Source organism: Halobacteriovorax sp. HLS (assembly GCF_004006665.1).
Lineage (GTDB): Bacteria > Bdellovibrionota > Bacteriovoracia > Bacteriovoracales > Bacteriovoracaceae > Halobacteriovorax.
The window spans coordinates 173,015-222,964 of sequence record NZ_QOCL01000004.1; the positions used below are offsets into that span (position 1 = coordinate 173,015).

General features: G+C 35.2%; 43 protein-coding genes and 1 pseudogene (1 of these 44 running past the window's edge). 23 read left to right on the forward strand and 21 right to left on the reverse strand.

Annotated elements, in window-relative coordinates; genetic code table 11:
* A protein-coding gene (locus DPQ89_RS09065; RefSeq protein WP_127716619.1) for a histone protein crosses the window boundary here: on the reverse strand, nt 1–245 show its beginning. Its footprint begins 724 nt before the window's first position; 245 of the gene's 969 nt are visible here — the first part of the coding sequence; the start codon lies at nt 243–245; the stop codon falls past the left edge of the window.
* A 74-nt stretch (nt 246–319) separates the two neighbouring features.
* The gene (locus DPQ89_RS09070) at nt 320–2,977 is read right to left on the reverse strand and encodes a TadE/TadG family type IV pilus assembly protein (RefSeq protein ID WP_127716620.1); all 2,658 of its coding nucleotides are present in this window, start codon (nt 2,975–2,977) and stop codon (nt 320–322) included.
* Nucleotides 2,978–3,177: 200 nt separating this feature from the next.
* On the opposite strand from DPQ89_RS09070, the gene DPQ89_RS18500 reads away from it, so the two are divergent.
* The 4 genes from DPQ89_RS18500 to DPQ89_RS09085 all read left to right on the forward strand — a co-directional run bounded on the left by DPQ89_RS18500 (nt 3,178) and on the right by DPQ89_RS09085 (nt 5,831).
* Complete coding sequence (locus tag DPQ89_RS18500; RefSeq protein ID WP_164848330.1) at nt 3,178–3,378, forward strand: hypothetical protein; 201 nt, start codon at nt 3,178–3,180, stop codon at nt 3,376–3,378.
* Nucleotides 3,375–3,842, forward strand: coding sequence for a hypothetical protein (locus tag DPQ89_RS09075; protein WP_127716621.1), 468 nt, complete (start codon nt 3,375–3,377; stop codon nt 3,840–3,842). The genes DPQ89_RS18500 and DPQ89_RS09075 overlap by 4 nt, the downstream gene beginning before the upstream one ends.
* 186 nt (nt 3,843–4,028) lie before the next feature.
* Nucleotides 4,029–4,493 carry a single-stranded DNA-binding protein gene (locus DPQ89_RS09080; RefSeq protein ID WP_127716622.1) on the forward strand — a complete coding sequence of 155 codons (465 nt, stop codon included), beginning with the start codon at nt 4,029–4,031 and terminating at the stop codon, nt 4,491–4,493.
* Nucleotides 4,494–4,661: 168 nt separating this feature from the next.
* Nucleotides 4,662–5,831, forward strand: a complete 1,170-nt coding sequence (locus DPQ89_RS09085; protein WP_127716623.1) for an HD-GYP domain-containing protein — start codon at nt 4,662–4,664, stop codon at nt 5,829–5,831.
* 51 nt (nt 5,832–5,882) lie between these two features.
* On the opposite strand, the gene secG is transcribed toward DPQ89_RS09085, so the two are convergent.
* The 4 genes from secG to gap all read right to left on the reverse strand — a co-directional run bounded on the left by secG (nt 5,883) and on the right by gap (nt 9,278).
* Nucleotides 5,883–6,227 carry a preprotein translocase subunit SecG gene (gene secG / locus DPQ89_RS09090; protein WP_127716624.1) on the reverse strand — a complete coding sequence of 115 codons (345 nt, stop codon included), beginning with the start codon at nt 6,225–6,227 and terminating at the stop codon, nt 5,883–5,885.
* Nucleotides 6,228–6,320: 93 nt separating this feature from the next.
* Nucleotides 6,321–7,058, reverse strand: a complete 738-nt coding sequence (gene tpiA / locus DPQ89_RS09095) for a triose-phosphate isomerase (RefSeq protein WP_127716625.1) — start codon at nt 7,056–7,058, stop codon at nt 6,321–6,323.
* A 7-nt stretch (nt 7,059–7,065) separates the two neighbouring features.
* Entirely contained in the window at nt 7,066–8,265 is a 1,200-nt protein-coding gene (gene pgk, locus DPQ89_RS09100) for a phosphoglycerate kinase (RefSeq protein ID WP_127716626.1), read from the reverse strand.
* Complete coding sequence (gap, locus tag DPQ89_RS09105) at nt 8,265–9,278, reverse strand: type I glyceraldehyde-3-phosphate dehydrogenase (RefSeq protein ID WP_127716627.1); 1,014 nt, start codon at nt 9,276–9,278, stop codon at nt 8,265–8,267. Before gap ends, pgk begins: the two co-directional genes overlap by 1 nt.
* Before the next feature lie 161 nt (nt 9,279–9,439).
* On the opposite strand from gap, the gene DPQ89_RS09110 reads away from it, so the two are divergent.
* Nucleotides 9,440–10,429, forward strand: coding sequence for a hypothetical protein (locus DPQ89_RS09110; protein WP_127716628.1), 990 nt, complete (start codon nt 9,440–9,442; stop codon nt 10,427–10,429).
* Here DPQ89_RS09110 and DPQ89_RS09115 read toward each other — a convergent pair.
* From DPQ89_RS09115 to DPQ89_RS09155, 9 genes are all read right to left on the reverse strand, one after another.
* Complete coding sequence (locus tag DPQ89_RS09115) at nt 10,407–11,153, reverse strand: ABC transporter substrate-binding protein (RefSeq protein ID WP_127716629.1); 747 nt, start codon at nt 11,151–11,153, stop codon at nt 10,407–10,409. The genes DPQ89_RS09110 and DPQ89_RS09115 overlap by 23 nt on opposite strands.
* A 25-nt stretch (nt 11,154–11,178) precedes the next feature.
* Nucleotides 11,179–11,541: a hypothetical protein gene (locus DPQ89_RS09120; protein ID WP_127716630.1), complete on the reverse strand. Its 363-nt coding sequence runs from the start codon at nt 11,539–11,541 to the stop codon at nt 11,179–11,181.
* A 23-nt stretch (nt 11,542–11,564) separates the two neighbouring features.
* On the reverse strand, nt 11,565–12,983 hold the full coding sequence (locus DPQ89_RS09125) for a family 14 glycosylhydrolase (RefSeq protein ID WP_127716631.1): 1,419 nt from the start codon (nt 12,981–12,983) through the stop codon (nt 11,565–11,567).
* A gap of 72 nt (nt 12,984–13,055) precedes the next feature.
* Nucleotides 13,056–13,859, reverse strand: coding sequence for a TatD family hydrolase (locus tag DPQ89_RS09130; RefSeq protein WP_127716632.1), 804 nt, complete (start codon nt 13,857–13,859; stop codon nt 13,056–13,058).
* Nucleotides 13,860–13,862: 3 nt separating this feature from the next.
* Complete coding sequence (locus tag DPQ89_RS09135) at nt 13,863–15,011, reverse strand: thioredoxin domain-containing protein (protein WP_127716633.1); 1,149 nt, start codon at nt 15,009–15,011, stop codon at nt 13,863–13,865.
* Nucleotides 15,012–15,020: 9 nt separating this feature from the next.
* Nucleotides 15,021–15,608, reverse strand: coding sequence for a polyphenol oxidase family protein (locus DPQ89_RS09140; protein WP_127716634.1), 588 nt, complete (start codon nt 15,606–15,608; stop codon nt 15,021–15,023).
* Entirely contained in the window at nt 15,608–16,591 is a 984-nt protein-coding gene (locus DPQ89_RS09145) for an RluA family pseudouridine synthase (protein WP_127716635.1), read from the reverse strand. The genes DPQ89_RS09140 and DPQ89_RS09145 overlap by 1 nt, the downstream gene beginning before the upstream one ends.
* A gap of 2 nt (nt 16,592–16,593) precedes the next feature.
* On the reverse strand, nt 16,594–17,274 hold the full coding sequence (locus DPQ89_RS09150) for a RodZ family helix-turn-helix domain-containing protein (RefSeq protein ID WP_127716636.1): 681 nt from the start codon (nt 17,272–17,274) through the stop codon (nt 16,594–16,596).
* An 11-nt stretch (nt 17,275–17,285) separates the two neighbouring features.
* Nucleotides 17,286–18,224: an AAA family ATPase gene (locus tag DPQ89_RS09155; protein WP_127716637.1), complete on the reverse strand. Its 939-nt coding sequence runs from the start codon at nt 18,222–18,224 to the stop codon at nt 17,286–17,288.
* Nucleotides 18,225–18,395: 171 nt separating this feature from the next.
* On the opposite strand from DPQ89_RS09155, the gene DPQ89_RS09160 reads away from it, so the two are divergent.
* The gene (locus DPQ89_RS09160) at nt 18,396–19,046 is read left to right on the forward strand and encodes a diacylglycerol/polyprenol kinase family protein (RefSeq protein WP_127716638.1); all 651 of its coding nucleotides are present in this window, start codon (nt 18,396–18,398) and stop codon (nt 19,044–19,046) included.
* Here the strand turns inward: DPQ89_RS09160 and DPQ89_RS09165 are convergent.
* On the reverse strand, nt 19,043–19,723 hold the full coding sequence (locus DPQ89_RS09165) for an LON peptidase substrate-binding domain-containing protein (protein ID WP_127716639.1): 681 nt from the start codon (nt 19,721–19,723) through the stop codon (nt 19,043–19,045). The genes DPQ89_RS09160 and DPQ89_RS09165 overlap by 4 nt on opposite strands.
* Nucleotides 19,724–19,884: 161 nt before the next feature.
* Here DPQ89_RS09165 and DPQ89_RS09170 point away from each other — a divergent pair, with 161 nt between their 5' ends.
* Together DPQ89_RS09170 and DPQ89_RS09175 are read left to right on the forward strand one after the other, a co-directional pair.
* The gene (locus DPQ89_RS09170) at nt 19,885–20,802 is read left to right on the forward strand and encodes a class I mannose-6-phosphate isomerase (RefSeq protein WP_127716640.1); all 918 of its coding nucleotides are present in this window, start codon (nt 19,885–19,887) and stop codon (nt 20,800–20,802) included.
* Between the two features lie 4 nt (nt 20,803–20,806).
* Nucleotides 20,807–21,598 (forward strand): hypothetical protein, encoded by a 792-nt coding sequence (locus DPQ89_RS09175; protein ID WP_127716641.1) that lies wholly within the window; start codon nt 20,807–20,809, stop codon nt 21,596–21,598.
* 27 nt (nt 21,599–21,625) lie between these two features.
* Here DPQ89_RS09175 and DPQ89_RS09180 read toward each other — a convergent pair whose 3' ends face one another.
* Nucleotides 21,626–21,994, reverse strand: coding sequence for a hypothetical protein (locus tag DPQ89_RS09180; protein ID WP_127716642.1), 369 nt, complete (start codon nt 21,992–21,994; stop codon nt 21,626–21,628).
* A 199-nt stretch (nt 21,995–22,193) separates the two neighbouring features.
* Between DPQ89_RS09180 and DPQ89_RS09185 the strand changes: the two genes are divergently transcribed.
* The 3 genes from DPQ89_RS09185 to DPQ89_RS09195 all read left to right on the forward strand — a co-directional run bounded on the left by DPQ89_RS09185 (nt 22,194) and on the right by DPQ89_RS09195 (nt 24,388).
* Entirely contained in the window at nt 22,194–22,715 is a 522-nt protein-coding gene (locus DPQ89_RS09185) for a hypothetical protein (protein ID WP_127716643.1), read from the forward strand.
* A gap of 342 nt (nt 22,716–23,057) precedes the next feature.
* On the forward strand, nt 23,058–24,134 hold the full coding sequence (locus tag DPQ89_RS09190) for a DNA alkylation repair protein (protein ID WP_127716644.1): 1,077 nt from the start codon (nt 23,058–23,060) through the stop codon (nt 24,132–24,134).
* Nucleotides 24,131–24,388, forward strand: coding sequence for a GIY-YIG nuclease family protein (locus DPQ89_RS09195; RefSeq protein ID WP_127716645.1), 258 nt, complete (start codon nt 24,131–24,133; stop codon nt 24,386–24,388). Before DPQ89_RS09190 ends, DPQ89_RS09195 begins: the two co-directional genes overlap by 4 nt.
* On the opposite strand, the gene DPQ89_RS09200 is transcribed toward DPQ89_RS09195, so the two are convergent.
* Nucleotides 24,375–24,599 (reverse strand): DUF5522 domain-containing protein, encoded by a 225-nt coding sequence (locus DPQ89_RS09200; RefSeq protein WP_127716646.1) that lies wholly within the window; start codon nt 24,597–24,599, stop codon nt 24,375–24,377. The two genes, DPQ89_RS09195 and DPQ89_RS09200, sit on opposite strands and share 14 nt — an antisense overlap.
* 300 nt (nt 24,600–24,899) lie before the next feature.
* On the opposite strand from DPQ89_RS09200, the gene DPQ89_RS09205 reads away from it, so the two are divergent.
* From DPQ89_RS09205 to DPQ89_RS09220, 4 genes are all read left to right on the forward strand, one after another.
* A complete protein-coding gene (locus DPQ89_RS09205) occupies nt 24,900–26,561 on the forward strand; it encodes a long-chain-fatty-acid--CoA ligase (RefSeq protein ID WP_127716647.1) in 1,662 nt (553 codons plus the stop codon).
* 217 nt (nt 26,562–26,778) lie between these two features.
* Complete coding sequence (locus tag DPQ89_RS09210) at nt 26,779–27,795, forward strand: hypothetical protein (protein ID WP_127716648.1); 1,017 nt, start codon at nt 26,779–26,781, stop codon at nt 27,793–27,795.
* A 55-nt stretch (nt 27,796–27,850) separates the two neighbouring features.
* A complete protein-coding gene (locus DPQ89_RS09215; protein WP_127716649.1) occupies nt 27,851–28,423 on the forward strand; it encodes a FecR domain-containing protein in 573 nt (190 codons plus the stop codon).
* A 135-nt stretch (nt 28,424–28,558) separates the two neighbouring features.
* Nucleotides 28,559–33,274 (forward strand): hypothetical protein, encoded by a 4,716-nt coding sequence (locus DPQ89_RS09220; RefSeq protein ID WP_127716650.1) that lies wholly within the window; start codon nt 28,559–28,561, stop codon nt 33,272–33,274.
* 27 nt (nt 33,275–33,301) lie between these two features.
* On the opposite strand, the gene DPQ89_RS09225 is transcribed toward DPQ89_RS09220, so the two are convergent.
* Nucleotides 33,302–34,249, reverse strand: a complete 948-nt coding sequence (locus tag DPQ89_RS09225) for a hypothetical protein (RefSeq protein ID WP_127716651.1) — start codon at nt 34,247–34,249, stop codon at nt 33,302–33,304.
* A gap of 161 nt (nt 34,250–34,410) precedes the next feature.
* On the opposite strand from DPQ89_RS09225, the gene DPQ89_RS09230 reads away from it, so the two are divergent.
* The 3 genes from DPQ89_RS09230 to DPQ89_RS09240 all read left to right on the forward strand — a co-directional run bounded on the left by DPQ89_RS09230 (nt 34,411) and on the right by DPQ89_RS09240 (nt 40,637).
* Nucleotides 34,411–38,358 (forward strand): hypothetical protein, encoded by a 3,948-nt coding sequence (locus tag DPQ89_RS09230; protein ID WP_127716652.1) that lies wholly within the window; start codon nt 34,411–34,413, stop codon nt 38,356–38,358.
* A gap of 135 nt (nt 38,359–38,493) precedes the next feature.
* Entirely contained in the window at nt 38,494–40,197 is a 1,704-nt protein-coding gene (locus DPQ89_RS09235; RefSeq protein WP_127716653.1) for a hypothetical protein, read from the forward strand.
* A 104-nt stretch (nt 40,198–40,301) separates the two neighbouring features.
* On the forward strand, nt 40,302–40,637 hold the full coding sequence (locus DPQ89_RS09240) for a hypothetical protein (protein WP_127716654.1): 336 nt from the start codon (nt 40,302–40,304) through the stop codon (nt 40,635–40,637).
* On the opposite strand, the gene DPQ89_RS09245 is transcribed toward DPQ89_RS09240, so the two are convergent.
* Nucleotides 40,618–41,304, reverse strand: a complete 687-nt coding sequence (locus DPQ89_RS09245; RefSeq protein WP_127716655.1) for an RluA family pseudouridine synthase — start codon at nt 41,302–41,304, stop codon at nt 40,618–40,620. The genes DPQ89_RS09240 and DPQ89_RS09245 overlap by 20 nt on opposite strands.
* Before the next feature lie 127 nt (nt 41,305–41,431).
* Here DPQ89_RS09245 and DPQ89_RS09250 point away from each other — a divergent pair, with 127 nt between their 5' ends.
* The 3 genes from DPQ89_RS09250 to xdhC are packed head-to-tail and all read left to right on the forward strand — an operon-like array spanning nt 41,432 to nt 45,967.
* Complete coding sequence (locus DPQ89_RS09250) at nt 41,432–42,886, forward strand: xanthine dehydrogenase small subunit (protein ID WP_164848331.1); 1,455 nt, start codon at nt 41,432–41,434, stop codon at nt 42,884–42,886.
* Nucleotides 42,886–45,195 carry a xanthine dehydrogenase molybdopterin binding subunit gene (locus tag DPQ89_RS09255; RefSeq protein ID WP_127716657.1) on the forward strand — a complete coding sequence of 770 codons (2,310 nt, stop codon included), beginning with the start codon at nt 42,886–42,888 and terminating at the stop codon, nt 45,193–45,195. Before DPQ89_RS09250 ends, DPQ89_RS09255 begins: the two co-directional genes overlap by 1 nt.
* Entirely contained in the window at nt 45,188–45,967 is a 780-nt protein-coding gene (gene xdhC / locus DPQ89_RS09260; RefSeq protein ID WP_127716658.1) for a xanthine dehydrogenase accessory protein XdhC, read from the forward strand. The genes DPQ89_RS09255 and xdhC overlap by 8 nt, the downstream gene beginning before the upstream one ends.
* Before the next feature lies 1 nt (nt 45,968).
* Here xdhC and DPQ89_RS09265 read toward each other — a convergent pair whose 3' ends face one another.
* Complete coding sequence (locus tag DPQ89_RS09265; RefSeq protein WP_127716659.1) at nt 45,969–46,829, reverse strand: PleD family two-component system response regulator; 861 nt, start codon at nt 46,827–46,829, stop codon at nt 45,969–45,971.
* A 75-nt stretch (nt 46,830–46,904) separates the two neighbouring features.
* Here DPQ89_RS09265 and DPQ89_RS09270 point away from each other — a divergent pair, with 75 nt between their 5' ends.
* Together DPQ89_RS09270 and DPQ89_RS18790 are read left to right on the forward strand one after the other, a co-directional pair.
* Nucleotides 46,905–49,052, forward strand: coding sequence for a patatin-like phospholipase family protein (locus tag DPQ89_RS09270; protein WP_127716660.1), 2,148 nt, complete (start codon nt 46,905–46,907; stop codon nt 49,050–49,052).
* Between the two features lie 180 nt (nt 49,053–49,232).
* Nucleotides 49,233–49,950 (forward strand): annotated as a pseudogene (locus DPQ89_RS18790) (hypothetical protein); the annotation flags it as partial.

Below are 49,950 nucleotides of genomic sequence, written 5' to 3' on the forward strand. Positions count from 1 at the left end.
GCTGCTTTTTTAGCTACTTTCTTTGTCGCTTTCTTTGCTGCTTTTTTAGCTACTTTCTTTGTCGCTTTTTTTGCTGCTTTTTTAGCTACTTTCTTCGCTGCTTTTTTAGCTACTTTCTTTGTCGCTTTCTTTGCTACTTTCTTAGTTGTTTTCTTCGCTGCTTTTTTTGCAACAGTCTTCTTAGTAGCTTTAGTTGCCTTTTTAGCAACTTTCTTTTTAGTTGCTTTAGCTTTCTTTTTTACCACGGGAAGGTCCTTGTTATATCTTTAATTATTTTCTAGTGAGTATATAAAATAAAGCACACTTTTTTCAAGTAATTTTAATGAGTAAGTGTGCCAAAATCACTTAATTGACCACTTTCTAGCTCATTTACCACGTTCCAGCTAGCAATATCATCAGAATGATTTAAAACTTGGCCTTTTGACTTCTCTGAATAAATGGCCTTTTCTAAATATGTTCCAGGTCCAGAGCCTGAAATTGAGCTCGCAGGTATGAATTTAGTTGAGTAATAATTTCTCTTAGCACTATAAACACTGGAGTAAACGTCAAAAGGGTGAGTTAGATCTCCATCGTCGTTAGAGCCTTGTCTAGGTCCAGGTGAGTAAGCTGAAAGCATATCTTTGTTAGAGAGTGGAGCTATATAGCTTGAGCTATTTGATGGTTTAACATAGCTGGAAGTATAGAAATAACGGTATGTGTTACCACCTAAGGCGGTCTCAGAACTTATGTAATCTCTAATCATCTCAGGAAGAGGTTTAATTCCACATTCAGTAGCACCACCTTTAAAGAATTGGTTAAATCTAGTGGCCATACTTAGGTTGTCACAGTCCGTGAAGTTTGAAAGTCCAGCGTCAAGGGCGTAGATTGAGTTTGCCGCATTTCTGTAGCTATCCGTTCCAGTACTTGGAGTTGCTGCTATATCTTCAGCAACACTTTTGAGCGCATCTAGATACTTTTCAACAGCCTGATCACTTGAGGTTAAGTAGTTTTGAATAACACTAATGATACTATCTGGAGTAGGGTAGAGTGTATCTGTTCCCCAAAGTGGAGCAAAGAGTTGGTAGAAATTATTTCCAGTAATTGGACTTGAAGGTGTTTTGATTACAACTGCCGGAAATGCAGAAAGATTTTCAGGGTTATCGGTTGGGCTATTTTCCATTGTCGGAATCATATAATTTAGAGCTTCATATCTTGTTGGTCTTCTAGCACTTTCTATGGCGATCTCAATTTGATCCGCGGTAATTAGACTTGGATCAGTAATTTGTAGGTGAGAGGCTAGCTTTGTAAATTGTTTAGCATCAAAAAGACCTAGTTCTTCAGGATTCGTTACCAATGAGGTTGCTGATTCAGTTATGGCCTGCATTGCACCTTCAGGGCTACTAGTGTGTTGAGATAAATCAGAGTAGTTATCAAAGTCATATAACAAATTTGGAACAGCAAATTTAACATCAATACCTGAAGACGGTGAGCCTCCGATAACTGAAGTTGCCGTGTCTACCCAAAAGTCCTGAGTATTTGGAATTGGTCTACCGGCCTTAAATGGTCCGCCAGGCATAAGAAGACCAGAAACATAAGGAAGACTTCTATTTTGACTTGCTTCATTTCTTGGAGTTAAATAAGTTGCTTCAGAATCAAGACCAAAGAGCATTGGTCCAATTCTTCCTCCAAATGGTTTGGCAGAAGCATAGGCCTGTAATGTTACACCTTTATTTTCTGAAAATGGGTAGAAGAGTCCAATGAAGTCTGCTTCACCTTTTACTGCGTAGTAAGTAAGGACCTTTGGATTTTTCACATAGCCAAACATATAGCCAGGCACTGGAAGGCCTGTTTTAGTTGCTCCACAAGCACCTTCAACAGGAGTATTACCAACAATACTCTTAATTGCTTCACCACTATTGTTAGTAACAAGTGTAGTATAAAAAGTTACAAGATTGAGAGGGTAGGCTATCAAGTCGATATATCTTTTTTGTGATGGAACATATGAACTTGAACCTAAGTTTACCACAGGGTTAGGAGGCATAAGAGTAGTACTTAGAGAGTTTGCACTAGCATTAAAAACTTTCGGTTTTAGCTCAGTTAGTTTAAATGAGCTCGCAAATTCATCTCTAATTTGTCCGGACTTATTTGCACCACCAGATAAATTTCTAAATGCTGAACGAAATGCCTTAATCGGTCTTTCATTATACGGATTTCCAAAAGGTCCTCCAGCATTATCTCCAGCTAGTTGGCCATAACTTGTACAACCACTTGCTCCGTAACAAATAGGTTCATCTACAGGAGGTCTATTTACTATGGCCTCAAGATTTCTCATTCGAAGTCCAAGCTCAATTGCTTGAATCCATGCTCCTGTTCTATGTCCAGCAGCACTTGGAGTATCAGTAAAAAAATCTTTCTTAATCCCATAGGCCCAAATCATGGCACTACCAAAGTTACGTATAGATTTTTTAGAACAGTTGGATGCTTTTATCTCTGTTATAACGTTCTCAAAACTTTGGTGTTGTTCATCAATACCAAGAAGACCAGGGGCTTCAAATCTAGGTAGACCTGGGGTAGAGAATAGTTTGCAAATATCTTTAGAACCACCAAATGACATACAAGTTGATGGAAGGTTATAAGGGTCAAACTCATTAGAGCCTGGGAAGGGAACCAGTCTGAAGTTTGTATTGCTTTGAGAAGCTGTTACTGCTGGATCTAGCTGAGAACCAAGTCCAAGTTGACCGATAACGTAGTATTTGAACATCCACTCTTTATAGGTATTTCTCATTTCCCAATTAAGGTAGGCGATATTAGTCATCTGGCGTGCTTGAACAGCAGCACCAGACCATGCGGCAGCATCAACTGCATTTTGCAGGTTAATTTTGGCCTTAACGAATAAGCCTACATTGATGATAAAGCCCATCATAGTGATAACAATCACCATGATAATGCCTAGGAAAATACTGAGCTGACCTCTTTGGTCTTTATAAACTTTTTTCATCTTTAGATATTCTAAAACAATAAAGATCGATAAAAAAGCTAAGCTTTTAAATATATGAAGAAATATTTGCCGGACTCAACTCGATCCCAGGGCCAAGCAAGTTGACACCTTTGAACGTAAATCTAGAGGTTTGGGCAATGCGAAACTTGGAATGATTCTTGATAATAACTATCTAACTGTGAAGACTTGTCGGTGTCACAGTGCTGAACGTTCGCCGCACGACAAATCCTATCAAGATTTACTTTCTCATCTCGCACGCAAGTGCTTCTAAAACACGTCAATTCTCTGGTGGTCGCGGGGCCACCGGAGCTCTATCGATGGTGAGTTTGGAAGATTTTGCACAGTTAGATTTGTCGAGTAAATCTGGTAGAATATTGCTACTAGGAGATAGGTTTTTATGAGTAACTTTAAATGGAATCCACTTGAAAAAAGAAGCTATAAGCATAAGAATCCATCTATGGAATTCTTCTGTCCTCTTTGTGGCTCTGAGAGGGCCTTTCATTCTTCTCCTAGACTATCTTTAAAAAATTATCTTCAACTCATTCTGTGTTCTGCCATGGCCATCGCCATTGCTTTTCCACTTATGGGAGCTCGCTCTTTCTTTATTTTCTTTGTTTTGCTTGCGGCATTTGAGGCAGGTTTCAGAATGAATTTTAGAAAAGAGATCCCTTGTCCACATTGTGGCTTTGATGCTTCTTGGTATAAGAAGGATGTTAAAGTTGCACGAAGACTTGTGGCGGAGTTCTGGAAAACTAAGAATGGTTCTCAATCAGACACTGTAGATGAGAGTGAAGTAGACGAACTTTTGGACGCTGTGTCGAGTCAAAGACAGCAAGAAGAAGCGGCCAAATATAGAAACTTTTGATCTCTAAAAAATAAGCCTAAATACTTTCAAATACTTAGCTTTTAAGGCACTTTTCACTTATTGCTTAAGTGTTAATGAGTGTGAAAAATACTTTTAAATTAAACTTTTTCATACTATGTTAAATCGTTAACACACACAGCGATGACGAGAAATATCTATGTACCCGTCATTAAGCAGGAGGAAATCATGAGTGTAAATAAAGTAATTATTTTAGGTCGTTTAGGTTCTGAGCCAGAGTTAAAGTACACGCCATCTGGAGCAGCAGTTTGTAACTTTTCTTTAGCAACTTCTGAATCTTGGGCAGACAAGAGTGGTCAAAAGCAAGAAAAGACTGAATGGCACAGAATTGTTGTTTGGGGAAAGCTAGCTGAGCTTTGTAATCAATATCTAGCAAAAGGTCGTCAGGCTTTTATCGAAGGTTCACTTCAAACTAGATCTTGGGACGGACAAGATGGTCAAAAGAGATATACAACTGAAATCAACGCAAAGAATGTTCAATTCTTAGGTGGTGCTTCTACTGGTGCTAGCAACTCTCAATCAAGAGATAATAGCATGAATCAAGATATGAATAATAATCAAGGTGGAGCAATGAACCAAGATTATGATATTTCAACTGATTCTAACTTTACTTCGGATGATATTCCGTTTTAGAGAAAATAAAAAAGGATTTCATTTAAGGCCAGTTTCGACTGGCCTTTTTATTTTACAAGTAACGTAATTCCAGTCATTTATGTAATATTAAGAAAGTCTTAAAATAGTTAAGAGTGTTCCTCAAAGTGCCGATAAGTAGAGGTAGAAATAGTATAGGAAACACAATTAATGAATGATCAATCAAATTCAAATTTCTTTTCAGTAGGTTTTGGTTTAATTCTTTTAGATAAAGAGTTGCCTTATGATCTATATGTAAATTCATCTTCTAATAAGTTGAAAGAGAAATTTGTGAGAATATTTCCTATGACTGGTCTTCTAACAAAAGAAGATGTTGAAAACTATAAGCATAAGTATCATCAGCTCTATATTCCTGAAGATCAGAGAGATCTTTATTTGAGAAGTCTTATCGATTGTGCAGGATTAGAAGATTTGCAGAAGGCCGAAGTCATTAAGGATTCAGCAATTCATTATCTTACGACAATCTTTGATCCAACTAAAGAGTTCTCTACGGAAGTACTGAATGAGACAATTAATGGATGTAGAGACTCAGTAGAGAGTATGGTTGATGTGCTAAAGGAATATGATGTAAAGCAAGTTCAGAACCTAATTGGTGATCTGAGTTTTCATGACTTTTATACATATGACCATTCTATAAATGTATCGATGTATTGTATTTCAATTTATAAGATTTTAAAGCCAAATGCAGCTCGTGAAGAGATTGTTCTAGCTGGCCTTGGTGGTCTTCTACATGATCTAGGAAAAATTAAAATACCTACACACATAATTAATAATGCTGGAAAACTTGATGATGAGCAATTTTCAATGATCAAGAAACATCCTAGGTTTGGATTCGATTTAATTACTAAGTCTGATATCGATTGCCCTGGTGTTGATTTTGAGATTGTTCAAAGAATAGTTTATGAACATCATGAAAATTATAATGGAACAGGATATCCTGAAGGATTAAAGGGAGAAGAGATTCATCTCCTTGCTAGAATTACTTCAATCGCAGATTTCTTTGATGCGATAACAACTAAGAGGTCATATCACGAGGCCCTTACGCCTGAAGATGCTCTGGCCGTAATGTCTAAGAGTGTTGGAAAGAAGATCGATCCTGCTCTTTTTGAAATTTTCAAAAAGAGTGTGTCTCAAGTCGTAGATAAGACTATTAATAAAGAGTTACCTGATGACTTTGATCCTTGTCAGCCTCACGATGTTCTTCCATTTAGAGCATTAAGTGCTAAGCCTCAGCAGACGGACTTCTTTAAGAAAGAAGAGCAGAGTTATGGCAAAGTTGCTGGATCTGAAGATTTTGGTGTTAAAAAGAAAGCTTCATAAAAAAAGCCTGCTAATCTAGCAGGCCAATAAATCAAAGAATTTATTTTCGAATTATTTTGTTTCTGTTTTCGCGTCAGCAGCTTCTTCTTTATTTTCCATTGCTTCAATTGGAGCATCATTATTTAATGGAGCAGCGATTGGCGCGTCACCATCAAGGATTGAAGAAGAAGATTTAGTTGATTGAATCTTCGCAAGTAAGATTGAATTTCCAAGAAAAAGAACAGCTAGTACTGTAGTTAGCTTTGTTAGGATATTTCCTTGTTGAGCACCTGTAAAAGAAGCATCTCCACCACCTGAAAGTAATCCAGCTTCTGCACCTTTACCAAATTGTAAAAGAACAAGAACGATTAAAAGAATCGAGATAACAATATGAAAAACCATTAGAGAAGTGAACATAATTTAAATACCTTATATAATTAATTTTTTAATTTCTATAAATAACAAAATCTTTAAGTCTTTGGCAAGAAACATGCTAAAACTCATTAAAATTTACTGGGCCTGCGTACATAAGTCCTTGAAACTTTGACCTTTTAGAGAGGCTCCACCAACCAATGCTCCATCAATATCTTCATTAGAAAGAAGACCTTTGATATTGTCAGGCTTAACGCTTCCCCCGTAAAGGATTATTGTCTCTTGAGCAGAAAATCCATCGATAGATTCAAGAACAGATCTTGTGTACTTGTGAGCTTGCTGTGCTTGCTCAGGTGTTGCCACTTTTCCTGTACCGATTGCCCAAACTGGCTCGTAAGCAATAATAACTTTCCCTATGTGAGTCGAGTTGAGTCCTCTTAGACCATTCTCAAGTTGAGACTTCAGTACTGTCTCTACTTGGTTGGCCTCTCTTTGTTCTAAAGTTTCACCAACACAAAAAATAACCACAAGATCATTCTCTAGTGCTTTTAATGTTTTGGCATTTAAAAGCTCGTCACTTTCTTTGTAAATTGACCTTCTTTCAGAGTGACCAACTAGTGTGAAATGAGCTCCAATATCTTTTAGAGACTTTGGGCTAAGTTCTCCAGTGAATGCTCCTGAGTCGTTTTGCGCACAATTTTGAGCACCACATTTAATTTGAGGGAATTTGAGTAGTCTATCTAAGTGAATTGCCTGAGGCGCAATCCACGCCTGAGCTGAAACCTCACTTAGATCTCCAAGTTCTTTGAAGAATGTATCAACCTCAGATGTTGTTTGATTCATTTTCCAATTTCCGACTATATGTACTTGTCTCATAATTATCCTAGTTTAAGTCTATTCCAAATCTTAGTGCTTGAACTCCTGGAAGAGTACCTTCTTCTATAAATTCTAAAGATGCACCACCACCAGTTGATACATGGCCCATTTTATCAGCAAGACCCGACTGCATTACTGCACTAACAGAGTCTCCGCCACCAACAAGAGTGAATGCATTTTCCATCTCACTAAGTGTTTTGGCAATTGCAAGAGTCCCTTTTGCATAATCATTATTTTCAAATAGTCCCATTGGTCCATTCCAAAGAACAGTTTGAGCACCAGCCAGCTTTTCGTTGTAAAGGTTTATAGTTGCAGGTCCTATATCAAGGGCCATTTTATCTCCACCAATCTCAACTGTGTTACAGATCTCTGGTTTTCCTCCAAATTCTTTAGATACAATATGATCAATTGGGAGAACTACTTTCGACTTACTTGAAGACATAAGAATCTTTTTGGCAAGTTTAACATCATCTTGAGTACACATTGAGTTACCAACATCAAAGCCTTTCGCGACTAAGAATGGGTAGGCCATAGCTCCACCGATGAGTAGATGATCAACATTTACAATAAGCCTTTCGATAATCTTAATTTTATCTGAAACTTTTGCGCCACCAACAATCGCTACAAATGGAGCTTTTGGTTTCTCTACTATTTTACTAAGGGCCAAGATTTCTTTTTTCATTAAGAAACCACCATAGGCCTTATCTTTAAAATAACCATTTATTGTATAAGTCGAAGCGTGTTTTCTATGTGCAGTACCAAAAGCATCATTCACATATATGTCAGCATAGCTTGCAAGTGCTTTAGCAAACTCCTGATTACCTTGTTCCTCTTCTGGGTGGAACCTTAGGTTCTGTAGGAGAATAATTTTAGACTCATTAAGAGTTAAAAGAGTTTTTATTCCTCTATCTAAGCATGATTCTGTAAGAACAACATCTTGTTCCAGTTTATTGGCAAGGTAAGTTGCAACAGGCTCAAGTGTGTAATCAAGATTTACTTTTCCTTTAGGACGCCCAAGGTGACTCATTAGAATCAATTTCTTTGCACCGTTATCAAGCAAGTACTTAATAGTCTCTAGGGCCATATCAATTCGCGTCGTATCTGTAATCTTCGAAAGGTCCTTCTTATCAAGAGGAACATTGAAGTCGAAACGAGCAATAACAACCTTATCCTGAACTTCTACTTCATCAATAAACTTTAAGGCCATTACAGTTGCTTCCCTATGAATGTTGCAAGATCAATTACTCTATTTGAGAATCCAGCTTCATTATCATACCAAGTAACAACTTTTACGTTCTTACCTTCAATTACGTTTGTAAGACTTGCATCTACGCAAGAAGATTCTCTCATTCCCATGTAATCACAAGAAACAAGCTCTTCTTCTTCATAAGCAAGGATACCTTTTAAATTAGAACTTGAAGCTTCCTTTAAAGCAGCATTAACTTCTTCAATAGTTACATCTTTCTTAAGTGTAACATTTAAGTCTACTAGCGAAACATTTGGAGTAGGGACTCTAATTGAGAATCCATCTAGCTTTCCTTTAAGTTCTGGAATAACTAGTCCCACAGCTTTTGCTGCACCAGTTGTTGTAGGAATCATTGAAATAGCTGCTGCTCTAGCTCTTCTTTTATCTGCGTGTGAAGTATCTAAAATAGATTGGTCACCTGTATAAGAATGAACTGTAGTCATAAATCCATTTACAACACCAAAAGTGTCATTAAGAACTTTTACAACAGGAGTTAAACAATTTGTTGTACAACTTGCATTAGAAATAATGTGATGAGAGTTAGCATCATATGTATCGTTATTTATTCCCATAACAAAAGTTCCATCAAGATCTTTTCCAGGAGCACACATGATTACTTTCTTTACTGTTCCACCTAAGTGCTTTCCAAGTCCTGCTTTATCCTTGAAAACACCTGTCGCATCAATAACGATGTCTACTTTATCATCTGACCAAGGAATCTCTGCTGGGTCATAACAAGCATGAAAAGTAATTTTGTGATTATTAATATTAAGAATACCGTCGTCAAACTTTACATCGGCATTAAATCTTCCATGAATTGAGTCATACTTTAGTAGGTGAACATAGTCAGTCGGCTTACCAGGACTATTAACTGATACAACTTCAATTTCTTCAACATTACGGTTGAAGATTTCTCTTAGAACTGTTCTACCAATTCTACCCATTCCATTGATTCCAACTCTTATCTTAGTCATATTAACTCCGCGTAAAAATTAAATAATTAATGTCAGGACTATGCCATAAATACGAGTGGTTGGGTAGCATTTATGGCGCTTAGGGGAGTATTTTAGTCTGTTTTTAGGGGATATATATTGCTTAGGTGCGTTAATATGATTTTATTTGTAAAATAGAGTTAATGAAGACTGAACCTCAAATTAAACATTATGCCTCTAGAAACGATTATATCCAAAATCGTACTAATAAGAAGGCCTTGAGTCTTATCGATGAAAAAGACAGTAAGTCTTTGAAAAATATTCAAGATAAGGTTGAGTTGTCTCCACAGTCTAAAGAAAAGGCCATGAAACCGCAGAAGAGCATGAAAGATGATCTCAAAGAAAATCTCAAACAAAATAAGAATGAGATAAAAAAAGCTTCTTCACATCTTTTGTCTGATGCACTCGGTGTGGCCAAGAATGCACTTCAAATGCCTGGTGTAAGCAGTCTTGCTGATATTGCTACAGGAGTAATTCCAGACAATTCACCTATAAAAGAAGTAAGTGAAGTTCTGGTTGAAAAGGATGAGCAAGGTCTTAAAGATGGGGCGAGAGTAATATTCGTTAGTGGTCTACATTTAGCAGGGATAAGTGAAGATGGTGAGGGTCTGGAGTCCATGGCAAACCATATTGAGAACTCTCAACACTTTTCATGGAAAGATGAAGACAAGATACTTCAAGAGATTAGTAGAACTCCTAAAGATGAGCCAGTCGTTTTAGTTGGGCACTCATTAGGTGGGGACGGTGTTGTTAGTATTTCAAATAAGCTAAATACTTTAGAATATGGGTTTAGAAAAGTAGACCTGTTAGTGACTTTGGACTCTGTAGGTTTTGATAATGATCTAATCCCAAATAATGTGAAAAAGAATTTAAACTTTATTAGCAATAAAGATATGTTCTTTAATGATGGTCCAAATATCGCGAGAAACCTAAATAAAACTGAAGTTATAAATGAATTAAGGCAAGAAAAGCACACAGAGTTGGATGATTCAAATGATATTCAGCAAAGTATTTTCGCTGGAATTGATGAAGTTTTAAGCGACTATAAAAATAGAAGTGAAGAAAAGAATCAAATGAAAAATCTTTTTATGAATATGATGAAAGAGTATTCTAGCGCAAGTAATTCCAAATAATTTTCTTAATCTTACCATCTTTGCGCAATTTTCTTATTGCCGAATCATACTTATCTATTTGTCCTTTCATTCCTTTTGAAAAGGCTAGATGAAAGTTATAACTACCAATATATTTATTAAAATTGTGAAATTCGTAATCTTTGATATTTAACTTTTCTTTCGTTATGTGATGTTTCACACGCAGTAAAATCTCAGGAAATGCATCGGCCCTCTTTATTTTAACGGCCTTAAGGGCACTGGCATGAGTTGAAACAATTAGTACATCAATTTTCTTATTCTTAATATACTTTTCGATTCCGGGATAATTAAAACCACTTATAAGAGCGATTCTCTTTCCAAATAGGTCTTCAATTTTTTTAAAACGAAAGTTCTTTCTTGTTACAAGTTTGTGTTCTACCTTGAATAATGGCTCTTTTGATAGGAGCTTACTTTGAATCGTTGACCATTCTTTTGCTCCATAGGAGATCCATCTAAGATCATTATTTTCTTCCATAACTTTTAAGGCCCTTAGAAACGGAAGCGTAATTGTATTAATTTTATTTGTATAATTAATTTCTTTATTTATCTCATTAATGATGTCTGTTATGAGTCCATCTTTATGGCCATTAATTATTTGGAAAGGCTCAGCTGTTTTTTCAAGAACAACATAGTTGAGTTGATACTTGTTAAATTGTACCGCATGACTATTTAAAGAAATGAATAGAAAGAAAATTAGTAATCTCATATTTACAGTATAAACCTTATGAGGCTTACTTACAATTAATGGAGTCTTTGTTAGAAAGTGTAACGGTAGAGTACTCTTTGTCTAAGGTAAGACAAACTGGAGTTTTTTCATTTTGTGAGTTAAATAAAAACTCGTGAGCATTAAAACAATCTTCAAAGCTTAGTGGGTAGATTATTTTTTCTTTAACAGCGACAGTCGTATTTTCATAGACAACAAGTTGATTAAAAAAACTCTGACAATCTAGAATTACTTTTGGATACTCGAAAACTTTAATTTCGAACATAGAGTCAAACTCTGTTCTAAGATAACTTCTAACACTGATACTTTCAGTCTTGGCAAAAGAATTACTTGATAAAATAAGTACGAAAAGAAGTGTTAATTTATTCATTCTTCTTTATCGGATATTATTTTTTAATCTATAGTCTCGTTCTTTGTATTGTCGATAATCCAGTTTAAGAAGTCTAGAGCGAGAGGATTTGACGAAATCTTCTCAAGTCTATTAATTGTTAAACCTGAATACTGAGCATTTTGAATAGCGCTCCACATATTATCCCAAGATGAGTTTGAGCCAAGAGTACTAGCAGATGTATTTTCACCTTTGATAGGTATATTATTAGATTTTGATAATTCAGAGATAGCTATAACTAAGGTCTTGGCCCTTGAAGTTAAGTTTCCATCTTGATTCTGATCACTTTTTTCTAGTCCAGTATATGTAAAATTAAAGCTTTGATATTTCGTGAGCTCTTTTATAGTCGTAAAAGATTTTATTAAGTCCGTGTAAGATAGTGCAGGGTTAGCATCTAAGTAATTAGTGTCAATTCTTATGAGTCCTGCATTTAGCTCGGCCAATCTGTGTTGCTTACTTATTTCAGGAACATTAGGAACTTTAGTTCCAATAGGTTTATTCTTGAAAGGAGAGTCATCTTTGTTAAGTTCCCTAACTGCAGTAGTTACGACTAACTGTACGTGATCTATTAATGATTGATTATACCATTCGTAAAAATCTTTAGAGTACTGAGAAAGAAGAGTGTTATTTTCCAATAGGACCTTTGATAAAGGTGTTTGAATATTTTCAAATGTTGTAAGTTCATTGCCCCAGACACTACTTATATTCTCTATAGTCTTATATTTATTCTTTACGAAGTTGATAAATGACTGCTTTGCAAGTTTTGAATGCGCTTGGTTGAGCACAATTTTTTGATCATCATTACTAAAAGACTTTGGATAGCGTACCTCTCCATTTGGTCCAATTCCTAAGTTAATTTCTTCTATGCTATTAGCAATACTTGAAAAACGATCAGCAAATGAGATTATAAAATCCTTGTAATCATTTAATACAATTTGTGTTGCCCAAACAGAAACTGATGAAACAGAAGCATTACCCAATTCATCTAGGTACTTTAATGAATTGCTATCCAGAGCTAGCTCTTCGTTATTATATTTAGTCCAGATCCAGCTCGGTACCGAAATATTACAATTTAATTCTAAGCTAGGTTCACAACTATGAAATGAAATTGTAGGTATCCATTTAAGACCATTTTTTATAATTAAATTAGAAACCTTTTCATAGTAAGACCAATCAAAATTATTATCGCTCTTTTCAACAACTCCCCACCAAATCTCAGTAGCTACAGAGTTTACTCCAATCTCTTTCATCTGCTTTAAGCGTTCATCAAATTCAACCCATGATTGATCTTCAGATGTATCAAAATTATTAATTGCCGAAGTTGCTTTTACAACAGGTGTGAACTTCGCGGCGTTTATGGCCAAGCTTAGAAGCGTAAGGTGAATATAAGCGATAATTTTTATTACCCTTAATGGTTGTTGCATGGCAATATAATATCAGAATTAGAAATACAATCTAGTGGATTGTAGAAAATACAATAGTCTAACTATTTGATTTCATATGGAAAATAAGGACTTAGAGCTTTGATAACAACTCTTTAATACTGTTTCTAGCTCAATATCTTTAGTTTGAGCAACAAACTCTGCAATAAATGGAAGGTAGTAAGGAGCATTCTCTTTACCCCTGTAGGGAACGGGAGTAAGAAAGGGTGCATCGGTTTCAAGTAGAACTCTTTCAATAGGACAGATCTCCAGAACGTCCCTTACGTTCTGGGCAGTCTTAAAAGTTATAATTCCGTTAAAGCCCAAGTGAAAACCTAAATCAAGGGCAACTCTAGCAAGCTCAATTGAAGAGGTGAAGCTATGAATAACTCCTTTTTTCTTAAGGCGAGGGGCCATGTCACTGAGAATTTCAATGGTGTCTTCATCGGCATCTCTAGTATGAATTACTACAGGTAAATCCTTTTCTATAGCGATTTCTAATTGTTCTTTAAATGCTTCGATCTGAATTTCTCTTGGAGATTTGTTATAGTAGTAATCAAGCCCAATTTCTCCAACAGCTACAACTTTCTCAAATGAAAGATTCTCAAGAATCTGCTGTCTTACTTGCTGATTCCACAATCTTGCTTCATGAGGATGTATGCCTTGAGTACAATAGATATTTTCATGTTTTGTACTAAGATCAATCACAGTGTCTAAGTTATTAGGAGAGACGGATATAGTGATAATTTTTTCTATGCCATGTTTGAAAGAAACGTCGAGAGTTTCTTGAAGTTCCTTATCTTTGAGATAGTCTAAATGACAGTGAGTCTCAATGATAGGAAAGTCAAATATTGGAATCTCTCTACGTTTCTTACTCATTTATTATTTTCCAGATTTCTTTAAGATATCATCTAGAATTATGTAAAGTTGGCTTAGTGGAAGTACACCTTCAATCTTAACTCCATTTACTAACATTGTTGGCGTCGACCTAATATTAAAAGGAGAAGAAGCCGCTATAATATCTTGTACAGATTTCTTCGTTTCTGCGCTTTGCATACACTCTAAAACGCCTTCTTTCTTTGCGTAACTTTGAAGCCAATCTAGTGTAAGGGATTCTTGGTTATTAAAGATATCATCGTGTACCTTAGCAAATTTAGTTGGTAAACAGCTCGCTAGGTAAGCTCCTTGGCAAGCAAGAGTATGTAGTGGCCTTTGCATTGACGGGTTACAATTATGGTCTAGAGGATAGAACATATATTGAATATTAATCTTACCCTTATACTTGTTAATTATTTGATGAGTGTTATTCGATAATGCTTTACATGCAGGACACTGAAAATCAGAGAAGAATGTAATTTGTAGTGGAGCATCTGAGAAATTTTCAGAGGCTGAAACAATACGAAACTTTGAGTCTTCTGCTGGGTTTCCTAAATTAGGTAATCCCCAATACTGCTTTAAAAGGCTGTCTGCGATTTTTGAGTTGTAGCTCTCTTTGTCACTTACATTCTTATAAAGAAGTCCCGAGCTTATTAAAGCAACTACAGCATAAATTCCTATGGTCTTAGGGTCAATTCCTTTGTGAGAACTAAACTTGAAAAATAGGAAAGCTGCTAACCAAGAAAGAATGTAATAAATCGTACACATTGGGCATAGGCCGCCAAGTGCGATCAATGAGTATAGAAATAGAACAAAGCATCCAATAGCATTCACAAGGAGTATTAAGTGGTTTGTTTTTTCGGTTTCTTCATTTTTAAATAGAAAACCTGCGAAAATAAAAACACCCATCAGTATACCAAACAAAGAGATTGGAACACCTGCAATATTCGATAGAGGAGAGTTTGTCGTAGTATCACAATTAAAGAAGGAGTTAATATTACAAATACCTGATGCTTCAGTGATACTCGTTGGAAACTTTACTTGAAAGTAGTGATTCGTTAAGTAAATTGAGACTGCAATCATAGCTGTTGCAATTACTCCCATAAGTATCTGCATATTAAATGAGCTGTCTTTGTAAAAGGACTTCTTATCCACGTTTATCTCCTAATTATATTTTAAAATATTCCAATTTCTTTGCAATAAATCGCCTCTTCGATAACTATGAAAATCTTCATTAGTGAAAGTGTCGAGAGCGCTGTCTTCTATTATAATGCCATGATAGTTTGAACTCAATTGTTCTTGGGCCATGGCGAGCATATTAAAATGAATTTTGCCTTGTCTATCTAAGAAATGAGTAGATTTAGGAAAATTTTGTTTAAAGTCTTCTCCAACCTCGTACTGTTCTACTCGGATATGAGGGCCTATAAATGCATATTGAGGCTTAAGTTCTTTGAGACGATCTTGCAGAAGTATTTCACTTTGAAGTCCTCTCCAACCAGCGTGAACAAGTGCGAATTCGTGATCTCCAATGAGAACTATTGGTAAGCAATCAGCGGTTCTAATTGCTAAAATATCATTCTTATTGTTTGAGATAATGGCGTCAGCATTATTTTTAGAAGACTCATCACTATAATGATAAATTCCATTTGAGTGAACTTGATCTACGCAAATTAAATCTAGGTCAGTAGGTCTATCGTTCCATACTTCATATGTGAATCCAGCAATATTTTTTGAAAAAGTTTTCTTTGGCATTATTCTAACCTCAAACCTTCTAAAACCTTTTGAAAGATTTCAGGAGGAGGTGTTTCAAATAACATTTTCTCTTTAGTTATTGGGTGAACAAAACCAAGAAGTTTTGCATGTAGAAATGGAAATTCATAGTTACCAATAATAGCAGCGATATTTTTTCCAACTCTTTGCAGATTTTCTTTAGGATTACTATACAGAGGATCGCACATTATAGGGCGATTAAGTAGCTGACTTAGGTGAACCCTTATCTGATGAGTTCTACCTGTCTCTAGAGTCATTTCAAGGTGAGCAACTTTAGAAAATTGTGTTATAACTTTGTAGTAGGTAATGGCATTCTTTCCATCTTTAGATTCAATGGACATTTTTAATCTATTTTGAGGATGTCTACCAATCGTTGATTTTAATACTCCAGACTCATCAAATTTTTTTCCCATGGCCACACATTCATATTTTCTTTCAATATCGTGTGTAGAAAAAAGTTTAACTAGGCCTTCATGAGTTTTCTGATTCTTTGCTACAACCATTACACCGGAAGTTCCTTTATCAAGACGATGGACTATACCAGGCCTTTTTTGATCACCGACGCCTTGTAGGTCTTTGCAATGATGTAGAATTGCATTAACTAAAGTTCCTGTATAATTACCTGGTGCTGGATGAACTACCATACCTGCGGCTTTATTTATAATGATTAAGTGCTCATCTTCAAAGAGTATTTCGATAGGTATATCTTCTGGTTGAGCGTCTGCTGAGCGTGGAGTAGGGATAATAACAGTTAGTTCACAACCTACTTCAGGAAACTTCTTAAGCTCAATTTTTTTCTTATTATTTTTAGCTGTTATGAGACCTTGCTCAAAAATCATTTTGATATATGATCTACTTTGATCTTTCAGCTTTGAAGCAAGGTATTGATCTAAACGTTTAAACTCGTTCTTGTCCTGCTCTGTGATAACAAAAGTAAATTTCTCCCCATCATCACCAGCAGTCACTACTAACCTTTGAGTTCTTTAATTCTATTAAGATATGATGTTGCTATAATATCAGGATTTAGCTTTAAACATTTAGCATATTGAAAAACGAATCCTCTTACATAAACAAGGGCCGGAAGCTTATTTATAGCTTCATCTTCAATATACTTTAAATAAGTCTTAGATACTTTTGTCATCTCTGCCATTCTAATAATATCTACTTTCTTATACTCTCTAATCTCTCTTAAGAATTCTCCCGTGAACTCAGTCGCTTGAGAAATTTTCTCTTCCATCTCTGGATTTTCTTCATAGGCAAGAGAATATTTCTTTGTCGCAACTATCTTAGTCATACTTTCACCAGAAGGCTTCTCGCTAGTTCCAAGCGCCTTGTCTAGTTTAGAATCAGCAGAGTCCGATCTTTGATTGAGAACAGTAGATGTGTTTGGAGTATAGTAATTAAAATCTTTATTGAGACCTCTTGCTTCATCATATTGCTGTCTCTTCATTGGATCACTAATAATACTATAAGCTTCTTCTATAAGATTAAGAATTTGGTCACACTCATCCTTTGTCATAATAGAGTAGAGTGCTAATGAATCTTGTGAGTAAGCATTCTTTGCTCTGATATATCCTTGTTGGATATCTTCCTGATTTGCTTGATTTGAGATTTCAAGTACATCGTAGTAATTCTTTGACTTTTCCAAATTATAACCTTTTAAGAAATATTTAATAATCTATGAACAATTTTATCGAAGTTATTTACAAGTGTAGAGTTTGGAAATTCCATTAGTAATGGACGCCTTCTTTTTACACTTTGCCAGACTGTTGCATCGTAATCTAAAAAACCAACGTAATCGAGATTGATACCAAAGTATTTACGGCAAATGATTTTCATAGAAAATCCAATGTCTATATCTGCTTGTGTTCTGACTTGATTGATAATGAGTTTTGGGGATAGCTTCTCTATCTCCATCTTCAATTTATGTCCCATCTCAGGATTTATCTCAATTACTCTCGCAATGAGATCTGCAGGAGTTGAGTTTTGAGAGATCTTTGCATTCATGGCCTGGTCAATTAGAGGGCCAATTTCAAGTAAGTCTTCCACCATATTTAGCTTTCTATGATAAACACTTTTAATAAATCGGTACGTGTTTTCTATACTAGTCGGCTCAGGAAGTGCAGTAAGAATACCTTGATCTGCTGATATAAAGAAATCAAGAGTGTTGAATGTCGTTCCCGCCCCTAAATCAAATAGTACATAATCAGCATCTAGCTCAGTCATTTTACTTATGATCTTTGCTTTTTGCATCTGCTTAAGGTTAGCTATTCCAATATCATCCTGAGCACCACTTATGATGGAAAGGTTTTCAATTGGAGTAGATGTTAGAAGTTCATTTAAAGTTCTAACTTTCTTTGTAAGATAATCTGATAATGTTTTATCAGGAATAGGTACGCCTAGGCATGTATGTAGATTTGCTCCACCTAGATCAAGATCGATGGTTACAACTTTGTAACCCATTAAGGCGAGGCAGATAGATAAGTTGGCCGTAACCAAACTTTTTCCAACGCCACCTTTTCCGCCTCCAATCGCCCAGATTTTTGTCTTTCGCGTAGAGTCTATTTTACTATGTAAGTCTTCAGTTGTGTTTTGCATAATATTTTCTGTCCCTAAAAATATAATTTATTATATGTAAGAAATATCAATATGTAAGGGGTTAAGTTAGTAAAATGTGGATAAAAACAACTTTAGTTGAATAATTTGCTCAACTATGGACTACTTAGAGTGGCTAAGCTAGACTCTGCTTCGAAATTCAGGGGGTCATAAATGAGTACTGAAATAGAAAACCAAACATTTGCACTTAGAAGTGATTTACATATTGTTAGAAAGATATGGCACATGGGTACAGGCTGTATTGGACTCTTTGCTTACTCTCACTTTGACTTAAGTGCTAAGACTATGTCTTGGGGGCTTTTGACTTTGGCCATCGTAGCAATTCTTGTCGAAATCACCAGACTTAAAGTTTCTGCTGTTAATCGTGTTGTATTAAAATTAATGAAGCCTTTTTTAAGAGACTCTGAAAAGAATTCTATGAGTGGCTTTCCATTCTACGCACTAGGCGTTGCACTTTCATTTTTATTATTTGATGAAAAGATTGCAGTTCTCTCTTCGCTCTTTCTTATTTTTGCTGATCCAATATGCTCATTCTTTGGGGTTCTTTATGGTAAAGATAAGATTTTTGGAAACAAATCCATGCAAGGGGCGATGGCCGGATTTATCATTTGCTATGCTATTACTTTTCTCTATGGAGGCTACTATTACCAACCAGGATTGGAGTTATTAGTTTTTAGTATAATAGTTGGTCTTGTTGGCGCAGTCTCTGAGCTTTGCAGTGTCTTTATCGATGATAATCTTTCTATTCCAGTTGTTTCGGGATTGGGAATAACTCTTGTAAATAATCTCATTCCGATTCTTTAGTGGGCCACTCTGGAGGTCTTTTCGATCTCCTCATAGCACTTTATAGCGTCTACAACTATTGGTCGCTCTGAAAATTGATGAGGATTGTTAAATAAAGAACTTAATAGTTGTATTCTTTCAAACATCGAATTATTTTCAAGAAGAAGTTGTCTTAGGTCTGGATCATGAACAAGAAACATGCAGATATAATCTACAACATGATAAATAGAACTTAACGACTTACTAAATGACTCTCTTTCGAAGGAGTCAGGCACACTTTCAAGTAACCAGTTGTCTAGTAGAGTTTTTAGGTTCTCTATTTGAGGACCATGGAATTTTTCAGATTCTACTTTATCCGCAAAGAGTTCTGCTTGATAAATTAGGTAAGGAAGATTTTGTTCAACGTTTACAAGTCTAACTTTTCTAGTTCCCTTGATTAGTATTTTTAAAGTTCCATCTTCAGTTTCATTTAAAATTATTGGAGTTCCTGCACCACATATTTTTGATGGGCTATAGCGACCTTTCATATTCAAATGTTCTAGATTAAGGGCCTTGCTAATAGCGACCTCTTTACCATTTTCTACACAGTCTTTAATCATCTGTGCATACACGGGCTCCACGATGTAGACTGGTAATGATGTGTAAGGAAAGAACACAACATTAGGAATGGGAAGTACGGCTATTTGAAATGTTTCCATACGTTATTTTAGCAGTAGAAGATGAATAGAAAGTTAGAAATTTTACCATTATGTGATTACAGTGCTTTAATGGCTTATTCTCTATATTTCTTAGGTAGAAGAATCGACTAGGTGACAAGAATCTATGTTTTTTATAGAATGTAATTTTAAGAGGTTATAAAATGAAGTCGATTATCCCATTGAAACCATTTGCTTCCCGAAAAATTTGGGGAGGAAATTTACTGCAAGAGCTCAAGGGGCTCGAATCTCTTGATGGACAGTTGCCCATAGGTGAAACTTGGGAAGTCTCTGCTCATCCAGATGGTCCATCATCAAGCAAAATAGGAAGCCTAGATAAGATCTCTAGTCTTACCGAAATACCGTATCTTTTAAAGTTAATTGAAACAAGTGACAATCTTTCAGTCCAGGTTCATCCAAATGATGCTTACGCTAAGAAGCACGAGCAACAAAAAGGAAAGTCTGAGTGTTGGTTGATTCTTGATTCTCAAAAGAATTGTGGAATTTTCTTAGGGATTAAGTCCTCTGTCACGAAAGAAGCTTTTGAGAAGGCCTTAAAAGAGGGAGACGATTTATCTGAATTGATGAATTTTTATCCAACGAAGAAAGGTGACTTTTTCTATGTTCCAGCAGGAACTGCTCACGCAATAGGAAAGGGTGTTTTTCTTGCAGAGGTTCAACAATGCTCTGATGTTACCTATCGTGTTTGGGATTGGAATCGTGTTGATAAAGATGGGAAATCAAGAGAGCTTCATATAGATAAGGCCCTAGAAGTTATTCGATTTGATGAAGAATTTAATTACCCTGTTAATTTTAAAATCCAAAATAATATTTTTCAGCATGAGAAAATTAAGCTTTTAGATATTGAGGATTTCTCTTTATTTTCTTACAAACTATCTGGTGAAGTAGAGCTAAAATTAGATGATAAGTTTGGATCTATCTTCGTTCTGTCTGGTGAAATTGAAGTTGAAAAAGATAGTGAGGCTCACTCTTGCAATGAGTATGAGGCGATATTACTTCCTTTAACAGGAAGTAAAAAAATTAAAGTAAGAGGAAGTGGAAACTTTCTCTTTGTAAGGTAATTCTATGAAACTTCTTTCTATATTATTTGTTCTACTTATAACAATTTCCTGTGACAAGAAATCGGAAGTTATTTATTCAGGACAAAGGGTTATTATAAAGCCTGTAAGTGCAGGAGTAGAGGATATAGATGTCGTTCGTTGGAAAGTAGGTCTAATGAGAAATTTGACAGTCTCTAGAGGAATTCAAATTGTCGTAAACTTTCCTAAGATTGATAAAAAGCATCTACACTTTCTTGTCGATAAGTACGGTGTTGATAGTTGGGTTATCAAAGTAAAGCGCCGAGGTATGATGAGAAATGAAACAATGGGATATCTCTATATACCTTTGATACTTCCTGGGCAAAAGAATGTGATGAGAATTAATCAACTTAGTACTGGAAGTTTTAAGGTATATTACGCGGCTTCAGCAGTTTCGAGTAGATTTTCAAATTTACCATGTCCGGCCTTTAATCACGACTTGCTGATTGAGAAAGTAGAGCTTGTCACTTCTAATCCACTCGTTACAAACTTAGTGGTTTCTCCAGTAGAAGAGGAGCGAATACTTGCTAAGGTTGAAGAATTTAACTATGCCAATACTGTTATAAATGGTGGAAAGGAGTTGAGAGGTGAGTATTACCTTGAAATTGCTTTTTATAATACAAAGAGAAAGGTTAAGCTATCTAACTTTATTGAACTTGCTGGAGTTGGAAAGGTTGTTAGAGAGAGATCTGTTCCTATTTCAGGTTGTGAGAATTATACAATACCTCCAAGAGGTAAAGATGAAAACTTGTATAAGAAATTTAATTTTGGAAACTAAAAAGGCCTCCCTTTCGGGAGGCTTTTTTTATCTCTGATAACACGTTAGGGGGTACGTGATCTCATGACCTTTATTTGTTCTAATTGTTAAATAATCATTTAATTCAGAAAACTTATTAGTGTCTCCAACATGAATCTCATGTCTTTCACCCCAGTAGTTTAATACTTTAGTGAACCCACTTCCTTTTCTCTTTGTTCTTAGTGACTTTGCTGAGGCAACCATTCTTCCTGTTTCAGTTTCTTCAAGAAATGCCACCTTGTTATTAAAGATAACAAACGATTTCTTCATTCTAGGAGTATGGCATTCAATCTTAGAATGTACCGCAGCTCTTGCTTGAATAATCTGTACAAATGACAGTGTCAAAAGTGTGATAAATATTGCTCTAATTGTTTTCATAATAATCTCTCTAGTTTTGTAGCCAGTTTCTAGTTATATATAAGCAATGCCCATGCCAATTAACGCAAGCCTGTATTTGATAACTTAGCTCTATGACTGTCTATATCCCTTACAATACTGACTAAAAAATAGACAGACCTTGTAGGCTTTACCTATTGTATTTTTGCTTTAAAATGGAGGTAATTATTTGGAGGTTTAAATGAAGCGCATACTATTAGGTCTATTATTTCTTGTAATGAGTACTGTTTCTATACACTCGAATGAAGGTGAAGTACTCACTCTTACTGGAAAGTTTATTAATAAGAGTGGGCAAGCAGTTTCTAAGAAGTATGGAACAGATTATTTTTTTCAAATCAAAGATGAGTCAGGTAAGGTCTATGCTTATCCCGTTGTTATTAAAGACGCAAAGACAGCGCAAAAGATCTCTAAAAATAAAAGTAAAATCTTTACTGTAGTAGCAGTTCCTACTCAGAAAAAGCATCAGGTTGGAGAAGTGGCGAGCTATGTTCACGTATTAAGTGTGCTTGAAGCAAATACATTTAGTATGAAGAGCTTAAGCGTTAGGCAAGGTGATATTCAAGATCAAGGTCCAGATATACCTTATTATGATAGATCTAAGACTAAGCAACAGTCCCCAACTTTTAATATTTCGGATACGGCGGCAAACTCAATAATATTCGCTGCTGGAGCTGCATTATTAGGCGGAATGTTAATAAAATAATCTATCCTTATTCAAGGTGAGATATTCCTTCTCACCTTAAATAAATATCCTTTCTATGTAACTTTTTTATACTTACTTTAAATAGCTAGACTCAATGAGTTGATTCAATTACAAAGCGTTTCATTGTTTTGAAGTCGAAAGTTTTACCACGCTCCTGGTTTTGAGCAAGTTCTAAAGTTGTGTGGTTTCCTATTTGTGTTGTGTAATTAGAGGGTAACTCATTCGACTTTTACATATATAGGCCTCCCTATATGGGAGGCCACTTTTTCTTTCTATCTTCTCTATGTTTATAACTTTTAAAATTAATTAGAACTAATGTAGAAAAATTGCTTATAATTAACTATGAGCGATTTACTTAAAAATAATTATAATAAAAAATATATATCACTTGTTGCTTCTGAAGTTCAGAAGCAACATTGTTCTTTTAAAGCTCGTGAATTTACTAATAAAGTATTAGATAAAGACTGGGAAGATCTTGAGTTAAAAAGTCGCATGAGAAAGATCACAGTGACCCTTAAAGAGTTTCTTCCTAATGACTATTTCAAATCAATAGAGATCATTTTAAAGGCAGCACCTCCTTTTGGAGGATTTGAAGGGATGTTCTTTGCTGACTTTGTCGAGCAGTATGGGCAGGAGAAAGAAAATTGGAATCTCTCCTTAAATGCTCTTAAAGAGCTAACTAAGTATTCAAGTTCTGAGTTTGCGATTCGTCCCTTTATTATTAAGGATTCTAAGCGTGTAATGAAAACACTTCTGAGTTGGAGTAGAGATAAAAATTTTCATGTAAGAAGGCTCGCCAGTGAAGGTTGTCGCCCCAGGCTTCCGTGGGCCATGGCGATTAAAGATTTTAAAGTTGATCCAAGTCAAATAATACCTATTTTAGAAAATCTAAAAAATGATCCCGAATTATATGTACGAAGAAGTGTTGCTAATAATTTAAATGATATAAGTAAAGATCATCCCGAGCTTGTCGTGAAAATTGCAAAGTCTTGGATTGGGGAAAACCAACAAGTCGACTGGGTTGTTAAACATGGTCTGCGTACACTCTTAAAAAGAGGTAATCAAAAAGCGTTAAAAATATTTGGTTTTGCAGCTACTAATGAAGTTAAAGTCTCTAAAGTAAGGACAAGTAGCACAGTTAAAATTGGTAAAGAACTAGAATTTGAGTTTACTATATCCAACTCGAATAAATCGAAACTAAGAATTGAGTATGGTATTGATTACTTAAAAATGAATGGTTCTCATTCTCGAAAAGTTTTTAAAATTTCTGAGAATGAATTTCAACCCGGCCGTCACCGATTTGTAAAAAAACAATCATTCAAAGAGATGACGACACGAAAGCATCATCCTGGAAAACATTTTCTGTGCATAATTATTAATGGAGTTTCGTATAAAAGTTATGGATTTAATGTTTTATGAGTTGGTTTGTTTATATCATAGAGACCACTTCTAATAAGTTCTATACAGGAATCACTACTGATGTTGAGAGAAGATTTAATGAGCACCTTAATGATAAGAAAAAGGGAGCAAAGTTTTTTAGATCAAATAGGCCGAAAAAAGTTGTGTATATAGAAGAATTCGAAAATAGATCTCTTGCGAGTAAAAGAGAATATGAAATTAAACAACTAACTAGACAGCAGAAAGAAAAATTACTTAAGTCTATTCATCAATAGGTCCATCATAAATCTCCAGTTCCTCTTCTTGCCAAGGTTTTTGAAGTTCCGATGGTACAGAAGGGTCAACCCTCGAGTGATATTCATATGGGCAATGAGTACATCCACTTTGACAACAGTAGCCTCTTTCTTGATGGTACTTTTTGGTGAAGACCATGAGTCCTTCAGAATTTAAATAATAGTGGATATTTTCGATCAACTTCTTAGTCATGTAGATAATTTATCGCATAAATATTCGTTTTAAAAGAAGAAAGCCTCCGATTCCGGAGGCTAAACGCGTGTGTATAAGAATATAAATTCTTCAAGAGGTAGGTCTTAACATCCATTATAAGTACCTAGCTCTTTTATAGACCGGAGAGTTCTACCACCCCAATTTTTTCTAGGCAAGAAAAAAAGTTTAGAATATCCTATAAGGGTACTTAGTTATTAATATTATTAGACTCATAGAGATATTGAGTTAAAATATCTGTTTAAAAGAACTAATAAGAATCACAAATATTAGGGGATTAGAATGAATTATGTTTGGCAAAATGAATACCAAGAAGGTGTACCGCATGAGATCGATGCGTCAAAGTATAACTCTATACCGGAGTTGCTTGAGGAGTCCTTCTCAAAATTTTCACAAAAACCTGCGTTTCATTGTATGGGGAAGTCTCTGACTTATGGCGAGATAGACCTTCAAAGTAGAAAGTTTGCTTCATACCTTCAAAACGAATTGAATTTAAAAAAGGGTGATAGAGTTGCGTTGATGATGCCAAATATTCTTCAGTATCCGGTTGCTCTTTTTGGCGTATTAAGAGCTGGCATGGTTGCTGTAAACGTGAATCCTCTTTATACGGCTAGAGAATTAGAGCATCAGCTAACTGACTCTGGATCAAAGGCAATAGTTATTTTTGAAAACTCGGCCAGTGTGCTAGAGGATATTGTTTCTAATACTCCTGTGGAGCATGTTTTAACGACACAGATCGGTGATATGTTAGGTTTTCCAAAATCTATGATAGTAAACTTTGTCATTAAAAATGTTAAAAAAATGGTTCCGAGTTGGAGTATTCAGGGGGCGAGAGATTTTACAGCTTGTGTAAATAGTGGAGACGAAACCAAATTTATTAGACCGGAAATTAAGGCCGATGAAACAGCTTTTCTACAATATACTGGTGGAACTACTGGAGTTTCAAAAGGTGCTGAGTTGATTCATTCAAATATCATTGCGAACTTGATGCAAGCAAAGGCATGGATCTCTCCTGTGACAGAAGAGGGGAATGAAATTATTATTACACCACTTCCTCTCTATCATATTTTTAGTCTTACAGCGAATTGTTTTACTTTTTCAACTGTAGGAGCTTTAAATGTTTTGATAACAAATCCAAGAGATATGCCTGGCTTTGTAAAAGAATTGAAGAAGTGGAAGTTTACTGCTTTTACTGGTGTGAATACTCTTTTTAATGGTCTATTGAATACTCCTGGTTTTGAGACAGTTGATTTTTCTAAATTAAAATTAACCTTAGGTGGAGGAATGGCAGTCCAAAAGCCTGTCGCTGAAAAATGGAAGACAGTAACTGGAACTCCTTTGATTGAGGCGTATGGTTTGACTGAAACATCTCCAGCAGCTTGTATCAATCCAATGGATTTAAAAGCGTATAATGGATCAATTGGGCTTCCGGTATCTTCAACAGAAGTTGTAATTAAAAATGATGATGGTGAAACTTTGGGAGTTGGTGAGATTGGTGAGATTTGTATTAAAGGCCCTCAAGTAATGAAGGGTTACTGGAATAGACCTGAGGAGACGGCTAAAGTTATGACTCCTGATGGTTTTTTTAAATCTGGTGATATTGGAGTTATGGATGAAAGAGGATTCTTTAAAATCGTAGACCGTAAAAAAGATATGATTCTTGTTTCTGGATTCAATGTTTATCCAAATGAAATTGAAGATGTGATTTCATCGCACCCTAAAGTCTTCGAGTGTGCCGCAGTTGGTGCTCCTGATGAGAAGTCTGGTGAGGTAGTGAAGTTGTTTGTAGTTAAAAAGGATGAATCTCTTACAAAAGAAGAGCTTAAAGCATTTTGTAAAGAGAACTTAACAGGCTATAAAGTTCCTAGAATCTATGAATTTAGAGAAGAGCTTCCTAAGTCAAATGTTGGAAAAATTTTAAGAAAAGATCTTAGAGATAATTAATTTGAATGGCCCTTTATAGGGCCATCTTGCCACTTTTTTCATTTCAAATGTAAGTTCGTCCTTTAAATAATTAATATTACACATATGGTCATATCTATATGTGTAAGATTCTAAAAAATATTATTTTTTCTAAAAAAATATTTCTCATTTATTACGAGCCGCGATATTCAAGATTTATTATTTGATAATCACACTATATTTACAAATTGGAGATGAGATGAAGAAAGTGACATTATTGTGTTCATTGCTATTTACAGCTCTTGTATTCGGTTCAATAGAAACTGAAGCGGCAAGAAATTGTAGAAGCGATAACTCATGTGTAAGAAATGGTTCTAATAACTCTGGAGCGAGAGTAGACAGAGATAGAAACAGAAATGGTTCTAATAACTCTGGAGCGAGAGCAGACAGAGATAGAAACAGAAATGGTTCTAATAACTCTGGTGCGAGAGCAGATAGAGATAGAAACAGAAATGGTTCTAATAACTCTGGAGCGAGAGCAGATAGAGATAGAAACAGAAATGGTTCTAATAACTCTGGAGCGAGAGCAGACAGAGATAGAAACAGAAATGGTTCTAATAACTCTGGAGCGAGAGTAAATAGAGATAGAAACAGAAATGGATCTAATAACTCTGGAGCGAGAGTAAATAGAGATAGAAGAGACTCTAGGGACGATGCAAGAGCAAGAGCTCATCGTAATTATCGTCATAGACCTAACTGGAACTCAAGAAATACGAGATATACTAGATATCATCACGCGCCGTATAGATACGACAGAACTCATCACAGAAGATGGTCTACTAATAGAAGCTATCATAGAACAATTCCTTATAGAGATATTTACTGGAATAATTGGTTGAGAGTAAGAGTTACTTGGACTAATGGTTATTACTGGTGGGATGATTATCCGTGGTATTCGTACAATGGTTATAGACATAGATACTCTAGGATAGATTACTGTAACTATGAATTAGTTGATGGTTACAATAATACTGTTGAGAGAAGATTCTATAACTATACTTGTAATACAGGGTACGATCTTTGTGCTGACTTAAGAGATAATTTAAATAGCTACGAATATGGATATCGTTACTTTTGTTCTGAAAAGCTAGATGGTGACTATACTGAGTATGGATATGATTACAACGACGATTTCTATTCTGACGTAAGCTATGATGATGGTTATGGTAGAGACGATTATGATGATTGGGATAATGATTTTAACGATAATTGGTAATTAATTTCTTTAACAAAGAAGCTTCATAGAATAAACTTATTGAAAGGATATTTTTGTGAAGCTTTTTTTATTTCTATTTTTCATTTCATTTTCTACATTTGCCAATCTTGCAACAGTTTCTAGAGTTAAGGGTGATGCTGTTGTTAATATTAAAACGAGAGTAACTCAGGGGATGAAGTTAAATGAGTTTGATATTTTGGAAACAGTTGGGGAAAAGAGTTTTGTAGAGATTAAATTTAAAAGTGGTCACTTAGTTAGACTTAGAAGTGGTAAAGTTGTAATTAAGAAAATGACGTCGAATGAAACTGTCTTTAAGTTAATTAAAGGTAAGATCTTTAATTATGTTCAAAAATTAAATAAGAACCAAAAATTTAAAGTAGAAACAATCCATTCTTCTCTTGGTGTAAGAGGGACTATGTTTATGGTTTCTGTCGAAGAAGATAAGAGTTATCTATGCGTCTGTGAAGGCTCCGTTGAAACGAATAATGGAAAAACAAAAAACCTTGTAAATAGAGGTGAAGATCAGTTTATAGATTCTATGCAGGCATTTGAAGTGAAAAAGGCCTCTTCTGACATGATGACAATGGCAACAGATGAGTTTAAGTCGATGGGCCTAGAAGTTAACTAACTGTAATAATTCTAACATGTCTAAAATTTAGACACCTAAGTTTAACCTAAGTACCTAGTATTCTGTACTATTTCAAAGCAAATCTTGGCCCTTCAATTGCAGTTATATAAGTATAACTGTTATTAGGGGACAATTATGAAGAGATTTATCTCTGCTTTTATTATTTACATCATTTCATTTCAAATGGCCTTTGCTGAGACTATTTCAAGAATACCAGCATCACAGGACTATGGTCATGAAATCTCAATTGAGGCCATGTCTTCTCAAATTGAATCTTTTAGAGACTCAATTAAGGGAAAAGACCTTAAGGCCGATTGTAATACTGATGCTGCCGATGCTTTGGAGAAAGCGGCGAAGCAAGAAGAGACACAATCAATCGAAGCAGATGATGAAGATATGTTCGCTGATGATTCATATGAATCAGTGAAATATGACGAAAATACTAAAACTAATTGGGAAAAAATCTTAGCAGGTATCACTGAAGCATCTTGTGGTCAGTATTTATATACTTTTGATGAAGATCTTTCTAAAGAAGAAGCACAAAAATGTGTACCTAAAAGACAAAAAGGTCATATTGAAAAATTTGCTGAAAATATGATCAAGCTTGAAGATGAAGAAAAAGAGCTACCTGCACTTGGTGCTGATGATAAATTATTAAGATCTCTGCACAAGAAAGCTGAATTTCTAAAAAGAGAACTAAGAAAGTACTTATATGATGATGAAGTAGAGGAAGAAGTAAGAAGAAAAATGCTTGTTGAGTATCTTGGAGGTGTTCTATTACCTATGAGAGACTTAGTGATTTCTAAAAGATCATATGTTGATAGAGAGTATGATGGAGAGTTCTTCTATGAATCTCTTCTTCCTGAGTTTCCAACTGATTTATTTCCTGAAGATGAAATTGACCAAAGAAAATTGATTACAATGGGACCAGATGAGACAACTGATCCATTTCACTTAAAGGTAAGTGATGAGAGCTGGGGAAAATCGACTTTAAAGTTTAATGAAAATGAGATTCTTTCTAGAGATGTTCTAACACTTGTTAAGACTCCTACAAAGAGAAATTATGCAAGGGCCCTAAAGTGGTTAACTCTTCATATGATGCTTTCTCAAGTTTATGTATATGATGCAATTAGGGACAATAAGAATCCAGTTGAGATTCCAAGATCTTGTCAGTCGCACTTTAATGGTAACTTACCTGAGAAGTTCGAGTTTAACTTTGCACAGGGACAAGGAGATACTTATTTAGAAAATATCATGTCTGGACATGGCCTAACTTTTAGCTACAGTAATTACCAATTTCTTGAATACTATATGGATAATGCTGATAAGAACCCTCTAAAGACAGGTTATAGTGGTTTAATGCCATTCCAAGAATATAAGAGTGCTCTTAGAAATGATAGAGATGGATCACATTTTACTAATCCAGATATTGATGACATTTCTCACTATGAAACAGTTATGCAAATGAAGCTTCCATATGCTCTTCAAATATTTAAAGGAAAAGTAAGAGGTTCTTACAATAGAAGAACGAAGAAGCATACTCCTGCTAAAAGATATACTTATAATTTAGCGGAAGAATTTCAGAAGTTTTTTCAAAGACCTGACGAGAATAAGATTTATGAAACGAAACTTGAAGATGGTTCAACTGTTGGAATAAATACTCAACGTCAGAATCTATCTCTATTCTTAACAGAACTAATGCAGAAATATGGAAAATCTCATTACACTGAAATTATGAGTGATAGACTTGTAAGTAAATTAAAGTCTAATAAAGTTAGAATTAAAATACCTTCGCTATATGGTTCTGCTGTATGGAGACATTGGGCATTAAAGAATTTGGCGATGTATTTTGAAACACACAGAAATATTTCTAAGAACTCTGATATCTATAAAAGAGCAGCAACATCTTGCTACTATTCTAAATCAGGATCAAAGCTTTGTAAGACTGGTCGTGATGGGCATATTATTGCAAATATAGCCGACTACTTAAAAGATTTTACAAACTCTAATGACTTCATTCCTACAAGAAGACTAGAGGAAATGAAAATTGAAGAAAATTATGCTCTATTCGGATACTTCTGGAATATCAGTGCTAACTCTCTTAAGTCTGACTTTTCTTTTGCACATACTAATGAATATAAATTCCTAACTGATCAGATGACGGCCCTTAATCCATGGGCAAGTGTGAGAATGAGTTACCTAGTTGCTTTGGATGAACTAGAGCAGGTACAGGCCGGAATGACTCCAGTATATAAGACTGGTTCTAGAGGTCGCAGACAAACAAATGAGTCTAGAGCGAGCTCAGCTAGAATGAAAAACCATATCGAAATGCTTAATAAAGCAGCAAAAGAAGCTGGTATTAATAAGGTACTTACTCCAAGTTATGCCAATGGAATTCTTAGTGAAGATGAGAAAAATGCGTTTTGGAGTGATATTAAAGAAAGAGTAAATGAAGAAAATTCTAACCTTTTTCAAACAAAGTTTAATGGTAAATCATACTACTCGAGATTAGAAGATCTTTCGTATCAAACTCTTCTTACTAGAGAAGGAGTAAGTAATTATTCATCTCAAAATGGAGTGAGCCTAAGCTCTCAAGCCTGGGATGAAATTGAAGATACTTTAGATAGCGATGAAGGAAAACTTGGTAGCTTCTTTCTTGATCTATATAAGAATAAGGGAAATATTAATAAGCAAATCGAAATGTTTGATGATTTCTCTAAAGAGAATGGTATCGATAATGCTTATTCAGCTAAGATGAACTTTCTAAGCTTAGACAACAGTATTAAGGCCCCTATCTTTAAAGATTTAATTAAAGAATCTGCTCTAGTAAGAAAAAGAGAAGTTATGAATAACTTAAGTGAGTTCTGTAATATGGAGCCAAATGATCACGAAAGTTTTAAAACACTTTTTTATGCTACTTCTAAAGCACAGAATGAATTGAATATGAAAGCAGGACTTCCAGGTGTTCCTGAGAACGTACTAGATAAGATTAATTCAATGTCTGATGCTGAATGGACAGATATGTGGCTAGGTTTAGGAGCAGGTTTCTTGGGTGTTGCCGCGATTCTTATCGGAGCAGCTTGTACAGGAGTGACAGGTGGACTATGTGCTCCTCTAGGAATTGCGATGATGGCCGCAGGTACTTCTGCACTTGGAATGCAAGTCGCTCTAGTTAGTAGAGAAGTTGATAGAAAGTTAGATGCGGATGTAAACGAAGCTAAAGTTGATAAGATGGAAAAACTAGGGTTTGCTACATCTGGAAGTAGTGATGAAGTTGCTAGATCTTGGGGATGGGCAATATTTGAAACCGTATCTATTATTCCTCTGATTGGAGTAGTGAGTCGATCAGCTAAGGTTGGAGCAAAATTAACATATGTTTCAGCTAGAACTATGATGAGAAATACTGGTAAGGTTGGATTCAAGTCGGCATGGAAAATGGCCGGTGTAGCAGGACAAAAAGTTGTAACTGAAGCAGATGTAAACTTTGCTAGATACGTACTAGGTTTTAAATCATTGAAAGATGATGTTGCCAGACTTGTTGGTAGAAGTAGTGATGACGCTGCCAAATTAACATCAGAGCTATCTCAAGAGCTTATGAGAAGTGGATTAAGTGAAGATGTTGTAAAGAACGCAATGGGGAAAGTTGATGATATTAAAGGTTTATACAAATCTGGTAAAATATCAGTAACTGAGATGGTTAAGAGAATTGGAAAAGTTATTACTCCTTTAAAGAAACTTGCAAAAGAAGGTGGAGACGATGTCTTTAAATACACGAGTAATGTAATTGTTAAGGAAACTCCTGAGTTAATAGATAGAAAAACTGCTGAGGTTGTAGCTGAGTACTTTGGTCATAATCCAAATGGTTTAAAGAACCTTCTACAGTCATACTCGACTAAATGGTTTAGTTCACATGATAAATTAGTTCACGCTAGAGCAGTTATGATGAAGGCCAATAAAGGTGAGTATCTATGGGGAACAAACTGGGCAAGAAAGCTACGATTCGAAGAACTTGCTAAAAATGGTTCTAAAATGAAAAGAATGACAGAGGAGTTAGCTGAGGTTGCTGCAAGAGGTGATGATCTGACTGAGTACCTTGTGAAGAATATGGAAAACCTTACTGATATTTTTGTAAAGATACCAGTAAGAAAAAGAGAACTACCATATATGTTCTTTCTTCAAGGTGGACCACATGTAGGTGGAGTTATGAAGAATACGACTTCTGGATTTGTAAATAGAGTTTCTGGTGCGGTATATGACCTTGCAGATGGTCTGATTATGAGAAAATTCCTAAATGCAAGAGCTAGACTTGTTTATGAATCAACTAAGGCTACAGCAAGAGAGAGTTTTGGTCTAAGTAAGTATGTAGCAGCTGAAACAACGTTTGAAGCACTAAAGGCCTTCGATAAAACTGTTGATGATGCAATTCTATCTTCTTCAAAAGCGAAGTCTAAAAAGTTAGCAGCTGATATGGAAGTTTTTAAAGACGCAGTTGCAAATAGAGTTCATGCATTTGCTAAAAATAAAGTTGATCAACAAGGACTAATGAAGTTTATCTCACAACTAAAAAAAGGTGAGCAAGCGGCATTTAAGGAATTTGTTGAGCTAACTCCAGATGCAGTTAAGAAGCTATTATTTAACTCAAAAGGACCTAAGCAAGAAGCTCTTGCACAAGTAATATGGTCAGCAGTTCCTGTAGATGATGTTTTTGAAACTAAGCAATTAGGAGATATGGCCTATAAAGTAGTTAGAGAATTATCTGAGTACAATACAGCAAGTGAATTTGATAAGTTCGTAAGTGCATTGAAGATTTTAATTATTAGTAGAGACCCAGGTGTTGTAGAAATAATGTAAAAAAAAGGCTCCTTTTGGAGCCTTTTACTATTTAAAGAAACAATTCTTCTTTTTCAAAAACTCTAATTGTTCATTCATATACTGATCGTCACCAGCTCTTCTTTTAAGAGCACTATAAAATGCATCTTGCTTGTCAGTCTTAGCGCCAGCAGTTTCATTGGCCTCTTTAATGATTTTTGTCCACCCTTCTAGAACATCTTCATCCATATCTTCACTGAAAAGCTTCCAGAAAGTATGTGGGTTTCTAGAGTCTACTAGTTGAGTAGAACCATTAGCATCTGTACTAAATTTCTTAATAGCTTCAATTAGTTCTTTTTGTTTCTTTGTTCCGGCCTCTGCTAGTCCAAGAAAAAGTCCTAGAGCTCTTTCTTCTTCCGGTCTCAGCATTCTAGGGTCGACATTTGCTAGTGTTCCAAAGTCATGTTTAGCAAACTTTGTGTTGATAAAATTTGTTAAATCTCTTGGATTTCTTGGTAGAGTTTTATCAAGAACTTTCTTAGCTGTAGTATTATTAATTTCTTCTAGCGTGAATTTGAAACCGTTCTTACTAAGAACATCACTTACGCACTGAGCACATGCAAGTACAGTAGATCCTCTATTTCCATAGCGATTTGCTAAATAGATTAGTCCATTTACTGCATCAACAACGTCTTTTTTGCTAGGGTCTGTTTTATTTAATAGTGTCTGTAGCTTCTTTCTAATTTTAATATCTTGTGGAGAGCCACCTAAACTATTTAAAATTCCTTGAAGTTCCTTCTTGGAAGGTTTCGAATTTTTGAAATTTAGGGCAGTAAGAGAATTAGATACATATCTCTTAACTCTTGGAATAGCGATAGCATCTATGCCATTCTTAGTAAGTATTTCAGCAACTCCCGTATCATTGATGAGGAAGTCTATCAATTTACCACCACCAGAAGCTTGAATGCTCAATGATGTTAGTAAAATTAGTGTTATTGTAAGCTTTCGTAAAAACATGGAAACAATCTCTCTTGTTTTTGGATTATATATTTCTTAATTCCTTATCGTCTCTTTATGGTCAAACTTAAATAAAAAGTACGCTCCTAAGTGTCTGATTATTTATTGTTTATCCTAAAGAAAAAATAGCTATCTCCGTAAAGTAATATAGAAGGTAGTTCATGAAATATTTGCTCATTATTCTATATCTAGTCATTTTCAATGTCTTTGCGGGAGATTGGACTCAGCTATATAAAACAAGTGGTCTTGGTAATAAGGTGGTCGTATCCTATGATCCACTAGATAAAGTGATAAAACTTGATTATAGAAAAGGTATGTTCGCAAGAGTTTATTCTAAAGAGTTTTCAGTTAAGAATACAGTAGTCATTGATGAAGTCACTAGTGAAGTAAAAGAGCTTCTAGCGGAAAATAATATTCCAGAAGCAACTATAGAGGAAGCTCTAGAAGAAGTTCAAAACTTAAAATATCTCGATGGGTCTAGCTGTCATATTGTTAGTTTTGGCATAACCCCTGAAGCTTCAAATGAATTAGCTCCGCTGTTGTCCAAGATTTCAGCTGAAATTGTGTCTAAAGAAGCCGGAGTTGATAGTCACTTTCTAATTAACTTAAAGCTAAAGGATGATAAGCCAGTTGAACTGAGGGCCATTACTAACAAAGAGGGGGAGATTATACAATTCTCACTCTTTTCAGAAACAGAAGATCTTAGCTCATTTAGGATTGAAAATGAGAGTCCTCTTTATCATGTGATGAGTAACAATAAGCACTTTTTTACTTTGAAAGTAGATAAAGGAAGTAGGGATCGTATTTCTGTTCTAGTTCCAAGTAGTAAAAGAGTTCAAAACGTTGATCGAATTCACCTTAAATTACAAAGAACTAAAAAAGGGATAAGCTCAACTATTTACTCAAGTAATAAAGATAAGGAAATTAAGCAGTCTCAAGTTTTAGATTTGAGAAATATACAGGTCGAGTATGTTGAAGTCGTTAATATCAATAACTCAGATAGATACTATAAGGCACTAGAAGAAAGTGAGATAGAATCTATTTTCAAATTTAATGAATATAGTACAGATCTCTTAGAGAAAGTTAAAATGAATTTTGCTCGATGCATGGATGAACAATATCTTCTATCTATTGAGAGTCAAGAGGAGATGCAGTTTAGAGAAAACTGTATCAATGAAGCGAGTATTGAGGGACTGTTACTATTTGGTGAATCCCTAAAAAGTGAGAACCTAATTGATAACTATTCATTAGGAAATATTAAGCAGGCCTTGTTTGGATGTTTGATAAATCATGGGGTAATGAAGAAAAGTAGAACAATGAGAACTTTTATTCATCCATTCAAAGATAAGGAACTTGTGCTGAACAAATGTAGTAAGACGTTCAACGATATAACCTATAGGGAAGTTCTTAGTAAAGAAATAGAAAGAAGTCATGATGTAAGAGCATTAGTGGGGAGTTCTGATTTATTACAAGAGTTAAAGAAAATTGTCCTTTCTGAATATGTTAAATGCCTAGATCATAAAGACGCTAGTGAGTGTAAAAAAGATGAATCAAAAAAACTTGGGCGAAGTACTATTACTCTTTTAATGAGTAAAAATTTGTCAGATATTGAAGTAGATGATCTAGTTAATCGTTTGCAGCTTTGTGAGATGAATGATGCTAATTGTTTAAAGAAAGTTTATCTTGGTCTTAGCTCAACTAAGAATAGTGACTCATCTAGAGAATTATTAAAAAGAATATTTCCCAATAAGTCCATTAAGTTAAATGCAAAGGAAAAAGAATTATATAATACTCGCTTTTCTCTTTGTATGAGTGATCTTTCGCTTCCTGAATTAAGTGAGATGGAAGCTTTTCAGAAAATAAAGGATAGAGAGCAAGAGTGCTATATTAAATCGTTTAAAAAGTCACTTGCTCAAGTTGCAAGTATAGACTTAATTTCAAAAAGTCCTTTTTCTATTCTTAATGAAAAGAACTCTGATAGTTTTAGAAAAAAATCTCAGAGGGCGATTAATGAGAAGCTTAAAGGAGTTATTCTCATTTCAGATATTAAAGAAATTATAGATGATTCAGCAGATAGTCTGATGCCACAATTTGTAGATACTTATTTAGAGTCTAGATTTAATGAATTAATTATAAATGGAACTTCAAAGCAGGAGGTTCTCTCAAACTTAACACTCATGCTTAATGGAGACTCTTCTAAAACAGTTCAGGAAAATATTCGCTCTATAGTTAACCTCCAGAAGAAAAAGAGAGAGGACTTTGATACGACGTTATTTATTTTGGACACGCTAAAGAATGTCGAAATTTCTATGTTTGAAGCAAAGCATGAGCAGAGCGAAAGCTTTATTTATCGAAAATGTATTAATACAGAGTCTAAAGATAGAATGAAATCTTTAAATGATTTAATACTTAAGTGTCGTAAAGAAGTATTCTCACAACAATTCTTTTTAGAGAAGAAGAAGCTCTTAGAGCAAGAGGTTTCAACTCATATGTCACTTTTAAGTAAGGATGCAAATGATGCTCTATCAGTTGTTGTTTCATTTGAAAGATGTTTACACATTCAAAATGTAAATGAAGACAATCTTCAGTCTTTGAAAAGAAAGAGTGAGTCATGTTTTCTAATCTCAAAATTAGATATATTGAATAATCTATCTGAATCTAAAATTGTCTCCAATGCTAAAATTATTGGAGGGAATAGTAGTTCTGATGGACTAAAGCTAACGAAAGATTGCTACGCAAACTACTTCTTACATCTCTTACGTGATTCCAAAAACACTATTTCTTCTGAGGATAGAAGTGAACTTAAGGAATTAATATTTGGAGATTCATCTAATCAATCATTGTCAGAGTTGATTAAACAGGGTCATATGAATACTGGTCGCGGCTCTGTGTTGGATCACTTGTTTGATGACAAAAATAGAGAGAGGATTATTAACCTTATCTCTAGGGTGAGTGAGCTAGAAACTTTCTCGGATAGCCATTTAACAGAATACTCTAAAAGTTGTAATAAGGTTATTGATCAGAAGCTCTTTCATGGTTTTCAGGATTTTATACTCGAAAATATATCAGCAAGTTTTGATTTATCTGTTAATGAATTTGGGGAGACAAATCGTGAGATATTGAAGAAAGTCCTCGATCAGGAGTTACTAGATCAATTATTACTTTTTAAGAAGAAAACTGAAAATAGTTTCGCTCTTCCTGGAAATTCAGATCCTCGTTCCCAAATTGTTACGGCCCAATTAAGTGTTGATTCTCTCGCTATGTTAATAAAGCTGATAGGTGAGAGCATTTCAAAAGGGTTTGTTTTTGATAAGAATTTGATGAAGACAGAGTTGGTCGTATTTAAGAGCGAATTAAAGCGCGCCCTTAAGTGGTTGAACACTACAGAGCGAAATATTTCTTTAGACGAGTTACAGGGATTTTTTAAAAGTACAAAACTGGCCGACTTATTGGCCTATGCTACTGTTTCAGAACAGGTTTATAATCGCTTCGAGGAATTTATCAGTGAGCAAGAGATAAGCGAGAAGAGAGTTTTAAATAAAAAATTTAAATATAAATCATATTCTAAACTTGATTCCTCTCAGAAGAAAGAATGGAATAGAATGGTTTCAAAGTTCTCAGCAATGAGAAAAGAAGCTAAAGAAATTACTTCGTCTTATGATTTTAGGAGATTATTTAGAGATGGAAGTGAGTCTTCAAAACTTAAATTGGCCAAAATTAAAAGTAACTATCTGCTACCATTGGTAACAAAGGGAAGTGTTAGTGAAAATGCTAAGCAAGAAGTCGTTCAAATTGTAGCCGATCTTATTCTAAAGGATAATGCTAATGGTGGTTTCATTGAAAAGTTTGTGGGAACTACTGCTAGTGAATTCTTACAAAATAAAGAAGATGGTCATTGGGCCATCACGAAATGGCTCTTTTATGACGAAGGGGATTTTGAATGGAGCAAGCTTAAGTCTACGAAATCTGGTGCAAAGGCCATGGATTACTATGGAAAATATATACTATTGCCAGAGGTCTTGAAGCAAAGGGTATCAGCGTACACTAAATCTATTCGCTTAAGTAAATTCAAGAAGTTACTTGTTCAGGCACAGAGTGAAAATGATTAATCGTGTTAATTTTTAATAAAAAAACTGAATCTTAATAAATAACTAACGTCTTTTCAGCAAGTTGATGAGAAGGGAGATTTTGCTATTAGTGTGGACGTGATGTATCTTGTAGCTCCTTGGTTTTAAGGAGAGTTTATGACCAAGATAAGCTACACACTATGGCCATTCATCTTCGCTATTTTATGCGCAACTTCTTTTGCTAAGACGGTTGAGCAGGATAATGAATACATCTCTAGACTCATTTCTGAGTGTGAGAATAATAAGAAATTTCTTATTGGGAATGACTATAAAGTAGAATGTTTGAGAACTCATCAGCATTATAACTCAGAGTCGACTGATAGGTACTCCGAATCAGCAGCTACTTCACAGGGAAAGGTTCGAATTGCTGGATATAATCTGTGGCATCCAGGCTCACAAAATTCGATTCACAAAGATTACAAACTTCTCGCGAAAATAATAAATGAATTTGATGTAACATCTGTTATAGAGCTTCTTCCTCTTGTAAATATTGATTATAAGAATAATGAAGCCGTAACTGATTATCTCGCAGAGACCCCTGAAAAAATTCGAAAACTCAAGATTGAATTGAAAAAGGCAGTTAGTGAGGGAAATAGTTCTTTAATACGAGAGCTTAACTCAGAGATTTCAACTTTTGAAAAAGGTCTAGATCAGGCGCCGAGTTTGTATAGATCTCCTGGCTATTTAAAACTGCTTACTGAACTTCGAAAGCTCGACTCTACTTGGTCATTAATTCTAAGTCCTCGTGGAGACTCTGCTAAAGTACAAAATGTTAAAGAATTAACAGGATTTCTGTATAGAGGAAAAACTGTTAAGCCAATTACTAATGATCATTGTTTGGAAACATATAAGAAAGAAAAAGGAAAGAAGATTGCTTGCTTCCCGAATCTACATGCTTCTTTTATGGGCAGAGAGACATCTCATGTTTTTTCGAGACGTCCACTACTTGCGAGCTTTAAAAGTGGTAAGTTTGATTTCTCTCTTCTAACTTCTCACGTTGTTTTTACTTCTCCTCATCCTGTAGAAAAGAAGGATGAAATGGAAGCAATTTTGAAACCATCTTTTGGAGTTCTTCATTATGAAAACCTTGGGACAGGCCTTGATGGACAGAATTATGCAAGGTTTGCTGAAGCGAAAATAATTTTGGAACTGATGGAGAAGCTAGGACGAAATTATAAAGAAAAAGATATTATGTATATTGGAGACATGAACTTAACGGCGGATAATCCTTATTGGAGTGATTTGCTAAAAGAGCACTCGTCCCCAAACTTATTAATTGAGGAAGCGACCAGTCTCAGTCTCGCATTATACAATTCTTCAGGAGAAAGAACGAATTCAATGGCCAGTAATTATGATCACTTCATTACTCCTAAAGGTCGCTTTGATAATTGCCTAAAAAGAAATGGAGAGTTTGATGCTAGAAGGATTGATTATAGTTCAGGCTTTATAAGGGACTATATATACGACAACTATATTGTTCGATCAAAGAGATTAAAGCTAAGTACAGAAGAGACAGGTATTATTGAGGATGAACTTCCAGACGATACTATTGAAGAGTCTATAGTTAATGACTACGCTCTAACAAGAGATGGTACTAAGAGAATGAATTTTATGATTCGTAATATGGCAAAAGAGCTTAATTCAATTTATACGATCAAAAGAGATCAAATTGTAAAAGATGATTCTCGAATTGATAGAAAGCTCAATTACTTTAAAGAAAGAGTTTTTATGTCTCAACTTAGAAAATCTACTTTCTACAGAGTCTATAAAGAAGTTCTAAGTGACCATTATCCAATTGTAATTAACTGCTCTAATAAGTAATGCTCGCACTGAATTTTATTTTTCTGTTCTTTGTTAAATCTTTTGCAATCTGCGACTTTCCTCATAATCCGCCCGTTCTGTGTTTAAAGGCAAAAGTTATATCTATGAGTGCTATTAAGTCTTCAAGATATAAGTGCTTTTTAAAGGCGGAGGTTCTATCTCTAGTTCGGCCGGCCGGGACGTATGTCTATAATAGTAATTTGGATAAGGTAATCCATAAGAGAGCAACAAAGCTTAAGAGGAAAGAAATTAGCTTCTATAGTTTAGAGAATTGTAAAAAAGAGAGTGTTACAACTTTGCTTGAATATAATTGTTCTGATAAAGACTCATCCTTAAAAGATTACGAGCTAATTGATTTACATAGGGATAAAGCGTCAGTTTTAGACCAGTGGACTGGAAAGAAAGAGATTGTCGACTGTTCTACACATCTTCCCAATTAGGGATATTACTATAATCCATATTTAAACGATCAAGCAGTCCTGAAAGTTCTTTGGGGAGAGGACAAGTCACATCAATTTTTAGAAACTCTAAATTAATTTTAAACCTATAAGAGTGAAGAAAGATGCGATGAAAATCATACTCGTCTCTGTAGAATCTATTTATATTTCCTTTCCCATGTTTTGTATCACCAATAAGATGGTGATGTGATCTGGAGAAGTGCCTTCTTATCTGGTGAGTTCTTCCGGTTTCGATTACCACTTGGACAAGTGTTGATCGATCAGCTCTCGATAGTGGACGGTACTTAGTTAGTGCATCTTTCTTTATCTTATTGGCATCACTAAGTGCGAAATCATACTTACCGGCCGCTTCTATATCTCCATAAACTAGAGCTAAATATTCCTTGTGAACTAATGTCTTATCATGCCAAAACTCTTGAATTCGTTTAACAATATCTCCATTTAGCCCGAACATCATGGCCCCAGAGACTGGTCGATCAAGTCTATGGATAGGATAGACCTTTTGGCCGATTTGATCCCTTACTGTCGCCATTAGATTCTCTCTTTCATTTGTCTCTTTCCAGTAAGGATGTACGAGCAATCCGGAGGGTTTGTGCACGACGATAATATTCTCATCTTGGTATAGTATTTCGATTGGAGCATTTTCCATTCTAAGAACTTATATTAATACTCATATCTTGTGAAGTTTAAAGATGTTGCAGGTTGTCGCTCGTAGAAAACTATTAACGTATTCAGTAACACATGGAATAATACCCTACTGGATTTGGAGAAAGACTATGAGAGATTATATTGCAGTTTATATAAATGGTGAGAAGCATGAAGTCCGTGGTGAACATGCTTTTATGAACCTATCAGAATATCTAAGATACGTAAAAGGACTTGTTGGAACCAAAGTGGTTTGCTCTGAAGGAGATTGTGGAGCCTGTACAGTTTTGGTTGCTAATGTTCACAGGTTAGAAAATGGTGAATTTGATTATGAGCCAGTGAACTCATGTATCTCTTTTATGCATATTTTAGATGGTTGTCATGTGGTTACTGTTGAAGGATTGAAAAATGGTGAAGACCTAAACCCTGTACAACAGTCAATGGTTGATTCTCATGGTGCCCAGTGCGGTTTTTGTACACCCGGTTTTGTTTGCTCTATAAATGCTGGAATAGAAAACCACTTAAAAAAGAATAATACAATTGACGAGAGAAGGATAAAGAATAGCTTAACTGGAAACTTGTGCAGATGTACCGGTTATAAATCTATTATTGAAGCAGGTTTAAATGTTGATTTAAGTAAATTTGAGCCACTTACAAAAAAGTATCCATCTGCTGAGATTGTTAAAGATCTAGAGGATCTTTGCGCAAGTGAATGTAGGGTTACTTTTAATAGTCGCGAAATGTATTTACCTTCGAAGTTCTCAGATGCTCTGAAGTATCAAGAAACACAGAAAGCAGAACTTGTTTCTGGAGCAAGTGACTTAGGTGTTCTGAATAATAAGAGAGGATACAAACCAGATAGATTGATGGGGTTACATAATATTCCCGAGCTTTATAAGATTGTTAAGGGATCAAGAGACGTCTTCGTAGGAGCAAGGGTTAATTTACATCAAATAGAAAATGAACTAAGAGGTGAGTTTAGAGAATTTACTCATATGATTCATATCTTTGCTTCTCCACAAATTAAAAATAGAGCAACATTGATTGGTAATGTTGCTAATGCTTCTCCGATAGGGGACTCAATACCTTTTCTCTTGGTTATGAATGCTAAAGTTGTTATCGCATCCAGCAAGGGAGAAAGAGAAGTTGATATTAATGATTTTTACAAAGGTTATAAAACTTTAGACCTTGGTGATAATGAATTAATTAAAGGGGTACGAATTCCTTTTCTAGAAAAAAATGAATCGATTAAACTTTATAAAGTAAGTAATCGAAAAGATATGGATATTTCTACAGTCACATTTGCTAGTAAGCTTAAGTTGAACTCAACAGATATTTCTTCTATTGCGTTAGCTGTTGGTGGGGTTGGTCCCACTGTCTTACGGCCAGTAAATACTGAAAAAGCTCTTCTAGGAAAAAAGTTTGAGGAGGCTTCTTTTTTAAGCGCTGCCGGAATTTTGAAGAATGAGGTTTCTCCGATTGATGATGTTCGTGGAAGTGCAAGATTTAGAAGAGTCCTAAGTAAAAATCTTCTAATGAAGTTCTTTGTTGAAAAAAGTTTTGAACTCTCGCAAGGAGGACATTAATGAGTATTGGTAAAAATATTCGTCATGACTCTGCAGTGACTCATGTTAGCGGAGAGTCTGTTTTTATTGATGATAAAGCATTTGTTGCAGGAGAAGTAGTTTGTGGTTACTTAGGGTCTCCAATCGCTTGTGGAAAACTTTTAAATATAGATTTTTCAAAGGCGCTTGAGGTCGAAGGTGTTTTAGGAATTTATACTCATGAAGACCTAGTACATAATAGATGGGGAGCTATAGTTAAAGAGCAACCAATTTTAGTTGATGATCTTATTACACATGTTGATGAGCCTATCTGTGTTATCGCGGCCGAGAGTTATCAAGCAATAGAACAAGCAAAGAAGTTAATAAATCTTGAATATGAACAATATACGCCAGTTCTAGATATCCAAGAAAGTATTGATAAGGGACTTTTCTTGAGTGAAGAGAAAGTCATTTCAAGAGGTGATCTCGACAAGGCTTTTAGTGAAGCCGATTATACTTTAGAGGGGATTTTCGAAAATGGAGGTCAGGAGCACTTCTATCTCGAGAGTCATGCTACTGCCGCTTATCCTTTAGAGAATAATCAAATAGAGGTTCATTCTTCCTCTCAACATCCAAGCGAAACTCAGCACGTTGTCGCTCATGCGCTCGGGCTTTCTTTTCATCAAGTCGTATGTGTTGTTAAAAGAATGGGAGGTGGATTTGGAGGGAAAGAGTCTCAGGCGGCCCCATTTGCAAGTCTAGCCGCACTTTGTGCAAAAAAGCTTAAGCGACCTGCTCGTCTTATTTTAAACAAAGACGATGATATGAAAGTCACTGGCAAGAGACATCCATTTAAAAATTTTTGGAAAGTTGCTTTTAATAAAGATGGAAAAATTTTAGGTTATAAAATAATACTCTACTCAAATGGAGGAGCTTTCACTGATCTTTCAGGATCAATTTTGGAAAGAGCGATGTTACATAGTGACGGTTGTTACTATATTCCAAATATCGATATAAAAGGGCGAGTCTGTAAAACTAATATTCATTCGAATACTGCCTTTCGCGGTTTTGGAGGTCCTCAAGGGAATGCGACAATAGAAAGTGTAATTGAAGAAATTGCTCTTAAGTTAAATATTGATGCTTCTATTGTAAGACAAATTAATTTGTATCAAGCAGATAATTTAGAAACTCCTTATGGACAAGTTCTTGAAAATAATAATTTACCTGAAATTTATAATGAGCTCATGGCCACCTCCGATTATACAAAAAGAAGAGCAGAGATTGACCAGTTTAATAAGAGCTCGAAAACTCATATTAAAGGGATGGCCGTTACTGGCACAAAGTTTGGTATCGCATTTACTGCTAGATTCTTAAATCAAGGTAATGCTCTTGTTAACTTGCATCTTGATGGAACTGTACAAGTATCGACAGGAGCAACTGAGATGGGGCAAGGAGTAAATACTAAGATTCAACAAGTCGCTTCAAATTGTTTTGGTCTTAAATTTAGCGATGTTCAAGTTATGCCTACATCGACGGAGAAGAATCATAATACTTCTCCTACCGCAGCTTCAAGTGGTTCAGATCTAAACTGTATGGCGACATTAATTGCCTGTGAGAAGATTTGTGATAGGTTACGTTCAGTCTTTGATTCTCACTTTAGTGGAGCACTAAAAGAAGATCAAGAAATAGAGCTAGACCTAACAAAGAAGCGTGATTATATTGTTTTTGAAAATGATGAAGTTATCGATACAAAATCAAAACAAAGTATTTCTTTAAAAGATTTAATCCAGATCGCTTACTTTAACAGAGTTTCTTTAGGAGATTATGCTTTCTATAAAACTCCCGGTCTTGGCTTTAATAAAGATAAAGGGAAGGGACAGGCCTTTAATTACTATACTAATGGCATGGCCGTTAGTGAGGTTAGCATAGATAGATTCACTGGAGAGCTTAAAGTTCTAAGGACGGATATTCTCATGGACTTGGGACGTTCGTTAAACCCTGGTATTGATATTGGACAAGTCGCAGGTGCTTTTGTTCAGGGAATGGGTTGGGTTACCACCGAAAATCTTGTGTATAATGCTGAAGGGGTGCTTTTATCTCACTCGCCGACAACATATAAAATACCAAGTATTCAAGATACGCCGAGAGAATTTAATATTAATTTTATTGAAAATAACTCTAACGATGTATGTGTCCACAGATCTAAAGCCGTGGGGGAACCTCCTTTTCTCCTTGGCAATTCAGTTTGGAATGCTGTCAAGAATGCGATCTCTTATATAGATAAAGGTAAGTCTTCCGCCCTCAAGCTACCTGCGACTGGAGAAGAAATTTTAATGAGTTTAGATGATTGAAGAAATTTTAAAGTTACAGAAATTGAATAAACCTTTTTGTGTTGCGACTCTTGTTAACGTAAGAGGTAGTGCTCCTCAAGATCAAGGCGCGAAAATTATTATTCTTCCCTGTGGAGATATTCAAGGTACTATTGGTGGTGGGAAAATAGAGGCCCATGCCATTCAGTATGCTAAAGACAAGCTGAGTTCTAAAGAGAAGAAGAAGACCTTTTTTGAAACTTGGAATTTGCAAAGAGATATTGGAATGACCTGTGGTGGTGAGGTTTCAATTTTCTTTGAACTCTATAACCTGAATACTTGGAATATAACAGTCTTTGGTGCTGGTCACGTGTCTCAAAAACTAGTGCGTGTATTGAATACACTTAGTTGTCATATAACTTTGGTCGACAATAGAGAAGAATGGATTGATAAGTGTCAAGGACTAGAGAATGTTACAACTATTTATTTAGAAGAAATGTCTGATCATGTAAAAAGTCTTAAAGAAGATAACTTTGTTGTTATTATGACGATGGGACACTCGTATGATATGCCTATTCTACGAGAGATTTTTACAAGAAAATTGAAGTTTCCTTATTTAGGAGTAATAGGTTCCCAAAGCAAAAGAAATGTAATTGAAAAAGAGCTATTGGAATTTAATCTAAAAGATTGTGAATTTACTTGCCCAATGGGTCTTCCTATAGGCGACAATTCTCCTGAGGAGATATCCATAAGTGTTACCGCTGAGCTTTTAAAGTATAAGGATAGTTATTTTAAAACTTCTAAGAGAAATTAATTTAAGAGGCGATCTCTCTTTGTTTCTTGGTTTCTATAGCACATCTTAAATAGTAGATAAGTTCTTTCTTAGTAACAGGCTTTTTTACAAAAAATACTTCATCCCAAACTTCACTGCTAGGAATAAGATCTGGCTCAAGCGCACTAAGAAAAATAACTGGTGTTTTTTGATTTAATGAATAGTTTTCTCTAAGCTCTTTTACAAAAGTCTGACCATTCATTATAGGCATTTGATAGTCACATATGATCGTATCGTAATCTACTCTCATACAGCTTTTTGAGGCCTCATTTCCGTCTCTTGTTATTTTTATGATTGCTGGAAAGTAAACCTTTATATAGCTAGAAATAAGCTCCGTTAAGTCAGAATCATCATCAACTAAGAGAATTTTAATTGCATCCTCATCTACACGTTCGGTTTTTACAATTTCTAGTTTTTTAGGAGGTTCTTGCTCGGGAGAAGTTTCCTGTGTCTCTTCTACATAAGGAACGAAATTTTTAAACTTCTGACTTAGCTCGTTGAAGTCATGAGTGTAGTCTAAATCTTTCTGTGTTTCTTCTATCACTTGGGTTATTTCATCACAGAAGTTAAAACAAAGATCAAAGATATTCTGGCAGAACTCAATTTTATTCTCTTTTACTTTTAACATTAGATCTTCAAATTCATGTGAGATGGTTGACATGGATTCAAACTCACATGCTTTTGAATTACCCTTTACACTATGTACAATTCTGAAGATGGCATCTACATTTTCGTCCGTTATTTCTGCTGGGGAGTTGACCTTTAGTATATCAAAAAAGTCAGCGAATAAGTCTTCTAGCTCATTAAGTGTCGATAATTTAAATTCTATTTCAAAATCTTCCATTCTTCATTTTCGTCCTATCATTAAAAAAGTTAAGTATTTATTGAAATATTAAGTTTCTCTAAAGTAGTATTAGATATGAAAAAATTACTCTCTACTTTTGCCATACTGCTTTGCTTTTTAACTTTAATTTCTTCAAGTTATGCGAACTTTTCTCTCACTGCGAGTGGAGGGGTCTCTCTTGGTGTGTATGAAGCAGGTTTTCTGTACTATTCAATGAAAAGTAACGTAACTCAAGTTCAAGATCGAGAAATGATTATTACCGGAGCTTCGGCAGGAGCGATTAATTCATTTGTAACAATTTTAGAAAAATGCTCCGAGGTTCATGATGATCCCCAACAGTCTCTTTTTTGGAAAACATGGATCCCTCTGAATTTTGACAACTTCTTTTTAAAAGAGAATCAAAAGGCCAGAAGTCTATTACAGAGAGAGTCTTTAGAGAATCTTTTTTCAATGCTTGAAAGAAGATGGAACTCTGGTCTAGTTAAAGGTTGTACATCTACTCTTGGAGTTACAATTACGAGAAAAAATCCCTTGGTCTTTCATAAAGGAACAGCATTAAACTATTCTAGAGTTGCAGAAAATGTTGTTATCAAAATTACGGGAAGGGGATTTGGCAAGGCTCCAGCAGTAGAAAATTTCTATCTACATAATAATGGAATTCAATTATCGCTTCCTTTTAATAGTTCAAAATTTTCTAATTATAATCTATTGAAAGATTTGCTATTAGCCTCTTCTAGTTTCCCTTTGGCATTTGAGCCTAAAAAACTTCCCCACTGTGTAATTCTTCCTGGTGCATTTGAAGATTGTGATGAGACTAATTCTCGTGAAGATCTATTTGTCGATGGGGGAGTGTACAATAATGCGCCATTAGATCTCGCTTATAAAATAGCAAAGGAGAGAGGGCTTGAGAAAAAAATTAGTTTTGTATATCTAGATCCATCACTTAAGGATTACCCTGTCGTTGTTGAGGATGAATTTGAAAGTGCAGAGCCTAGCTTATTTAAAGATTTTATTTCATTCTTTAGAGACTTTGTAAGCTCTTCTCGTAGTGGACAAATTTCTAATTTTCTAAGTACTCATCCAGAGATTGGAGAAAGGTTAATTCCTTTAAAGGGATCTTTGCCACTAGCTTCAGAACCACTTTACGGATTTAGTGGCTTCTTTGAGGAAGACTTTAGAATTTTTGATTTTTATCTGGGAATTGTTGATGCAAAGATAGCTTTAAAAGAAAAGTTTAAACCGCTAAGTAGGGCCCAGTTCAATAAACTTTCTTATGATTGGAAGTGGATTTTTTGTATGGAGGCTGCTTACAATAAGAATATTGAAAATGCTAAGTACTGCTCTGAAGATACAAGTGATGTTGGTCAAAATTTAAAAGTACTATTTATTGTTAGTATTGAGAGACTTTTTTCTAATTGTTCTGAACTTTCTTCTTATAGCGGAACTCATCATTTTTGTAAAATTGCAGCAAATGGTAAAGGTCCAGAGGCCGCCTTTGGTAAATGGGACAAGGATTGGAAAAGAGAGCAGTCTGAGACACACCTTCAATATATTCTGAGAAGACTAAATCATTATGGGTTTCATTTTCGTGATCTTGGTCTTAAGAAAGATAATGGAGAAGTCGCAATTGTAAAAATTAAAGATAAGATAAATAAAGCTATAAAAATAGCAGCGAAAAGCCAGCCTTCGGATCACGAATTCCTTATTTCACAATTTTCGTCGCCCTTGTTGAACTTTATGATTTATACGCCGACACCTATTGAGAATTACATTATGATTGGATCGAACTCCTTTGATATTGGTCGCTCTCTTGTTTTTTCAACAAATAGTAGACTAGCTTCTTTTGTTAGATACGGTTATGGGATTATGGGGTTTGGATTAGATTCAATATATAGAAGTGAGACTTCTAATGTTGGTTTTATGCCTTACATGGGAATCTATTGGGAACCTACAGGATTCTCTACTCCTATGTGGCAATACAGGATGGGTTTTCGAGCTGGATATCAATTTTCAACGGCCTATGACTTTCAGCCAGGTAAGTGTTCTGTTGAAAGTAGCGCTTCGAGGCACTTTCCAAGCTGTTCGGCTCCAATAGCTACAGCTGTGATTAGCTCCTCTTTTCTGGAGTCTATAAAAGTTGAGTTCACTTATAGCTTACCGTTCTTAAATAACTACGATAATAAGCCGGACTTTTTCGCCTTACTCTTTGGTTGGCAATTCTAATAATTGCCAACTAAATAAGGGAATTTGTTGATTTTAGCTACTTAACGTGGCTCTAAATAGATATTATTATTTTACTTTTAATCTATTATTATCAACAACTTAGCTTTTAGTTGATCTCAATTGTCAAGAAATCACCATCTTTCACGTATAATTTCTTAATAACTTAAAGAAAGGTTTCTTATGAAAACGTCTGTATTTACAATTTTAGTTTCTCTCCTAATGAGCTCACCAAATGTGTTGGGAGAAACATCCAGAAAGCGGCATGAATCTAAAGAGAAAGTTTCTCTCTCGGTAAGCCTTAATAAGCCTGACTCTTCTTTAAGTATTCAGGGGCTTGTCCAATTGCCAAGATATGTAAGAGTTAAGAACTCTAGAGGTACTTTTGGGAAGTATGAAGCAACAGTTACATTTGATAACTCTATAGACTGTCAATATATAGTTAAAAAGCCTTTCCTGGCCCAGTATTTTAAAGGTGATTACAAATTATATTTTAATGGGTGTTCTGATAGAGAAAGTGTTTCGAAAGCAAGAAATGTTGAAAGTGAGTTGTCTCTTTCATTAAGTGGAAAAACATTTTTTGGTAGAGGTAATATAGTAGTAAGTGCAAACTTTCTTGTTGAAGATGCTGTTTCAGAAACTGAGGGAGTTACTTTTGATGGACTTGCAGCCGTTGAAGGTCAGGTTCTTCAGTATAATGGTGAAGTTTGGGTTGCAGCCGATATAGCTGAAGGAACAAAAGGTGAACAAGGTATTCAAGGTGAGACAGGTCCGCAAGGTATCGCTGGTGTTGCTGGGGCCAAGGGTGAAAAAGGTGATACAGGTCCGCAAGGTCCACAAGGTATAGCTGGTGTTGCTGGGGCCAAGGGTGAAAAAGGTGATACAGGTCCGCAAGGTCCAC

What these genes read in the sequence shown, in the direction of transcription:
- DPQ89_RS09070 (WP_127716620.1), bottom strand. Translation starts at nt 2,977, where the DNA reads ATGAAAAAAGTTTATAAAGACCAAAGAGGTCAGCTCAGTATTTTCCTA.
- DPQ89_RS09075 (WP_127716621.1), top strand. Translation starts at nt 3,375, where the DNA reads ATGAGTAACTTTAAATGGAATCCACTTGAAAAAAGAAGCTATAAGCAT.
- DPQ89_RS09080 (WP_127716622.1), top strand. Translation starts at nt 4,029, where the DNA reads ATGAGTGTAAATAAAGTAATTATTTTAGGTCGTTTAGGTTCTGAGCCA.
- DPQ89_RS09085 (WP_127716623.1), top strand. Translation starts at nt 4,662, where the DNA reads ATGAATGATCAATCAAATTCAAATTTCTTTTCAGTAGGTTTTGGTTTA.
- secG (WP_127716624.1), bottom strand. Translation starts at nt 6,227, where the DNA reads ATGTTCACTTCTCTAATGGTTTTTCATATTGTTATCTCGATTCTTTTA.
- tpiA (WP_127716625.1), bottom strand. Translation starts at nt 7,058, where the DNA reads ATGAGACAAGTACATATAGTCGGAAATTGGAAAATGAATCAAACAACA.
- pgk (WP_127716626.1), bottom strand. Translation starts at nt 8,265, where the DNA reads ATGGCCTTAAAGTTTATTGATGAAGTAGAAGTTCAGGATAAGGTTGTT.
- gap (WP_127716627.1), bottom strand. Translation starts at nt 9,278, where the DNA reads ATGACTAAGATAAGAGTTGGAATCAATGGAATGGGTAGAATTGGTAGA.
- DPQ89_RS09110 (WP_127716628.1), top strand. Translation starts at nt 9,440, where the DNA reads ATGAAGACTGAACCTCAAATTAAACATTATGCCTCTAGAAACGATTAT.
- DPQ89_RS09115 (WP_127716629.1), bottom strand. Translation starts at nt 11,153, where the DNA reads ATGAGATTACTAATTTTCTTTCTATTCATTTCTTTAAATAGTCATGCG.
- DPQ89_RS09120 (WP_127716630.1), bottom strand. Translation starts at nt 11,541, where the DNA reads ATGAATAAATTAACACTTCTTTTCGTACTTATTTTATCAAGTAATTCT.
- DPQ89_RS09125 (WP_127716631.1), bottom strand. Translation starts at nt 12,983, where the DNA reads ATGCAACAACCATTAAGGGTAATAAAAATTATCGCTTATATTCACCTT.
- DPQ89_RS09130 (WP_127716632.1), bottom strand. Translation starts at nt 13,859, where the DNA reads ATGAGTAAGAAACGTAGAGAGATTCCAATATTTGACTTTCCTATCATT.
- DPQ89_RS09140 (WP_127716634.1), bottom strand. Translation starts at nt 15,608, where the DNA reads ATGCCAAAGAAAACTTTTTCAAAAAATATTGCTGGATTCACATATGAA.
- DPQ89_RS09155 (WP_127716637.1), bottom strand. Translation starts at nt 18,224, where the DNA reads ATGCAAAACACAACTGAAGACTTACATAGTAAAATAGACTCTACGCGA.
- DPQ89_RS09160 (WP_127716638.1), top strand. Translation starts at nt 18,396, where the DNA reads ATGAGTACTGAAATAGAAAACCAAACATTTGCACTTAGAAGTGATTTA.
- DPQ89_RS09165 (WP_127716639.1), bottom strand. Translation starts at nt 19,723, where the DNA reads ATGGAAACATTTCAAATAGCCGTACTTCCCATTCCTAATGTTGTGTTC.
- DPQ89_RS09170 (WP_127716640.1), top strand. Translation starts at nt 19,885, where the DNA reads ATGAAGTCGATTATCCCATTGAAACCATTTGCTTCCCGAAAAATTTGG.
- DPQ89_RS09175 (WP_127716641.1), top strand. Translation starts at nt 20,807, where the DNA reads ATGAAACTTCTTTCTATATTATTTGTTCTACTTATAACAATTTCCTGT.
- DPQ89_RS09180 (WP_127716642.1), bottom strand. Translation starts at nt 21,994, where the DNA reads ATGAAAACAATTAGAGCAATATTTATCACACTTTTGACACTGTCATTT.
- DPQ89_RS09185 (WP_127716643.1), top strand. Translation starts at nt 22,194, where the DNA reads ATGAAGCGCATACTATTAGGTCTATTATTTCTTGTAATGAGTACTGTT.
- DPQ89_RS09190 (WP_127716644.1), top strand. Translation starts at nt 23,058, where the DNA reads ATGAGCGATTTACTTAAAAATAATTATAATAAAAAATATATATCACTT.
- DPQ89_RS09195 (WP_127716645.1), top strand. Translation starts at nt 24,131, where the DNA reads ATGAGTTGGTTTGTTTATATCATAGAGACCACTTCTAATAAGTTCTAT.
- DPQ89_RS09200 (WP_127716646.1), bottom strand. Translation starts at nt 24,599, where the DNA reads ATGACTAAGAAGTTGATCGAAAATATCCACTATTATTTAAATTCTGAA.
- DPQ89_RS09205 (WP_127716647.1), top strand. Translation starts at nt 24,900, where the DNA reads ATGAATTATGTTTGGCAAAATGAATACCAAGAAGGTGTACCGCATGAG.
- DPQ89_RS09210 (WP_127716648.1), top strand. Translation starts at nt 26,779, where the DNA reads ATGAAGAAAGTGACATTATTGTGTTCATTGCTATTTACAGCTCTTGTA.
- DPQ89_RS09220 (WP_127716650.1), top strand. Translation starts at nt 28,559, where the DNA reads ATGAAGAGATTTATCTCTGCTTTTATTATTTACATCATTTCATTTCAA.
- DPQ89_RS09225 (WP_127716651.1), bottom strand. Translation starts at nt 34,249, where the DNA reads ATGTTTTTACGAAAGCTTACAATAACACTAATTTTACTAACATCATTG.
- DPQ89_RS09230 (WP_127716652.1), top strand. Translation starts at nt 34,411, where the DNA reads ATGAAATATTTGCTCATTATTCTATATCTAGTCATTTTCAATGTCTTT.
- DPQ89_RS09235 (WP_127716653.1), top strand. Translation starts at nt 38,494, where the DNA reads ATGACCAAGATAAGCTACACACTATGGCCATTCATCTTCGCTATTTTA.
- DPQ89_RS09240 (WP_127716654.1), top strand. Translation starts at nt 40,302, where the DNA reads ATGAGTGCTATTAAGTCTTCAAGATATAAGTGCTTTTTAAAGGCGGAG.
- DPQ89_RS09245 (WP_127716655.1), bottom strand. Translation starts at nt 41,304, where the DNA reads ATGGAAAATGCTCCAATCGAAATACTATACCAAGATGAGAATATTATC.
- DPQ89_RS09250 (WP_164848331.1), top strand. Translation starts at nt 41,432, where the DNA reads ATGAGAGATTATATTGCAGTTTATATAAATGGTGAGAAGCATGAAGTC.
- DPQ89_RS09255 (WP_127716657.1), top strand. Translation starts at nt 42,886, where the DNA reads ATGAGTATTGGTAAAAATATTCGTCATGACTCTGCAGTGACTCATGTT.
- xdhC (WP_127716658.1), top strand. Translation starts at nt 45,188, where the DNA reads ATGATTGAAGAAATTTTAAAGTTACAGAAATTGAATAAACCTTTTTGT.
- DPQ89_RS09265 (WP_127716659.1), bottom strand. Translation starts at nt 46,829, where the DNA reads ATGGAAGATTTTGAAATAGAATTTAAATTATCGACACTTAATGAGCTA.
- DPQ89_RS09270 (WP_127716660.1), top strand. Translation starts at nt 46,905, where the DNA reads ATGAAAAAATTACTCTCTACTTTTGCCATACTGCTTTGCTTTTTAACT.